Origin of the sequence: Paenibacillus sp. S150, from assembly GCF_019352175.1 — a bacterium.
Classification (GTDB): domain Bacteria; phylum Bacillota; class Bacilli; order Paenibacillales; family Paenibacillaceae; genus Paenibacillus_AQ.
This window is the reverse complement of sequence record NZ_JACBYI010000022.1, coordinates 1-57387: the sequence shown is the minus strand read 5'-3', so window position 1 is coordinate 57387 and position 57387 is coordinate 1. Positions and strand designations below refer to the sequence as shown.

Below are 57387 nucleotides of genomic sequence, written 5' to 3'. Positions count from 1 at the left end.
CTGCCTTTGCGGCATGCTCCCCGCTTCTTTCGTTTCTTTCTTCCCCCGGATTAATCCTAGTAAATTAATATGATTTAATTTGATTCATATGTTACAATTCATCATTATGCCTGTCAACACGTTTAAATTAAGTACATTAGAATACTCGGAATATGTCATTTACATTTTTATTCCATTATGATAGTTTGATATGAAAAGGGCGAGAGGAAGAGAATAATGGCGAAGGTTGAAAGTTTCCAATTGGATCACACGAAGGTAAAGGCCCCTTATGTGCGGGTTGCAGGTACAGAGAGGAACGGGAAGGGCAGCACCGTTCAAAAATATGACCTGCGTCTCCTGCAGCCGAATACCGATGCTCTGCCAACAGCAGCAGTCCACACGCTGGAGCATCTGCTCGCTACCTATCTGCGCGACGAGCTGGAGGGCATTATCGACATCTCTCCGATGGGCTGCAGAACCGGCTTTTATCTGATTATCTGGGATGAGCACAACCCTGCCGACGTTGCGGCTGCCCTGACCAAGGTGCTGCATAAAGTGCTGGACACCGAAATTGTGCCTGCGGTATCCGCACTGGAATGCGGGAATTATAAGGACCACTCCCTGTTCAGCGCCAAGGAATACGCCAGACTTGTCCTGGAAGCCGGCATCAGCGATGATCCCTTCCGCAGCTAAGCCGGAAGGAACCTGTCACGATGCTGAATATTGACTTCACCGGCCAAACGCTTGTTATAACCGGAGGACTCGCCGGAATAGGCAAGGGGATTGCGGATTTATTCCTTGAGGCCGGCGCGAATGTGGTCATCGGTGATATCGCCGGCCGTCCTGGAATTGAACGTATCCATGGGCGGCTGGTGCAGATTCAGATTGACGTTACGGTAAGTGAGGATGCAGCGCGGCTGATTGACGCCGCGGTGGAGGCTTTTGGCGCGGTCGACTTTCTGGTGAACAACAGCGGAACATCTACTATGGATTACGCCGTGGATATCCGCGAGGAAGACTGGGATAAGGTCATGGATATCAATGCCAAAGGCGTATATCTGGTCTCCCGGGCGGGAGCGCGGCAAATGCTGCGCCAAGGCAGAGGCGGCCGCATCATCAGCATTGCTTCACAGGCAGGCAAAAACGGCTACCGCTGCATGGGCAGCTATGTTGCATCCAAGCATGCCGTGCTCGGCTTCACCAAGGTTATGGCGCTGGAGCTGGCCAAGGACCAGATTCTTGTCAACGCGGTCTGTCCGGGCATTGTGGAGACGGATATGAAGCGGCGTGAGCGCATCGAAGGCGCTGCCCTGCGCGGGATGCAGCCGGAGGATATTCTGGCCGAGGACCGCTCGCAGGTGCCCCTTGGCCGGACGGCCGAGCCTGGGGATGTGGCAAATGTGGTGCTGTTCCTCGCCAGCCCGCTGGCTTCCTACATGACGGGACAGGCGATTAATGTCACTGGCGGAATGACGATGAATTAGCATAGACGAAACAAGTGGAAGCAGCTTCGCTGTCCTTGACCGGGCAGCGAAGCTGTTAGCATTTCAGGTGTAAGGCTGGCTGCTGAAGCCAGGCGGGGCGCCGAGTGGAAAAGGTCACTTCATATTCCCCCGGCCGCTTTTTCGCAAGTGTTATCGGGAAAAAGGAACCCTAATCGATCCGTTTCTCTCCCTTACAGAGGAATACGCCTACATTAAGATGTACTTGAACCATTCATCCAAAGGGCAGCCATTTTAGTGGGAAAAAGGATCACTAATCCATCGCATTCGGATCCTGGATCATCCCTAGTGGGAAAAAGTACAACTAATTCGGATGAAATCAGCCATATGGGGGGAGATGGCCTCCATGAAGTGTACAAAATCCCACTAAAGCCCTTTAAATCCAAAATTCCAGCCCATTAGTGTTACTTTTTACACTTCGCTTCAGTCCCCTATGAACCTCTCCCTTGCGTTCCATCAGCTTGTTCGGGTTCGCCGGTTCCATTCATATACATTAAGTTTCTTTATTGTGTTTTTTAAAGATTACAGAACCGCCTCCCGCTTAAACAGCGGAGCGGACGGACCCGCGGAACAGCGGCAGCGGACGCCTGGGTCTCCGGATTTTCACCGCTAAGAGACTGCGACGAAATAAAGTACCTCTACATTGTTGACAAAACTCCCAAAACCGTGGAGCTTTTGTCAACAAAAGCGGGTACTCATTTCCTCGCAGCTCCTAAGAGGAATGAAATAAATCTGGAGAGCACAGCGACCCGGACAACGCCCCGTTCGCGGAGCGTCCACTCCAAAAGCCTGCGTATTCCTGCGCAAGTGGAAACGGCTTCGCCGTCCTCATAAGGACGGTATCCGTTTCAGCGAGAAAGATAAGGCTAATGTATAGCGTGAAACATATCAATTCTTATCTTTTCAGAAAAAGCCCCTGCCTGAGCAGCAACTGCATAAGCGGGGCCTCTTTTTGAAAAAACACCTTGCAAGCTTCAATTATTGCGGCCCAACTTCAGCTGCAGGCCCGTTACTGCGAGCGTAACATTCTCCGGCAGAATGTAATCTTTTCTAAGATCCACATCATGCGACATATGGGTGTATACGGCTCTGTACGGCTGAACGATGCCCAGCAGCTCCGCCGCTTCCGTCATATCATACACCGAGCGTGAAGACAGCTCAGCGGATTCATAATAAAAGCTTGTGCCCAGCACCAGCAGCTCCGCTCCCTGCATGGGCTTCGTCTCCTCCGGCGTGAGTGCTATGGAATCCGGGCAATAAACCCAGACGTAGCCGTCCTTCTCCAGCCGGTAGGCATAGGAGTATCCATTCTTGCCATGGTTCACCCTCCAGGTGTAAATCTGCCAGCCGTCCAGTGCAAGTCCGTCATCGCACGGAATCATATCAATGTGCCCGCCCAGCCACGGATATTGACGCTGGATCACTGGTATCACCTCAGCCGGAGCGTACAGCTCCCCCCGGTACCCCATCCAGCGGCAGCTGTCCGCCCATTCCGGCAGTCCGCCAATATGGTCGAAATGGGCATGCGTCACCAGCAGCCTGCGCATGCTGCGCCGTCCCTGCATCTCCATTTGCCGCCGCCAGTCCGGTCCACAGTCAATAACCCAGAAGCCGCTGCCGTTATCTATAAGCACAGAGGAGCGCAGCCGGATATTCTTTCCGCCGTTTCTCGCCTCCATGCAGGTCTCGCAGCTGCAATAGACCCGGGGTACGCCCATGGCGTCCCCGGTTCCCATAAATACCAGTGTATCCACAAGCCAGCCCTCCCTAAATTCCGCGTCACGGATGTTCAAAACCACTTTATCATTATAACAGCTCAGCGTCCTTTTAAGCATGACAGATGAACTGAAAAAAGAGCCATCCCGTCCGCAGGCCCGCCTGCCGGAGAGACAACTCTCTCTGTTGCTCTGCAAGTCCTTCCCATACTCATCCCGGTCAGAAACCCCGCAGACTAAATCCCGGCCAGCACCTGATACCAGACGCCCCGCTTCGAATACAGCGCAGTGCGCACTTCATCCCAGCCGCCGAGATAATTGATGTCGAACAGCCCCGCAGGAACCGGATAACGGCTCTCATTCTCCGCATAGACCTGCTTGTCTACGGGCCGGAAGCCGTATTTGGCGAACACGCCCTGCGCCTCCGGCGTAGTCAGATAATCAACCAATGCATTCGCAGCCTCATCGGTGCCATGCTCATCGGCATACTTGTCCACGACCGCAGCCGGATTTTCGATCAGGATCGTATTCCCGGGAATAATCACCTCATACTTCACACCTTGCGCAATCCGGGCCAGCAGCTCATTCTCATAGGTGACGATCACATCGCCCACCCCGTATTCAAAAGCGGCCATCGAAGCCCGCCCGCTTTTATCCAGAGACTCTACGTTGGCGTGTACGCTCTCCAAAAAGGCTTTGGCGGCAGCAGGATCCTTCGCTCCCTTCTGCTCCTCAGACAGCTTCAGGCCCGCCCCGTAGATCGCGTTGATATCCCACTGTGCTCCGCCGGAGGTCTTCGGATTGGGATAGAGCACCTTCACCCCCGGCTTCGCCAGGTCGGCAAAATCATGAATGCCCTTCGGATTGCCTTCGCGTGTGCCAAGCGCCACCACTGAACGGGTCACCATTCCATGCTCGCCCCGGTCCTTCCAGGCTTGGTCTACCAGGCCCGCCTTAACCAGCTTGTCGACATCCCCTTCCATCGCCAGCAGGGTCACATCCGCTTCGAATCCCCCGGCGATGGCCCGGGCCTGGGTTCCCGAAGCCTCGTAAGACTGCTGGAAGGCGAGGGTCTGTCCCGTCCGGGCCTTCCAATCCGCCGCAAACAACGGCAGAATTTCACCCATGGCATCCTTAACTACGCTATAAGCCCCTATAACCAGCGTCAGATCGCCTTGCTGCGGACTCTCCGCCGCAGCTGCGTTGTCATTCCCATTCCCGCAGCCGGTCATAGCCAGCGCGAGGATTGCCAGCATTAGGGCAGCCAGCCATCCGTGCAGTTGTCTGCTCCTTTTGAAAAGCCTCATACCGGTGACACTTCCTTTGACAGGATACCCCCGTGGGGATTTGGCTTCGAAGCTTACTCAGGCACTTTGCCGGGACCCCGAAAGCCTAGAAACACTTCTATATATTAAATAAACACAGGCATTGGATCTTCCTTCAGCCCGTTCTCTTGAATCCAGCTCCGCTCATCATTGAACAGGTAGGCCCGGTGGACAAGCACGGCGATTTCCTGGCCCGGCGCAAGCGTCTCCTTCTCCAGGGAGCGGTAGGTCACCAGCTTGTGACCGTTCACTTCCACCTCAACCAGCCATTCGCTGCCGCGGAAATGCAGGTGCTTCACAATGCCCAGCTCGGTGGCCGATGCCATTTTGAATTCATTGATATTGCCCACCTCGATATATTCCGGACGAATAAGGGCCTTGGCCTTGTTGCCGTCTGTGTTATCGAAGCCCTTGAGCTCCGAGGCATTCTCGATCAGCGTCGACTGACCGACAAAGGTTGCCACAAACGGTGTCTTCGGCTCCTTATAAATATCCCATGGCGTACCCTTCTGCTCCAGGCGTCCCTGATTAATAATCATAATCTCATCCGCCACTTCAATCGCTTCAGCCTGGTCATGGGTCACGAAAATGGAGGTGATGCCAACGCGCTCAATCAGCTCGCGCAGCCATGCTCGCAGCTCCTGCCGGATTTTGGCGTCAATCGCCGCGAACGGTTCATCCAGCAGCAGCAGCTGCGGCTCCGGCGCCAGCGCCCGGGCAAAAGCGACCCGCTGGCGCTGACCGCCCGAGAGCTGATGCGGATAACGTTTTTCAAAGCCCTTCAGTCCCGTCAGCTCCACCAGCTCGGCCACACGGTTCTGAATTGCGCTTTTGTTCGCTTTTTTCACCTTCAGGCCGAAGGCGATATTCTCATACACAGTCATGTGCTTGAACAGCGCATAGTTTTGGAACACAAAGCCGATCTCGCGTTCCTGTGGCGGAAGATTATTTACCTTTGTGCCATGAAAAATAATTTCGCCGCTGTCCGGCGTCTCCAGTCCCGCAAGCATGCGCAGGATCGAGGTTTTGCCGCCGCCGCTAGGACCAAGCAGCCCAATAAGATGGCCTTTGGTAATTCCGAAATTGACATCCTTCACCGCATGAAAATCTCCAAAATGCTTATCAAGTCCCCGGACTTCCACATGCATATTAATGCACTTCCTTTCTTCTCTTGGTCCATTCCATAAGCAGCAGCAGTCCTGCGGAAAATGCGGCCAGTACCAGCGCTATGCCGCCCGCAGCCGTTACATTGAAATTCTCGACGTCTTGGTAGACCAGCGTGGTCGCGGTCTGGGTTTTGTTCATGATATTGCCTGAAACGACAAGCACCGCCCCGAATTCTCCCAACGAGCGGGCAACCGTCAGGATCACACCATAGATGACAGCCCAGCGGATGGAGGGCCATGTCACCTTCCAGAAGGTGGTCCAGCCGTACGCTCCGAGCGTCGAAGCCGCCTCCTCCTGCTGCGAGCCGATCTCCTGAAGCACCGGCATGACCTCGCGCACCATCAGGGGGAAGGTCACAAAGAGGGTGGCAATGACCATTCCCGGAAAAGCATATACAATCTTCAGCCCGATCTGTTCGAATACAGCACCCAGCGCACTGTCCGGACCGAGCAGCAGCACAATCATCAGTCCGCCGATAACCGGCGATACGGCATAAGGGAGATCGACGATGCTGTTCATCAGCCCTTTTACCCGTCTGCCCAGCCAGTCCGCCCGCACCAGATACAGAGCCATCATAATGCCGAATACCGTATTAAGCAGCGTGACTACTACTACAACGAACCCCGTCATCATCAGCGCATGCAGCGCTTCAGGGCGGGTTAGCGCATCCTGGAAGCCGCCGGGCCCTTCACTGAAAGCGCCGGCCGTCATTTTCCCGAGCGGCGCAGCAATCAGCAGGAAGAAAACAAGATAAGTGAGTCCAATCCACAGCTTCCTCATGCTCCTCTCCCCCGCATCTGCAGCAGGTTGATCAGCCAGAGAATCACAAAGGACAAAGTCAACAAAATAATGGAAACCGCTGCTGCCCCAACCGGATTGTCGCTCTCCACTTCACCGAAAATAAACACGGAGGACACCAGCGTACGCCCCGGAATGTTGCCCGCCACCAGCACGACCGCCCCAAATTCAGCCAGCGCCCGCGAAAATGCCAGCATGCCTCCGCCGATCATCCCCGGGGCCATGGAGGGCAGTATCACCTGCAGGAATACCCGGCTGCTCTTGGCGCCCATCGTATAGGCCGCCTCTTCTTCTGAAGAATCAAGCTCCTCCAGCAGCGGCTGCACTGCCCGGATCACGAACGGAAAGGTTACAAAGACCATGGCGATCACAATCGCCGGCTGATGAAACACAATTTCGAATCCCAGCGCTTCTGCGAATCCTCCGATCAGGCTGCCCGGACCAAGCAGCAGCAGGATCATCAGCCCTCCAACCGCTGCCGGCAGCGCAAAGGGAAGGTCAACCAGACTGTTCAGCAGCGCCTTTCCGGGAAACCGGTAGCGGATCAGCACCCAGGCAATCATCGTGCCGAGCAGAACATTAATGATTGCAGCAACAACAGCGAGCTTCAGTGTCAGCAAAACCGACTTCCAGGCAATCGGGTCACTGATGCTCTCGGCAAAACTGCCGAAGCCAAGCGAAAATGAGTTGTAATAGACCCCGAGTATCGGCAGAACAATAAGTACAACAAAATAAAGCAGGATTGTCGTGCGGAACCCCCAGGTCCACCCCTTGTGTCTAAGCAGCATATTCAAAAATAAGTCCCCCCACCTCCGGCTTTCCGGTCGGTATACTCGCTTTCCCAGCCATAATTATTCCTATTAATATACTTGGTTTAAAGTTATCACTACTTTACCAAATGCCGCTTGCCCCCGTCAATTACTTTCGTTCGTTTTGGGGTAAACTATAGTATATTTATTGTACAGAGAGGGGAGAGCATTATGCTTCATACCATGGAGATCAGTACCAGCAAGCGGGATGAGCTGCGGGACATCACCCGCGAAGTCATTTCCTATGTCAAAAAAAGCGGTGTACAGAATGGAATCATCGTTGTATATTGCCCGCATACCACAGCAGGAATAGCTATCAATGAAAATGCCGACCCGGATGTCAAGCATGATGTGCTGATGAGACTTGACGAGGTCTACCCTTGGGAGCATCCCAAATACCGCCATGCGGAAGGCAATACGGCCTCTCATCTGAAGTCCATAACCGCCGGTCCCTCACAAAGCATTATTATTCATGAAGGCGAGCTGCTGCTTGGACGCTGGCAGGGAATTTATTTCTGCGAGTTCGACGGTCCGAGACGCCGGCAATGCTGCATGAAAATAATGGAAGGGTGAACAAGGCACCCCACGTTGCGGGTTGGAAGCCGCTGCCGGCAAATCTCCTTACAGATGCTCAAAAATGGCGGCTCCGCAATTTCCTGCAGAGCCGCCTTCTATACATATTATAGTTTCTTTCACACTTTCACCAATCAAAGTTATACCAATGCAACGCGCTAAACCGAGAAGCGTTAAAAAAAACACAGTAGCTACAAACTGCGGCTTAATACCTTGACATGCGTTAATGCGGCCTGCCTGACATCCTCGAACGAAACCTTATCCTGGATATAATAAGAGATAAATCCGTGTGCGGACAAGAACAAGGTTAGCGGTATACTCTGCCAATCCTCCGACACATAACCCTCTTCCTTCATGTGGCAGCGGACAATACTTGCAAATAACTCAAAACATCGTCCCTGTTCCGCGCGGCAATAAGCAAGAAGCTCTTCGTCCCGGATCATGAACATGATCTCGTACTGATAGGGGTGATCTATACCAAAACGGATAAATTCCATAATCAGCTGCTCCACACGGGTCATCCCCGGTTCAAGCGGAGTATGCATTACCTGATTCAGCAATGTGGCTACATGATTGAAATCTTCGACGACGATGGCGTAGAACAACTCCGCCTTTTCCTTGAAATGATAATAGAGCGAACCATGGCTGTACCCCAGATGCTGGCCGATGCTGCGCATCGATATCGCCCGGTAACCTTTGGTGATGAACAGATGCCTGGCCGCTTCCAATATTCTTTCCCTCGACAACTCCTGTTCGACTGCTCTTCTTGCCATATCTTATTCCCCTTCGCTGTAGTAAAGCCGCCGCCCTTCTGTAACCAGTGCTTGCCCCTGGGTAAGATCTGTTATCCATGCCATAAATGCATCGCCTTCATCATTGCGCGGCAGACACAGCAGCGTAACTTTATCCGTAAACAAAGTTTCACCGGTCTGTATGCCTCTTCCCCTCAGCTCATTCTCAACCTTGCCCAGCCAGGTGTAGTCGATTTCCACAAATACCTCTCGCCTAAGCACACGGGTGATTACTTCTCCAGCTTCGAGTGCCAGTACAGCCCCATCCGTATACGCCCGGATCAGTCCGCCTGCGCCCAGCATAATGCCTCCGAAATAACGGGTGACAACAATTGCGACATTTTTAACATTTTGGCTGCGGATTACCTCCAAGATCGGTTTACCGGCCGTTCCACTCGGTTCCCCGTCATCCGACTGTCTCTGGATCTCGTCCCGCTCACCGATCATATAAGCAGAGCAGTTATGCGTGGCATTCCAATGCTGCTTCTTGATGCTCTCAATAAATTGCACCGCTTCTTCTTCGTTCTCCACCGGCATAACATGGCCGATAAAGCGTGATTTACGGATTACGACTTCCCGGGAACCGGGAGAGCGAACCGTCCGGTATTGTTCCAGCATCATTGTTCCATTCCTTACATCCATATAATAATTTGATATATATTAGGAGCAGGCCATGGTATTGAATTACCTATGGGCTGCTCCCTGGTGGCTGCTAATTGTATGAATAATCTGCGGTGTTCGGCAAAGCTATTCGGTAAGTCTGGCTTCGAGCTCAGCCTTTTCTTTCTCGTAGCCCGGTTTGCCAAGCAGCGCGAACATGTTCTTCTTGTATGCTTCTACGCCCGGTTGGTCGAACGGGTTAACGCCCAGCAGATATCCGCTGATTCCGCAGGCTTTTTCAAAGAAGTACACCAGGTACCCGAAGGTATAAGGCGTCTGGTCCGGGATGGTCACGATCAGGTTCGGCACCTGTCCGTCTGTGTGTGCCAGCATCGTGCCCTGGAACGCTTTTTTGTTGACAAAATCCATCGTCTTGCCGGTCAGGAAGTTCAGACCGTCCAGATCGTCCGGATCATTCTCAATAGATACATGATGCTGAACCTGTTCAACCTGGATCACCGTTTCAAAAATGTTGCGGTTGCCCTCTTGGATGAACTGGCCCATCGAGTGCAGGTCTGTGGAGAAATCAACGGAGGATGGATAAATGCCTTTGAAATCCTTGCCCTCGCTTTCGCCGTACAATTGCTTCCACCATTCGGATACAAAGTGCAGGGAAGGCTCGTAGTTGACGAGGATTTCCGTTGTTTTGCCCTTGCGGTACAATGCATTGCGGACTGCGGCATATTGATAGCTCTGGTTGGCAGCCACATCAGGGTTGTTGAACTCATCGGCTGCAGCTGCGGCCCCTTGCATCATTTCTTCAATGTTGATTCCCGCTACGGCGATCGGCAGCAGGCCAACCGGTGTAAGGACGGAATAACGTCCGCCTACATCGTCAGGAATAATGAACGACTCATAGCCTTCTTCATTCGCAAGCTTCTTGAGTGCGCCTTTCTCCTTGTCGGTGGTAGCGTAGATGCGTTTGCGAGCCTCTTCCTTGCCGTATTTCTTCTCCAGCGCTGCGCGGAAAATGCGGAAGGCGATAGCCGGCTCAGTGGTCGTGCCGGATTTGGAGATTACGTTCACGGAGAAGTCCTTGCCCTCTACAAGATCGAGCAAATGTGTGATATATGTCGAGCTGATATTGTTCCCTGCGAAATAAACTTCCGGTGTTTTGCGTTTGTCTTTGGACAGGTTGTTATAGAAGGAATGCGACAAGGCCTCAATCGCTGCACGCGCGCCAAGATAGGAACCACCGATACCGATAACGATCAGCACATCGGAATCGCTTTGAATCTTCTTGGCCGCCTGCTGGATACGGGCGAACTCTTCCTTGTCATACGCTGTTGGCAGATCGATCCAGCCCAGATAGTCTGAACCTGCTCCGCTCTTGTTATGAAGCTGCTCATGGGCCAGCTTCACCGGAGCGGCAAAGTAGTCAATCTCATGCTGGCTGAAGAAGGAGAGCGCCTTGGTGTAGTCAAAATTAATCTTCTTGGACATCGGTAATGGTAACCTCCTGTTTATCTCTTTAGATTTGACACCGTTTGTTACAACTTTATAATAGGATACTTTAATTTGCCTTGACTGGCAAGGTCTTAAGGCACACCCCGGGCTTTTGAACCAGGTTTTCGGAATTTTAGTGGAAGCGTTTCCCGTGCATAGCAAAGCATGGATTTGTGGAACAACCCCGGGTGCCGTGATAGAATGAATGAAGGCATGCAATCTCAAAGAGCGAAGGTGGAAATGGAATGAAACAGATCGGCTTTATCGGACTCGGAACGATGGGAGCACCTATGGCTTCCAACCTGCTGCGCAGCGGTTTTGGGGTTACCGTCTACAACCGCACAGCAGCCAAAAGCGAGCCTCTGAGGGCAGAAGGCGCCCAGGTCGCCGCAACTCCACAAAATGCCGCCCAGGGCAAGGATGTTATTATTACCATGATCAGCAATGATGATTCTATCCGCGACGTATTCTACGGCCCGGATGGGATTCTGAATGTTCTGGAGCCGGGGATAACCGTTGTTGATTCGAGTACGATTTCTCCCGGTCTGGCGCGCGAAATCGCCGCAGCAGTGGAGGAACGGGGCGGCAGGTTCCTCGATGCCCCGGTAACGGGCAGTAAACCGGCCGCCATTGACGGGACACTGGTGTTCATGGTCGGCGGCAACGCCGGCGTCATTGAAGAGCACCGCGATATTTTTGACTCCATGGGCAGACTGCTGCTGCACATGGGAGACAACGGCAGCGGTGCCGTCGCGAAGCTGGCCCATAACGCCATGGTCGGCATTCATAATGTCGCGCTCGCCGAAGGCTTCTCCATTGCCGTCAAATCGGGCGTCCCTGCAGACAAGTTTCTGGAACTCGTGAAGAACGGGTCGGCCGGCAGCAAGCAAGCCGAGCTGAAGGGCCAGAAGATCATTGACAATGACTTCAGCAACCAGTTTTCCCTGGCGCTGATGCTGAAGGATCTCAAGCTGGCTTCCTCTCTCAGCGACTCCACAGGTGTGCCTTCACCAATGCTTGGCGTAGCCAAAAGCATGTTCCAGGCCGGATTCAACCATGGCTGCGGAGATGAAGATCTGTCCGCTGTGGTCAAATCCTATGAAGAATGGATCGGCCGGAAAATCGGCGATGGCACAAGCAAGGAATAGACTCTACAGGGAGCCGGAAATCAGGAAATATAAGGATATATTCAATGATAACCGGGTGAAATCAGGCGCAGCAGAAACTATGGCTGCGTCTGATGCTGCATTACATAAAATACCAAGGGAGTATACGCCTACGCTGTCCTTTCTATTAACCCGTCCCCAGGACGCCAGCAAGCTGGCGGAAGCTCATAAAAGAACATTTGATGAAGACGCACAGCGGTTTCAGAACAAAGCGGAAGACGGGCCGCCGGGATACGGCTCCAGTTCCCGGAGAGCAAAATGATGGAATAAGGTTACTATACAAGCTTACAAGCTGCTGGCAGATGACAACATCATCGGCGGAATGCTCGTATTCGTTTCACCCGGTGAACAGGAGCAGCATTGTGCCAACATTTAGGATACACTATTCACTCTTGCAAGCCACTCTCTTGTCAGCACCTTAAACAGCTCCTCCTGCTCCAGATGCAAATTGTGACCGGCACGATCCAGAACCGCAAAAGTCGCGTGCGGATACATATCCAGCAGCTTCCATGCATCTTTGAAGCCAGTCATTGAATCTTGTCTTCCCGTTATAATCAGAGCCGGCTTGTCAAAAGGAGGCACCGCAGCCGCCTCAAAGCTAAAGGGATAACCGCCAGCCGCCCTGATCCTATGCATAAAGGCTTCATCGGCCAGTTGCAGGCCGCTGAGTATCTCACGGCTGAACCGCTCCCACGTCTCTCTGCTCTGTACTACCGCAATCGAGGTGAATTCTTCCCTCTCCGCTGCACTCAGCTCTTCCAACAATCCAGCATCACGAAGCATCACTTCATGCGCCGGCAGCTCCCTCTTGGAGGAGTCAGCAATGATGCAGGGGCAGAGCAGCAGCAACCCATCAATACTATCGGCATATTCCCTTACTAACCCCCTCGCTAGATATCCTCCATAGGATTGTCCCACAAGTATAAAATGCCCGTCCGGTATCAATGCCCCAATCATCATCTTAACTGCCTGAAGCATACCGTCCGAGGAACGTATCCATTCTGCGGCAGGAGACTTTCCCATTCCCGGCAAATCCACATAAATTCTTCTGTACGCATCTTGCTCGGAGAATAACGGCTCCATACAGCCCATCATCATCTGATGGTCCGGACCGTTGCCGTGAAGGATCAGCATCGGTCTTCCTTTGCCTGCCTCTTCGTAATTAAATGTTATGTATGAATCGGAATACAGCACGGCCTCACTCCCTTACAATGAATGAATCGGAATACAATACAGCTGCATTCACAGTTTCTTATATATCCCATTAATCAAACACATGTTCCCATTAATAATATCAAACCTGCAGGAGAAGCACAAGTTTATTTATACCAAAATTAAGAACAAAACGGCTACGCCCAAGTGGAAAAAGTCAGACTGTTGAGAAACCCGATTTTTAATGATTTCCGATTAGAAAACGCCTTATAAATCAAAGGTTTATGATTCCGATCTCCTCAAAAAAGCTACTTTCTCAACCGTCTGAAAAAGTAATCTTAATCCCCTTTCGTTAGTGGGAAAAAGTATAGCTAATTCAACTCATTCGGATCCTGGATCATCCTTAGTGGGAAAAAGTACAACTAATTCGGCTGAAATCAGCCGTATGGGGGGAGCAGGCCTCCATTAGGTGTACAAAATCCCACTAAAGCCCGTTCAATCCAGGATTCCAGCCCATTAGTGTTACTTTTTACACTTCGCTTCCGTCCCCTATGAACCTCCTTGCGTTTCATCAGCGTTTTCAGGTTCGCCGGTTCCATTCCTACATTCAATTACCTTTTTGGCTCAACACCAAAATCAGCGGTTGACGATGTGAATGAAGTCCGCTGCGGGTTCAGAGGGTTCTTCCGATCCCGCTGCTAAAGCCCGGTTTCCTGATTGGAATACGATTACTGGTTGAATTTAGATGGAGCCAGCTTATTCCCACGATTCCTTTAGACTTTTCCGTCCGTGTAAGTGTACTAATTCTTACGAATTCCACTTTACTCCATTCCACTTCATTATCCACAATTGACGAGAAGCATAATTTCCTAACGACATGCAGAAACGGCTACGCCGTCCTTATTATGAACGGGGCGTTTCAGCGAGAAATAGAAGGATAATTTAATGTGCAAAGCATATAAATTCTCTTTTAAAAAAAGCCCCGCATAAATGCGGGACCTCTGCTGAAGCTGATGAATTACAACACCGGGTAAGAACAGCAATAATCAGTTAATGCGAAGACTTCCAATGCAAATTTGGAGTTGCCGGGAACATGGAAGGTGTCGGTTCCCTTGATTTCCTTCCATACGTCTGTACCGGGAAGCAGCACTTTCAGATCACCGGATAGAATTTCCATAGTCTCGGGACCCTCCGTGCCGAATTCATACACTCCGGGCAGCATGATGCCGAGTGTTACCTTGGTGCCGTCCTGCAATGTAACTGTACGGCTGGTAACTTTACCATCGTAATAAATGTTGGCTGCTTTTTGAATTGTCGCGTTGGTGAACTGACTCATGTGCTAATTCTCCCCTTTGTTCTTAATCCGTCTATTATAGCAGGGCTTTGACGCGGCTGACTACATTTTCAACCGTAAAGCCATATTCTTTGATTACAGTATCGCCAGGTGCGGAAGCACCGAACGTTGTAATGCCAAGGATGTCGCCCTGATCGCCTGTGTAACGCTCCCAGCCGAAGGTTTGCGCCATTTCGACAGCCAGACGCGCTTTGACTTCAGGCAGGATAACGGAATCACGGTAAGCCTTGTCCTGCTTCTCGAACAGATCCCAGCTCGGCAAGCTGATAACACGGACATCGATGCCTTCTTCTGCAAGAGCAGCCTGTGCTTTTACTGCCAGTTGAACCTCGGAGCCTGTAGCAATAATCTGTGCTTGCGGTGCGCCGTTCTTGGAATCGGAAATTACATAGCCGCCGCGCTTGATGTTATCGCGGACACCCTCAACGGTTCCCGGCAGAATCGGCAGGTTTTGGCGGGTAAGCACCAGCGCTACCGGATTGGCTGTATTTTCCATCGCGTAGGCCCAGGCTGCGGAAGTTTCGTTGCCGTCAGCCGGACGGATAACCGTAAGGCCTGGAATGATGCGCAAGGAAGCCAGCTGCTCAACCGGTTCATGAGTCGGACCGTCTTCACCGACAGCAATACTGTCATGCGTAAGCACATAGGTTACCGGAAGCTTCATGATCGAAGCCAAGCGGACTGCCGGACGCAGATAGTCGGTGAATACGAAGAAGGTTCCGCCGAATACTTTGAGACCGCTGTGAAGGGCAATCCCGTTCATCGCTGCAGCCATACCGAACTCGCGGACACCGAAATAAATATTGCGGCCATCGTAGGATTCCGGGGTGAACTGGGCCAGACCCTTCAGGTGAGTCATTGTCGAGCTTTCCAGATCGGCAGAACCGCCGACCAATTGCGGGAGGCTGGCAGTAAGTCCGTTCAAGGCGTTGCCTGAAGCAACACGGGTGGAAACCGCTTTGTCCTCGGCTTTGTAGAAGGGAAGATTGGCATCCCAGCCTGCGGGAAGCTCGCCGTTCAGTGCAGTTTCGAGCTGCGCCGCAAGCTCCGGATAAGCTTTTTTGTAAGCGGAAAATTTCTCGTCCCATGCTTTGTTGGCCGCAATGCCTTTTTCCTTCACTTCGGCAAACCGGGCGCGGACTTCGTCAGGCACAAAAAAGTCTTCTTCGTATACCCATTTGTAAAAATCCTTGGTCAGCTTCGCTTCGTCTGCTCCCAGCGGGGAACCGTGAGTACCGCCGTGGCCGCCTTTGCCTTGCTTATTCGGGCTGCCATAGCCGATGACGGTCTTCACTTCAATCAGCGTCGGTTTGCTGTTGTCGCCTTGCGCTTCGGCAATAGCCCGGCCCAGTGCAGGAAGGTCATTGCCGTCTTCCACACGGAGAACCTGCCAGCCATAAGCTTCAAAACGTTGTGCTACATTCTCGGAGAATGCCAGATTCAGCTTGCCGTCCAGGGAAATATCATTGGAATCGTACATCACGATCAGTTTGCCAAGCTTCAAATGACCGGCGAGCGAAGCGGACTCGGAAGAAATCCCCTCCATCAAATCGCCGTCGCCGCAGATTGCGTACGTATAGTGGTCAATTACATTGTGTTCGCCTTTATTATAGGTAGCGCCGAGCTGAGCTTCAGCCATTGCCATCCCCACTGCCATACCAATCCCTTGCCCAAGAGGGCCTGTAGTCGCATCTACACCGGCAGTGTGGCCAAACTCCGGATGGCCCGGTGTCAGGCTGCCCCATTGGCGGAATTGCTTCAATTCTTCCAACGGCAGATCATAGCCGCTAAGGTGCAGCAGACTGTACAGCAGCATGGAGCCGTGTCCGGCGGACAATACAAAACGGTCACGGTTGACCCAAGTCGGGTGCTCCGGATTATGATTCATAGTCTTCGCAAACAGCTGATACCCCATTGGAGCTGAACCCATCGGCATTCCCGGATGTCCGGAATTTGCTTTTTCAATCGCATCGATAGCAAGGGTGCGGATTGTAGTAATGGCCAGGTTGTCCACAGTGGAGTTTTCTTCTTTATGGATTGCTTGTTCCTTTGCCTGTTCAGTCATGAAAATAATCCTCCTCTAAATCAAGAATGTCATTTTGACTATTATTGTATCACTAATGTGGAAGCATTTCCAATTGTTTTTGCAAACTCCATATTCCCAACAGCTTATATTTCGCGGCTTCAGCCTGATCTATTCATTATTTTCCCAGCGGCCGGGTATGCCCATCCCTTGTGGCAGCAGTAATAAAACAGCCTATTCCTATGAAAAGAAGGGCTGCTCCAGCATAAATAGAGTATGATGGATATATCCTGCAGGCATACTCATAATTATTTGCAAAAAAACAACAATCGCCGGCTGTTGATTAGCGTAATTTACGCCGGCTTTTTGAAAACGTTCTACTTTGAATGATCTCAATAAAAAGTCCTGTCTCCTTCCGCTGCAACGTGCATAAGACCAGTTTCCGCCTCAGCCTTTGGTCCAGTATCCGGGTTAGACTAAAGTTCGTTTTACAACGCTGGATTATACAGTAAGATGGATTTACTTAAGTGAGCGGTTTTTACCGGTTCATCCAATATTTCCATAAGAAAGGGATTTCGAAGATGACAGCAAATCAAAATATCTACGTTGTGCTTACCGGAACCGGAACTGCTTTTAGCGGAATCATTAAATGGTTTACCAAAGCCGAGCTCAATCACGCTTCGATCGCCTTTGACAGTGAACTGCGCGAGGTCTACAGCTTCGGACGGAAAAAAGCATATAATCCCTTTGTTGCAGGGCTGATCCGCGAGAACTTTGTCCATCCTTTTTACAGCAGTGCGGACTGCGCAATCTATCAGCTTAGAGTAAGCAAGACGGAATACGAGACGATGTACAACCACGTAAAGGGCATGATGGACCATCAGGAGCGCTACAAATATCATCTGCTGGGCTTGATCGGTGTGCTGCTGAATGTGAAAATCAACCGGGAGGACGCTTACTTCTGCTCCCATTTTGTCGCTTCAGTATTCGAGGAGTCTGCCGTTCATCCGGTAGCCAAGCCCTCCTGCTTCGTAACCCCGGAAGATTTCGCCGCATCTCTGTGCGCCCATAAAATCTTCAGCGGCAAGCTGTCCTGCTATATGCGCAGAACTCACGGGCAGCTGGTTCAGGCCTCCTGTGTGCATACTCCCGGCTCACCTGTCCCGGCAGCCGTTGCAGCACAAATGATGCGGTTAAAGGAAGACCGGGTGGAAGGTGTCGTCTGACAGACCGGCCTCCGCCCGATACTACAGTTATCCGGCGCTCCAGATACTGTACGCACCTCCCTCTAGCACCACAATTTCATACTGTCAGCTACCTGTCACGCAGTTGCTTTATTTTACCCGGTGGCTCTGAAAATACTCTGTCCAATCTCCCAGAATAGTGACTGTTACCCTATCTATTTTGGTGTTGTATTCATTCTTCGCAGTAAAAGTAAAGGTAAGCGGACCTTCCGGCAGCTTTTCAAAGGCTGTATTATACAATTCACCGGTCCAAAGCGTTTTGCTGCTGTCTTTGGGGCTAAGCTGTGTGGCATACCCTCCCGTCATCACTGCTTCAACCGTATCCGGCAGCCCTGTAGCATCCGCTTGCAGCACAAAGCCTTCTCCCGCCCAAAACACGCTATAGCCGCGCGGGGTCTCCGCATTCCCGCTTTTATTCAAATTGTACGCTTGGCGGTTTGCATTCCACTCTGCCGTATGCTGAACCCCACCCTTCACCGTAAGCAGGTTGACCATGAAATATTTACGCGGAGATAGGGCGCTCCAGCTAAACCCGTCGAACACTTCAACTTCCACCGCATACTTTTGATTTTCTGCCAGCATACCGGCCGGGATCTGCCACTGCTTGGCGCTGGAAGCCTGTTCACCCGATTGGACCGCGGCTGCTCCGGTTGTCAGGTTGATGATCCGCACTTTGTACCGCTGCTGCAGATCTCCGTCTTCGTCCTGATACTCCCATTTGATGACCGGAGTCAGCGTACTGGCGATCGTTGGGACAGCCTGGCTGGTGCTGGCCGGATACGTGAGGTTAACCGTAGGAATACGATTCACAACCGTGATTGTTTGGGACAGCTCCCTGTACAGACCCAGCGAATCCGTAACCACTTGTCTCAGAGTAAAGGCTCCGTTCGTACTGAACTGCTTGGTGAACGTGCTCCGTGTGCCGGCCAGGCTCTCCGCCCCGCTTGAAGGCTTCAAGAAATATTGATGGGCGATGCCGTCACCTTTCGGTATATCCGCATCTGTAGCAGTGCTTTTAATCTGCAGTATATCCGTCCGGTAAATCGGCACTTGCGCTGCATTCCTTCCGGTATCCGTAATCAGGGTAAAGCCCGGCTGAGGCGGGTTGTCGATGATGAACGCTTTTTCGTTCGAGACGTCCGACCAGGAATTTGTGGAATAGGCTCTGCCATAAAGAGTAAAAATTTCGAACCTTTCAAAGGTTCTGTTCGGCACCTGATACTGCCGGAGCAGGCCGGTAGAGTCCGGGTTTTCGACAGTGTTGACCAATACTCCGCTGGTACTAAAAAACTCCAACCGGTATTTTTCCTGTGGATCGCTGTCTGGATCGGAATAGGTCCACTGAATGAGCGGATCTCCCTGAAGTTCGGCATCCAGCACAGAAGGATCGCCTGGCGTGCCTGCAGGTGTGGTAAGCGTTAAGGAAGGCGCCAGGTTTGGGGTCACGTTGACTTTCATTACTGCAACATTTGATTTTGCGTCAATCTGGTCCACTGCCCAATGCTCAAGTGTATACACTCCAACTTCATTAAAGTTCATCCGGATATTTTGCGTATTGTAAAAGTGAATTAATCCTTCGCTGTCCGTTACCCTCCAGTAGTAACGCAGGCTGGATACATCGGAAGGATCTTCGTCAGCATCCGCAGAGTTGTACGAAACGGTGTTATACCGGGCGGCCTCGGATGGACCGTTAATCGCAGCGGCAGGAATATGATTAAGTACCGTAAAAGTATGCATCGCATTAGAGCTCAATACGCCATCGGATGCGTTCAGGCGCATTTCCCAGCCAGCGGATACCGCTGCCTTTGGGGTTATTCCACTGCGCTGGATCAGATCGGTGACCTTCATGACCGGGTACCGGTTGCTTCCGCTGTAATAATAAGCGCCCCCGTCGAGTTGCGCATTCCAGGCATACGATAGGCTGTCGCCATCTTCGTCCGGATCAGGCGTCTGGTTGTCCATGGTGATTACTGTGTCCCGGTACACTTCGCTTGGCATGTTGAAGGAGGCTGCCGGCGGATGATTAATCACCTGAACCGTCTGACTGTAAGGCGTTGACCACAGCCCACGGTTATCATGCACCTGCAGCGTAATCACATAACTGCCTTCGCCATAGGCCGCTATATTCGGGGGGATAACAGCCCCGCCGTAAGAAGACCACACTTGCTGCGATCCGTTCTTAACGAGGGCCCAACTGTAAATATCCAAGGAATCATTGTCCGGATCAAAGGATTGATCTGTAATTGTCGTCGCTTTTCGATAGGATACGATGCTCGGATCCACGGTAAACATGGCGACTGGCGGAAGATTGATGGCACTGCCTGCGATACGCAGGCACCAATCGGACCATACCCCTATTTTATTTTCGCCATCTACGTCTCTGACACGTAATCGGATATCATACTGGTCACTTGTCGGCAGCTGTGCAGGCGGCACCCCTTCTGTCCATACTTCAGACCCAGTTTTTTTGTATTGCCATTGCCAGGCAGAAATCCCTTTGGTCGGACTTGTGGTGTGGTCTAAATCATAAGAGCTGTCGCTTAGCTGCAAGCTGCCGTTAACGAGCTTCGCCGTAAATAGGGCAATAGGTTTACGGTGTACATTGAAGACCATGGAGGAAATATTGTCTGGCCCCCAAATCCGGTATTTGTCAAAGCGATTGTCGTTCTTCGGGTTATCCTTGAGCTGAAAATAGACACTGTACAAACCGCTGTATGGGAATGACGTATAAAGTGCTGAACGCCAAAGCCCACTGTCCGAAATAATCCCCATCGAGTTATCAAAAAAGTAAGGATCGTGCTCATAGCGGTAACGTTTGGCGTACTGCGGGTCATTTTCAAAGTCCGTATATGTATTATCCAAATGTACGGGATCGTCGACCAGCACAAACGATTTGTTTTTTAACCGTACGACAACGTTAAAGGTTAAGCTGCCCTCAGCCTTTTTGTTATACGGATCCACAACCGAGACTTTAACCGGATAGGTTCCGGGAGAAAGTGAATCTGCTATCGCATCAATAGGGATGGAGAAATAATGCGGTGTTAAGGTATTACTTACTTTTTCTTTGCGGTAATAGACATTGGGTACTTCAACAACAATATTCAGGTCGTCGTTATCGGGGTCCTGGGCATATCCTTCAACATTCAGAATGTTGTATCCTTCTTCATTTTGAATGGTAGCATTGTTTGGTGAAATTAAAGAGAGCGTAGGTGCCGAGTTCTGAATGAGGGCCCATTTGTGATAGTCACTTAAAAAGAATTTTTTCTGCATGCTCAAGTTTACGCCCATCATCCCACTAATTTCATCGTTAAATTCCAGATACTTAGGAATACCTGTAATGCCAAAATAATCAGTGGGTGAAGTTTGACCTACATAAAATGATCCGGATGTGATGTTGGAAGCGCCATTATACTGCCCATAGTAGAAATTCGGGCCATCTACAGGTACCACACCGCCGGTCTGGCCGGGATGATAGTAATCCACGTAAAACATATCTCCGTAGTAGCTCAATTGATCACGCTGCTCTTCCCCGTAAGGATTTGGGCCGTAAAAATGAGGGGCGTGCTGATACCGAATATCATATTCCACCCAGTGGCTGCCTTGTTTTAAAGAACTGGCTTCCAGACGTGCGAAACTTCGGGTAACTGTAATGTCATATTGCGGGGCATTGGGACTAATCTCGTAACTCATCATTTGAGTCACTTTGTTGTAGCGGATTTTTGTAATGGTATAAGCCTCCCTTTTGACATGAAGACTAAAATCACTTAGTGCCATGTATGGAGCTGCCATCCACCATGTACCGTCATTTTCATCAAATCCACCCCAGCCATCTAACGCAGGAACCTCAATATCCATAAACTCCACGACATTAGTATCCAGTGCATCGACTTCATGGACTTTGAAAATGTTTAATTCCAGAGTCAGGAATAGAGCCAAACACAACAGCACTTGCAGACCTAAACGTGTAATCTTCACAAGCCTTCCCGTTCCTCTCCTTACCATGTCCAATCGCCTTGTGGTCCCAGGTTAAGCACTTCTACAACTCGCTCAGACACAGGCTGCACAGCGCTGCTGTACGAATCTGCGGATCTGCGGTCTGCGGACGAAACAAATTCGCCGATTGTAGGCTGACCAAACTCTTCGGTTTCTGTTGCGCGCACTTCATATCTTCCAACCTCACTGACTTCCAGATAGAGGTGGTCCAGATTGCCATCGCTGAAGGTCACCCAGGATTCATCGTCAAAGCTCCCGTCACCATCGGAGTCATAACGATACTGCCAAAGCCTGCGGGCAATCAGATCTATGTCCGGTGTAAACGAAAGGTCTTCGATATAAATGGATGCCTTATTCCCATTTTGCGGATCCCGATAGGCAGTCGGCTGCATTGAGAACAAGACGGTTGGCGGATCGTCTGGAATAATGGTAAAGGTAACGGACGAGGTATCCGAATACCCTTCGGTATTCTCAACATAAATCGTCGCCTTATAGACACCGGGCTTTCGAAAAAGCATGTCCTTGGTTGTAATGCCTTTTAATGTTCCGGAATATTTAATGTCACTGCTTGTCCCTCCGGAAACCGCTGAAATCGTAATTTGGGTCCTGGCATCCACCAATGGATAGTGCACCGGACTTTTACTGGTACTGGTCAAGGTCACTTTGCGATTTTGTTTAGTACTGCCCGTAAGCTTAAGCCCCGCGACCGGCTTGGGTTCAATCACTTCGATAAATGTTCCGGTAGAGTCGGACATACCGTCATTGTCTACAACTTGCAGGCTGACTCCGTTGGTGCCGATACTGTTCGATGCGTACCATGTGGTGGTATATGCATCTTTCAAGGGCTCTACCGCCCGCGGTGCGTCCCAAATGTATGATTTAATGGTTCCGTCCGGGTCATAAGAACCGCCGCCGCTAACGATAAATTCCTCTCCGGCCTTTATGGCCGCAGGAGCCATGATCACAGCCACTGGAGGTTTGCCGCTGGATGGCGGAACGGTAGGATCTGGTTGCAGTATAATCGTCGGAATGTTCTTATAAATCTCCACAATAGCATCAAACGATTGCTGCAGAGACGTTATCGTACCGTTGTTCGTAACAATCGGCTTCGTAAACCGCACGGTAACAGTCAAGGCATACTTTTGCTGATACCTGTCATCTTTAATCCGCTCCTTGAGGATGGTGAAGTCAAACTGCGTATTGCTGCTCAGTGCTTTGCTGTAATTTTTCTTTTGCTGCAGCGTACTCTCCACTTCTTTCTCCTTAGCATAAAACACCCATTCTTCGATGTTAGAGGAATTCATATAACCCTCGAGTTCCCCTTTCAAGGAGAGCTGCACGGCAATATCCTTGTCTTCAAATTTTGCCGGGTTAGGATTTGGTTTTAACACAGCCACGCTGCCGGTAAGAGTAGGTTCGGTAGGCAGATCGTAATCAAAGGTAACGGTTCCGGCGTAGCTGTAGGAAGTTAGTTTGGCTGTGGCTGTGAAATAATAGGGTAGAGTAACGTAATACAACCGGCCTGTGACCCATTGGCCTTTTTCAAAACTATCTGGCACTTGTTCAAATTCAAAATTTTGGGATGGAATCGTGTAAGTTATGATGAATTTACCATCTTTAACGCTCGTACTCCCCTTATCTCCTAAAAGAGCTAGAAGAGTAATCTTGATACTCGACTGTACAATACTAATATACGAAATGGTTTCCGATTCATTTTTATACCATGTGGCCGTACTTGGATCAGCAGGATTAGATTTGGTGGTTACCACTGTCTTTGGTGGCGCAATAGATGGTGTTTCGATGTCTTCTGCGCTTACATTGTAGCTAACATTAATCCCCTTTTCTTCTATATAATCATTAATCTGCCATAGGCGTCCTTCCGCATAGCGCCAAATAGAGTTTCCGGGCTTAGTAGTAAAATTTCTTGAATATCCTCCGTTAGCTCCTTTCACAGATAAGGTTTCATTTTTTTCGTTCCCTTTGAGGGTGAGTTTTATCTTGCCATTCTCAACGATGATCGCCCCAACCACACTGTTATTCCCCTTATATTTAAGAGTACCCAATTTGATCATAGAGCTGCTTACTCCACTAGGCATGTCTAAGTAAAAGGTCTTTGCACTGTTGTCTGATCCGGTCAACCCAGTTGTAGTTGGGACGGACACCGATACGTTTTTTGTATCAGCGGCCTGTGTAGAATGTGTTGAAAAAGGAAATAAAATCATTAAGAAAAGAACTATAACGTACGTTTTTTTCATGGTTTACCTACTCTTTCGGATTCTTCGCAACGTATTTTTCAGTGGATACATTCTTGTTATCTAACCAAATCACAAAGGAGTTAAATTTACCATCATAAAGATAAGCCTGATAAGTACTAAGTTTTTCACCAGCTTTCAAACTCCATGACCACAGTGCCTCTTTATTATTAGGCTTGTAATGTGGTACATCAACAGTAGTTAATGGCATAGTCACATATGCACTAGTTTCTCCCCCAAAATTCAACTCCCATTTTTCATTTAGGTCCTTATAGTTTTTTTGAACGGTATTTCCACTCTTATTCTCTACCGTAATCTTCGTCCAAATAAAATACTTTGCGGAATCTGTGCCTGTATAGCCGTATTTCTTAATCAATGTCTGAGCTGTAGCGGATTTCACATCATAAATCATTATCTTCTCCAATGTATAACTAAATCCCCCTGCCGTAACAGTCACAGGCAATTCAACTGCCTTTTTCAAACCAAACTTAAATAAATTATCTCTCATTATCGGCGCTGTCGTTGCGGCTGGTTTGACTGTAGGAGTAGCCGTTGCAGCTGCTGCAGTTGCATTTCCACTTTGTCCCACAAGCGCACTAGTCAAAATCGCCCCTGCCAAGGCTGTTCTCATCATTGTTTTTTTCATTTTTTAATCTCCCTCATTTCTTGTTTTGTTTGAATCAGTTATTCATCTTATACTCCTGCACCGCAGGTACAATGATAGCCTCCTGGACCTTCGAGCGGGAGATCAGTACCGGGTGGGCCGTCTCGACGACGGCGATAACGGAAGGGCCTTGTATGTACTTGGTGATTCCATACTTGCTGTCTTCATAGAGGAACGGAAAAGTAACTCCGCTGGATTGATCGACAATGTCGAACTTTACAATCTTTACTTGAGTTTGGAGACGGCTGCCCGCCAAAGGAGCCAGGCTGTCGTCCAGTCCAAGATTAGCCTGAAGAGAAAGACGAAAGGTTGAAAAAGCTTCAGCAGGATTGATGATCAGACGGCCTTGTGCCCTTGCAGCTTCATTTAGCTCTTGCGATGCGTCATGAACAGCAATGTTATTGGCATCCTTCAGCATGCTGCGCAGCATGTCCCACTCCTGGTTCTGAATCTGAAAAAACCAGGAGTAGATGAAGATCAGCAGCACAAAAGCCAGCTTAATAATATAGTCCATAAATTAAGTTCATCCCTTAATCAATCGAGATACTCACTCATGATTGACCCATGACCGTAATAACGAGTGGGCTGGGCCGCGCCAGAAAACTTATAAGGAAATAAATTTATCCGAGGTGCCGAGATATACACATCCATACGCTGTTTGCGTACCTGTACGGTTTCCGTGCTGCTCGTGATTTGAATGGACGCTTCCGGAAATCCAACAGCCTTCAGATTGGAGATGACCTCACTTTTCATTGAAGCCGTGACCCTCCCCTCCGTTGCTGCTTTTTGTGTAATATACGATGTGTTGGCTTTGACCTGCAGATCAAGCAAATAATCAATGTAAGTGAAGATCGGCTGCAGGATAATGAACAAGACTAGCCACATGAATAATGCCTGGAGAACGGTAGCCTTCAATGCCGTTGCCCCCTTTTAATACTGCTCGACTTGCTTGGTATGTTTGATGATATCGTCCTGGCTGCTGCCGATGATATTCGTTGCGGCTGCGATAAACATTCCTGCAATTACAAAACCGATAGCCAGAAACATGGCGACTGAGATTGAGTCTTTTTTCATGACAACTTAGACCGCTGTATGAGCAGGTGTATGAACGGCTGCAGCAGATGGCCCCGACTCTGCCGGTTGGGTCATCGTCACTCCTGGTATAGCCGGTCTGTTGTCGTCTGCGGAATTAATTACATCCCGAACAACCGGGATCAAAACAGCAATTACGATGGCAACACACAGGAATCCGATAGCGATGAACAAGCCGGTAGAAATAGCATCCTTTTTCATTGTTAATATCTCCCTTTTCATTTTATATTTTTATAGGATTCTTGAATATAACAAAAATTTCATTCGATGCAATTCACAGTTGTCGGACCGCGTTTAGCGGATATTTATTGTTGCGATATCAAGTAGCGATTTCAAGAAGCCTCATCCAGTTTGATATCTTAACAAAAATTTCATTCGATGCAATTCACAGTTGTCGGACCGCGTTTAGCGGATATTTATTGTTGCGATATCAAGTCGCGATTTCAAGAAGCCTCATCCAGTTTGATATCTTAACAAAAATTTCATTCGATGCAATTCACAGTTGTCGGACCGCGACAAAATCACTGAAACATCCCCACCCCATTGAAATTCCCTTTAATCAGCAGGATGTACTGCATCGCCAGAGAGACGACCATCAGAAAGGTGGCAATGGAGGGAATGACGTTGATGATCGTGGAGACTTCACCGATGAAGGACCATTTTTTCAAATACTGATCGCTGGATATTTTGGTAATAATCTTGCCCTGCTCCCGCAAATAATTGGCTGCTTCCGTATCGTCGTCCATGCCCTCCGTAGCCAGCAGAATAGAACGGATATCATTGATAAAAGCATGGTTGTCCGGGAATTTGCCGCAGAACCATTCAATCGCCCGCTCGGTTCCCTCGTCCACTGCACGCTCAGACAGCTCGTACAGATCCTGACGAATATAGTTGAAATGTCCTGCCGTTCCGGCGCAAAAGGCTCCAAACTGCACGTACCCCCGCTTGCGCAGCCGGTTGTTCTCATAAAGCCGGATAAAGGAGATTAACTCACCGTCTTTTTGAATCAGCGCCTTCTGATGCAGCCAGGCCAGCAGCCATCCCAGCGGAAGATATCTCAGCGGACTGGTAACCACCAAAATCAGCACCGCAATAAGCAGATCATAGATGGAAAAAGGCACATTCCGCAGAAAGTCGCCTGCTGCCTGAGCCAGTATATAAATCAGCGCTGCCGAATAGCGGAACAGCGTGATTCTGCCTGCGGAGAGGGTTAGGCCGCTGTTATTAAGCAGCTGCTGCAGCCGCTCATTTTGCACGCGTTCCCCAAGCGCCCTCCACCTCGCTCCAAGTCGAAGAATATACCGCTCCTGCCTGCTGCTGCTCACAAATACCAGCAACGAGAGGTACACAACACCCAGCACTGCAATCAAAAACAAAAGTCTATCCATAATTCATCACCTTAGTGGTAGTCCAGTTTTGGCCTGGCGAGTATGGTACTGATCATAAAAGAGATAAAAAGGCCCGAAATAATAATCATTAAAAAGGTTAGGCCAACACTGGTCTGAAACTGCAGCTTGAAATAGACATCGGGCTTCAGCATATAAATAAATGTTCCGACAGATGAAACCAGCACCACCAAATTGCCATATAGACCGAGACTGATCGCATCCCTGCTGCCCGCCTTCACTGTCAGAATCGTCTCCCTCTGCTGCTCCATGGAGCGGCTCAGCATCATAAGCGTGTTCTTCAGATAACGGGTGCCTTCTTTCTCGCAGTACAGCAAATCCGAGACGAATTCCACTGCAAAGGTTGTCCCGATGGCTCCCGCAAACCGCTCTGCCTCACAGGTCAGCTCACGTTCATTGCTGTAGTTGGCAAAAGCTGATCCAAGCAGCCGGAGCGGGGTCTTCAGCACGCTTTCCTCGGTCAAAAAGTCAGCGGTTTTGGATAAAATGGAGTCCACCGGCAGATGTGTGAATTTGGTCGCTATTTTAATTACATCCAGCAGATCATAGCTTCCACGCACCTTGCGCTGCGCATAAAGATATCTCGTCCGGAGATAAGGAATACTCGCTGCGATAACTGCAACAAAGAACGGAAAGCGCCAAGCCCCCTGAACCGGAAGACGGTCAGCCATACTGATGCCATCCAAAAAAGGGTTGCCGAAGCTCAAATGTGCCGGCAGTTCTCTTAGGGTCAGCAGTCCAGAGAGAAAAACCGCGATGAACAGAAACAAGGTGCGTATGGAAAAGCGCATGACACTGATTCCCGGCTCATATTTACGCTTTGCAAAATAGAGCAGATCATCCAAATGCCGGTACAGCCACCTCCTCTTCTTAATGCTGCTGACCTTTTGCCCAAAAAGGCTGATCCTCAGGCTCATCCGCTGGTCGAGCTTCTGCCCAAGCTGTCTTAAATGCCGTTCAATTAGCGGTTTCACCAGCAGCCACAAGCCGCCGGCAATTAATAAATGAAAAGCAATCTGAAGCACATAAAACAGCAGCTCCATGTCTCCTCCTCCTTCATTCATTCATTACAATTCTGGATTTGAGGCTTTCCTTCAGCGGCTCGTTCATTGGTTTCTGTGCAGCGAGATGACCAAGCTCCTGCAGCAGCACCCGCGAAGCGCGCGGACTTTTCTTTTTCATCTTCCGCATAAGCCCTGCCGTCAGCTTGTCATTATAGCTCCAGGCAGATTGTTCTTCTTCCCAGCGCATCAGATCATTGGCAAATACAGAGTTGGCTCCTTCGTCATAAAAAACCTCGGAGATCCGGGCCAGCCGCTTTTTCCCGTCAGCTACGCTTTCCAGAATAAATACCAGCTCGCAGGATTTTAGCGCAGAGATCAGATGTCCCTTCAGACTGCCTCCGATTCGTGTCGATACCGCAAAAGCGCCCTGATACGGAATATCCTCCGAATCCACCGTATGAAAGGTGCCCGTAATGCCGTCATAGCCCTTTTCACCGCTCCACAAATAAAACTCCCATTCGTTATAGCGCATTTCCGTCATATAGACAATGTTGGGATCATGGCGCAGCGACTCCACCCCAACCTCCATCAATTCCTCGTTGGCAGCCTGAATCGGAATAATCCGGTGGCCCTTGATCTGATACGGCAAAATCGACTCCGGATGCTTCTCGATCATCACCACCCCCATGCAGGAGGATGAACCGAGAAGCTGCTCACCTACAATCGTGTTGGCAAAGGTGGTTTTGCCTGAACCGACCGCTCCGGCGATAATGGTGTTGCGGAATGTACCCGACAGCGCACGGATTAGCTCAATTGCCTCTGCAGGAATACATTCTGTACCTGCCTGATCCTCCAGATCCAGAAACTCCACCACCTGCCGCCGCAGCGAGATCGTAGTGAAGCCTTCCCACACTCTGGGCGAAACCCAGATTGCAAGCCGGATGAAGCGGCCGGGCCAGAGCGGATCATCCATTTTGAACTCTACAGAAGGGTTGTCTTTATTGAGTTTCTTATTGGGATCGCTTTTGAGCAAAGAGCGTTTAAGCTGCTCCACCCGGTCCAGCGAGGGCATTTCATAGGGATAAACCACATACTTCCCGCGATGGTTATAAAATATCTGCCGGCCGATCATCTGCAGCCCGGTAGATTCACTGTACGCCCGGTCGGTGAACCAGCGGTAGGCGGGTCCAAATCCCTTCCATTCGTGAAAAAGCGCCTCTGCCGCTGTCCCGTAGGCTTCCGGCACCTTGCCGGTAAACGGTGTTTTCCGCAAATACTTCCCGATCTCATTCATGAAAAAGCTGACCGCCTGCGGATCACCGATCAGCGCCTTGGCGTTAAGCTCAAAGTATCCGTCGTCCTCCCGCTCCAGCTCGGCATTCATATCGCTTTTCATTTTTTGCAGAAAGCCGTAAAAGTCCTCTTTGCCAGGCTTGCTGATACGCAGCACACTTTGCTTCAGAGAGAACAGCCTGCGGTCATCCTGAGGATTCGGCAGCCATATCGCCTGATGCACCTGCTCCTGTATTTGTCCATCGCGCTGAGCCTGCGCCTGTGCCTGCATCCACTTCGCATGCCAATCATCTTCCCGGTATTCTATCATTGGAAAATCCCCTTCTTTCGGGCTTCCGGTGCCAAGCCGAGTGATACCAGCAAAGCATGGATTTTCTCGTCCACATGCTGAAGATCTCTTTTGCCGAGTGGCAGACTGTCCTGGAACGGCTGGCAGTAGGGCAGCTCAAGCAAAATCCCACTGCCAAAACGGAGCGCCAGGTTCTTGGGTGAGCTCACTTCCTCCACATTGCTGCGGTTAATAATCCATTGAAAATCCTGCGGATGCAGGTCCATATGACCGGCAAGCTCCATAAGCGGCTGAAGACGGTATTCGTGCTTCGGATGTGTTACCATGAAATGCAGTGCTGATTTCTGCATCCCCACATACCATGCTGCGCTCTCGGGAATCGATCCGAAATCAGCGATCACCACATCGGCATTCCCGGCAGCCTGGGCAAGCAGATATTCGATTTCCTCCTCCTGATAATCCTGAACACTCAAATAATCGAAATTGCCCGGCAGATAGGCATAGCCTTCTTGCTTAACCAAAGTGTCAAAATCCGCTGCCTGGAGCATTTTACCGGTCAGCCGGGGCCGCAGCCTGTCGAGGCTGATTGCCGTCTTGCGGTCAAATCCGGGATCATACAGATCAAGGCCGAGCAGGATCACACGTTGTCCCGCAGCGGCAATCCGCCGGGCGAACAGTTTGGCCGTACTTGTACAGCCGATACCTGGCCCAGAGCCGAAAAACCCGACGAGATTGCTTCGCTCCCCCCGCTCCTCCTCCAGAATGAAACGCAGCTTCTCCACAACCGCCGAAGAAGTAGCTCGCGGAGGAATGAAAAAGATTCCAAGACTCTCACATAACATATGGACGGCTTGATAGCTGCGGACTCCTTTTTGACGGTAAATGTACAATAAGGAGGAATTCGGATAGCCCTGCCGCAGTTCACTCAAAGCTGTAACCGGAACCTGCCCGCTCGTAACCATGAGCATCTGCCCTTGTGCCTGGGCGGTCTCGGGTAAAACATTTTGCGTTATTACTGTGAAGCCGGCAAGCTTGATCTCATTAACCGTCAGCTGATCCATCCCCAAGCTGAATATTTTCATTTCATTCGCCTCCTCTCATTTTTACTCGACACGCACAATCCATAGCTTCTTGCCCTGCTCCAAATATTGCCCGAGCAGTTCGCCGTCGCCTTTCTTCAGCTTCAGTTCGGGTGCAGCCACCTTGCCGGTAGAAGTGAAGCGGTTGTTCGTGTTGCCGTTCTCCGAATCCAGCACATCGTTGTTGTCTTCAGTTCTTACATAATTAACTGTGACACCGGTTAGGAACACCATACGCGCAGGCCCGGCAGGCTGCGTTTCTCCGGCTCCTGTCCCCGCTGTTGATCCAGCTGTGCCAAGGTTTTCATTGCCTGTTGCTGCAGTTCCATAGCCACTACTCCGCGCCTGATTTGCCGTGCCGCCTTCAACCAGATAAATATCAACTTTATCTCTGCTGCGCAATGAGCCGTTTATCGCATAGATGGCTTCCTTGGGAATAGGGAAGATGCCCTCGTCCCGCTGCGGCTCCAGATCACTTACATCTACAAGGGATGCCGTCAGAATGCTTCCGTTCGTCAGATTTACATTGGTAACCTTATGCTCCACCTGACTGATGTCCGTGATCACCCCGGAGGGGATATCCTTGGTCTGGACCGAATCCAGATAAAGGTCACTTGTCTTCAGCTCATAATTTTTGGGCAGAAAGCTGCCTTCGGCCACTTTGACCTTGACCACCGTCTGCGACAGCACATATGGCTTGAAGTAAAGATCGTAGCCGAGCAATCCGCCGAAGCCGATGACCAGAATGAGAAAAGCAAACAAATAATTGCGTCTTAACTGATGTCCCCGTTGTGAAGCCAAGCCTTTTACCCCCTTCGAATTGTCGTTAGTAAGCATGACAAAATACACCTTGGCGCAATGAGCCAAAATGCCGGTAAAATGCTTTTTTACCTTAAATGGTTTTGAGAAAAGTATTAGATTATGGGTGTGAGGTTGCATAGCTTGAGGATAACTGCGGGAGCGCGCTCCCGGCTGGAGGTGAATGGACTCCGGTGAACATCAGATACAGCACCGATATTCACCGGAGAAAAATTCAATTAATTAAATACAACTGTCTTGTTGTGATGAACAAGAATCCTGTCTTCAATATGCCATTTGACTGCCCGGGCCAGAACGACCCGTTCAATCGTGCGGCCGATGCGCTTCAGCTCATTCACATCATCGCTGTGGCTGACCCGCTGCACATCCTGCTCAATAATCGGACCGCCGTCCAGCTCTTCGGTAACATAGTGGGCGGTGGCCCCGATAATCTTCACGCCGCGCTGGTAGGCCTGGGCATATGGCTTGCCGCCCACAAACGCCGGAAGAAACGAGTGATGGATATTAATGATCCGGTGGCGGTAATGGTCAATGAATGCCGGCGAGATAATCTGCATGTACCGCGCCAAAATAATAACGTCAATGTCATCTCCGATGACCTCAAGCTGGCGCTGCTCCGCTTCCGCTTTGGTGTCAGCCGTCACCGGGATATGATGGAACGGGATGCCGAAGGACTCCACATAGGCCTGCATATCCGTATGATTGCTGACTACCAGCGCAATATCCGCATCCAGATCCCCGGCCTGCCACTGCCAGAGCAGCTCGACCAGACAATGATCCTCTTTGGAGACAAAGATGGCCAGCCGCTTCTTGTGGCTGACATTGAAAATTTGCCAGTTCATCTTGAAGCGTTCGGCAACTCCGCCGAAGATGGAACGCACTTCATCGATCCGCTCGTCCAGCTTGGGCAGGTCAAATTCCACTCTCATAAAAAACATTCCGCCATCCGGGTCCATGGTATATTGATCCGACTGCACAATGTTGGCGCCGTGCTGGTACAAGAAATGCGATACAGCGGCCACAATTCCCGGCCCGTCCGGACAGGAAATGAGCATGCGCGCCCGGTTCGGATATTGTGCGCTTAACGAATGATCTCTTTTCACATGTAGTTCCATAGTCCTCTTACCATCCTCTCATCTCTTGCGCAATCGGCAGCTTGGCTTAAGCGTTCACGAGCAGCTGCTTGCCCGCCATCCAGGCAATCAACCGGTGATTGATGGCTTCTTCGCTAAGCTGCGGAAAAAGCTGTGCGACAGCAACGCTATCATACAAACGTTCCAGCGGTTCACGCGGATCAGCCTTTTTGGCCTTGGCGTCGTTCTTCAGCAGTTCCCATACATTCAGCACGTACTGGCGGGGATCAAGCTCCTGCTTGGCAAAAAAGGCGTGCAGTTCCTCGACCTCCTGCATAAACTCCGCTCCGAACCGATCAGTCACAGTGCCGCGCAGCAGGGCGATTTCGACCTCGTACATCGGGCGCAGCGTCTTTGCATTCTTGCCGATCCAGGGCGTCTCCAGAATGAACGGCAGTCCTGCAAGGGCTTCGTGGTGGACTACCCTGTTGATGGTCTCAAAGCCAATGTAGCCTGATCCGATCGGGGTATGACGGTCTTTGCCCGCTCCGCGCGGATTTTTACTGTCGTTGATATGGATGACACCCAGCCGCTTAAGTCCGATGACCTCATCAAACTGACGCAGCACGCCGTCCAGATCGCCGACAATATCATATCCGGCATCATGAATATGACAGGTATCAAGACAGATAGACAGCCGTTCGTTATGTACGACTTTGTCAATAATCGAGGCAATCTCCTCGAAGCTGCGTCCGATTTCTGTTCCTTTGCCGGCCATTGTCTCCAGAGCAATATGCACTTCCGTCTCGTTCGTACCGCCAAGCACCTCATTTAAGCCATCCGCAATCCGCTGAATGCCATATTCGGCGTCCTTATCTGTAAAAGCTCCCGGATGAAGTACAATATGCTTCACCTCAAGCGCATGGGTACGGCGGATTTCCTCTTGCAGGAAATCAACAGCCAATTGATAGGTGCTGTCCTTGTAGGAACCCAAGTTGATGATGTATGGCGCGTGGACCACAATCTCTTCCACACCGTTCTCCTTCATCGCCTGCTTGCCTTCCGCGGGATACATCGACTCAATCGGCTTGCGGCGCGTGTTCTGCGGCGCACCTGTATATATCATAAACGAGGTCGATCCGTACTCATTTGCTTCATTGGCCGCGCTTAGGAGACCCTTGTCCGCACAGGACACATGTGAACCTATTTTCAGCATGCCTTTTCCCTCTTTCCTTCACGAATTAACCCTTATTCTACCGTGATCGGGAAAATAAATCTAGGCAGGCTCTCGCTGTCCGCTTCTGCTTCGCAAAACTTTGGAAATGCGCTATACTTTAGATGAGAATGAAGTTTGTGACAATCATCATTGTCAAAGGCGGTGTATCATGTCATTTAAATCAGGCTTAAGCTTGTTATCTGCAGCACCGAGCAATTGGTTTATGAACTCTATTGCATTTTGGACTTTTCTGCTGCTGGGCTGTATGTGCATCGGCGGCTATTTCATGTTCCGCAAATTCCTCAAGGTGCTGCCTAAGGCAGACGGCAAATCCAAGCTGGACTGGCAGAATTATTGGGTCGAACGCAGCCGTCCGCTTTGGAGTGACGAGATGAAGGCTTTTCTGGATCAGCTTGTCCAGCCCGTCCCCGGTCCTTTCCGAGATATCGCCAAGCATTCCATAGCTGCCGAGATTGGCAAAATCGCCGTGGAGAGCCAGGCGCCGGAAGTCACCCGCGAGCACTGCATCAGAGGCTATATCGTAGCTACACCACGGCGCGACAACCGTTTTCTTATCAGCTTCCTTGAAAAGAACGGCATAGACTACTCTCCTTATCAGCATCTAATTAAGTAATCAAAGGAGCGATCTTATGAAATACGTAATCTGCGGCGGCAGCGGTTTTATAGGACGTGAGCTCACTGAATACTGGCTGCAGGGCGGGCATCAGATCATCGTTGTCGGCCGCAAGCAACCTGAATCCCAAACTTCTGCCCATCCAGGCCTTAATTTCCTTACCTGGGACAGCCTGGCTTCAAATCCGGAGTTGGCTGAGGGAGCAGATGCGCTGGTCAATCTTGCCGGAGCCCCGCTTAGTCAACGCTGGAGTCCAAACGGCAAGAAGGCCATTATGCAGTCCCGTCTTGAAACCGTTTCAGCGGCAGCCAAGCTGATGAATGAAATCCAGGAGAAGCCTGCCGTAATTATTCAGTCCTCCGCCGTAGCTATTTATGGCACCTCACTGCAGGATACCTATGACGAAACCTGTCCTGAGCAGGTTATCGATTTTCCGTCAGAGGTTGTAAAAGCATGGGAAGCAGCCGCAGATGAAGCATACTCGAACGTAAGAGCAGTCAAGCTGCGCACCGGAGTCGTGCTTGGCAACGAAAGCGGAGCTTTTCCCAAAATGAAGCTTCCCTACATGCTCGGCTTCGGCGGTAAAATCGGCAGCGGGAAGCAGTGGCTGTCCTGGATAGAGCTCACCGATATTGTCCGGCTGATCGATTTCTGCGTTCAAACTCCCGGAATCGCAGGTCCTGTCAACGCCACCGCCCCGCACCCCGTTACCAATGAGGAATTCGGCAAAATGATCAGCAGGGTGTATCATCGCCCTCATTGGTTTCCGCTTCCTGCCTTTTTGCTGAAGGCTGCCGTGGGCGAGCTGTCGGAAATCCTGCTGAAAGGTCAGCGGGTGTTACCTTCCAAAGCCTTGGAAAACGGATTTACCTTTACCTATCCAAGCCTGCAGCAGGCGCTGGAGCATCTGAAATCGGAGTAATCAGTGCAGAGCACTGCCCCTTGTAAGGTATTCATCAGCGAGATGCCTCTTGGGTGCCCCTTCCCCAGCGTACTCCTTGATCATCGCTACTCAGACCGAGCGGAAGGTATAGCAGCCCTTCACTATAGTAAACATTGTCCCGTCGGTTAATGGATACTCCTTGTATGGGATCATCGCCTCTCCTTGAAACAGAGTGCCGTTTCTGGAGTCCAGGTCCTTAAGGATGTATCCGCCCGCACTTTTAGCGATCTCCGCGTGCACTCTCGATACTCCCTCGGACTTCTCCACGTATTGCGCAACGTCCGGCGAACGCCCAATGAGAAAGCTGGGCCGGTTCAATTCGATTTTCTCCGGAATCCCGCCTTCGTTGTCATGGACCCGTTCAAGATAGGGTGCCGCATGCACCTCTTGCTTCCGCTCCTTTTCGGAGGGCGGGTCGTGCAGCAGCATTGCAGTGGCTTCGACAGGGATTGGCGCGGGTGCTGTGGCTTGACTGCGTTCCGGCAGTCCGGCTCTGTTCTGGGTAGTTTGAACACCAGTGTAAAGTGGATTCTCAAATTTCTGTGCAGGCACAGGTACATCTGGAGCGCCGGAAGCAGCTGCAGGCGTTCGGACGAAATCCCATTCCAGCTCCCTGTGCTTCCTGCGGCCCGCAGCAGCAAGCTCGTCCTCCGCCGCTTCTTCTGCCTTCACACCGCCCAAATTCAGTCTCCCGCTCCATACCAGCCAACAGAACATACCCAGCACCAGCGTAGCCAGTGCACAGACTGCCAAGCCAGGCGGTTTTGGACTGTTCAAATAAAGAAACTTCCACAACACCGCATCGACCAGCAGACCACCCAGCATGGCATAGGTTCTGTAGGCCGAAGGTTCGGGAGCCGCATGGCTGTCAATATCCGGTTCATCAAGCCGCAGCTGTAATGATTCCTCCTTCAGCTTAAGCCGCGGATAACCGCCCTGCCACGGAGGAGGCTTGTGAGCCTCAGCAGCGGCACTTTCGAAACCCGGATCGTTCCTGAGCTTCTCGGAGGCAAGGGCGTCAACCTCCGCCGTTGCGCCATTCCGCTCCCGCACGCTTCCCTCGGCAGTCATATGTGCATCAAGGAAGGAAACGACTGAAGCTGACCGTGCAGTATCCGCCCGCCTTTTTGCCCCTTCACCGTCTGTCATCAGCTCCGCCAGCAACTCCTTCAAGCCTGCCGGAGTGAAATCCTCTTCTCCGCAATATTGCAGCAATCTCTGAACCCCATCACCGGACAGTTCTCTTACAGACGCCATCAGCACCATAATCAGCAACTTCAGGGCTTCTCCTGCATGCATGGCAGATTCAGCAGACTGCAGGGGAAGATAAGTGAGATACACTTTGCCGGCGCGCAGGGGCCCTTCGATAAAAATGTAATCCTCATGCAACGCATACTGCTCTGCCTGCAGCATGTATAACCGCCCTTCCTCCATCCCCACCGCAATTTGCAGCAGCAGCCCGAAGAATTCCGTCATGCCGAGCTTCTCACCCTTCAGAAGGTGACTGAGCATTTTCCGGCGGGACAGCGCATATTCCAGACTTACCTGCAAATCTATCTCTCTGAGCTGGAGCCGCAGATGATGCGGAATCCCGGTATTCATCAGCATGCGGACCTGGACCATATTAAGCTCCGCCGTCCTTAGCCCTTCAGGCTTGCCGAGCAGCATCGAGATGCCATCCTGCTGTACAAAATCACGGCTCAATCCGAACAATACGCCTCACCTCCACTATAAATACAAATAAGCACAGATGAACCCGGGAATAACCGCCAGCATAAAAGGGAACTTCAACAAACCACCGCTGCTCTTCCTCAGTGCCGGGGAATCACGCAGTAATAAAAAACCGGCTGACCGGCTGATCATCCCCCGTATGCGGCTCCCTGCTTCCCGTCTGGCAAGAACGATGACCCATCCGATCACTGCCCCGAACAATACAGAATAGACGATAACCTGCAGCGTGAAGAGTATTCCCGCCCAGGCTCCAATTCCCGTAAAAAGCTTCACATCGCCAGCTCCAACCGCACCCAGGAGATGCATGATCAGCAGCAGCAAGAACCCTGTACCTGCGCCGGATATGGACGCCAGGACTCCGTAGCGTCCATTCATTATGCCCTGCGCATTCAATCCGGCAATCAGCAGCGGGAATGTGATCCAGTTCGGTATTCTCATAAATCGGATATCCGTAAAGAGTGCTGCTGCCAGGAATGGCAGGCAGCCCCAGAATGCCCATACCGCCATTACGATTTCCCTTCCTCTGCCTGATTTTTTCTCACCACTGTAAAGGCTGCCTCCAAAGAGGTTCCGTCTGCCAGTTGGATAACCAAGGGCCAAGTACCCGGAGTTGTGTTGACACCGATTTTCCATTCCCACTCAATATATCCGTTCTCATCCGCCTGCTTCCAGCCCAAATACTTGGCTGTACTCTGACCGCTCTTATAGAAAATTGAAAGGCTCGCAGAAGCATTGGGCGGAACCTTGATCCTAACTCTGCCCTGATAATTGGCAACTCCGGGGCTTGGCTTCTCCAAAATCACGATAGATGAGCTGTTTTCTTGCTCGCCTTCTGCGCTGCCCCCGTCGCCTCCGGCATCAGTGTTGCCTATCCACAAGCGTTCAACCGCACTCGCCTCAAGCACGATACGCTGATTCAGAAAAGGCACCTTCATCGGCAGCTCGTAACTCACCACAAGTCCAAAGTAAGGACGCGAGCCTGTCTTCAGCTCCGGTACAATCACATTCGAAACATGAATTCGGTCATAGTCCAGCCAGTCCGAGGAAAGATAAGGCTTCATTACAGGCTTAAGCGCCAGATCCAGAACCCCCTCTGATGCCTCAGCCTGCAGTTCCTGCAACGGATCTTCACCACGCTGAACGGCTGCACTGACCCAGGCGGCTATCGGTTGCGGAAGGTCTGATACATAGCTGTCGCTCCACTCCTCAAGCGACAGCCGCGGAACGGTCCATATATCCGAGGATGCAGCAGCTCCCGAAACAGCTTCCTCTTCGCTTTCGTCAGCGTTTTCTTCTTTATTCTCCTCCCATTCTTGCGCAGCCAGCGCAGCAGGATACATGTGGGTCGAGATCACCTTGACCGTATCGGAAGCCGTGCTCTGGAGAGCCGTCGAGTACAAGGTCATTTGCACGATAAAGATCAGAAACAGGACAAAGGACAGAAACATAGGGAGGATCATAGCGGCTTCTACAACCATGCTGCCTTCACATCCCGTTCTTCCTTGCTTCCGGTACCCAGGTCCCATTTTGTTCCACCTCCATGCTAATAAGAAAAATCGGCCCGTACAGTCCGGAAGTATAATTTGCCCTGCACATCACCGGAAAGACCGGAGCTGTAATCCAGGAGCTTAACCACACCCGGCAAAAACCATAACGGCATAACCATTTGAATATCCGCTGCTGCATAGGTGAATTTCTCACTCGGATTGCTCCCTGTATTCAGCCGGATTAAGGCCAGCATTCGCGATAATTGAACATCGCTCCCTCCATGCAGCAACAGAAAGAGCCGCAGATAATCCCGGTAGCCCAGCTTGACGGGTATGTATTTGGAGAGAGGAATTTCGCCCTCCTTGCATAGCAGCAGCATATCCTGTACCGCCTGTTCAACTCCGTACAGAAGCGCCGAAGCCAATATCAGCAGCGGATTGGCCAGGCCTGCGCGTTCAGTAAATCCCTCCATGGTGCGTATAGCTAATCGTATGGCAAAAATCTCGCCATAAGCTGCCGCTATATTTCCGGCGGGATTATTGAAGCCATACAGGATATACTCCAATTCCTGGGCATTTGGATCAAGTTGATCCGCAAGCATCTCCGCTGCCTCATCTATTGATCCTGAAACCAGACCCGACAATTGCGAGATATCAAAAGCAGGAAAATACAGTGCCGGATATTCTGTCTGATACAGCCTGTCCCGGCCCCCTGCCAGTGCTTTGCCCATTGCCTCGTAGAGTCCATCCACCTTGACCATGGATGAGCTTCCCGCAGAAAAGGGGCTCACATCCTCCGTTCCCGCCTCAGCTTCCTGGTCCAATCCCTTGTTAAACGCAATATTGTCGCCATAATAATCCTGCAGCGTCTGATAGCGTTCCATGGCTTCCCCGGCGCTGGCGCTAAGCCCGCGGATTTGTTCCACCAGCTTCATGGCGTCACTAAGCTTGCCCGCAGCCTCTTGCTCCACTTGCTTGCGCTCGCTGTCGAATGTGCGATGCGCTTCAATTTGAGCTGTTTCGGCAGCAATGATCTTTCCCTTGTCCCCGTAGCTGTCCAAATATCCGCTAACCGCCTGCGAAGCGTCCAGCACACCCTCGATCATGCGGGAAAGCTCCGCGTTAACCCCCGATGCCGAACTCAAAATTCCCGGCAAGGCGGTTACCGCAGGCAGGATCGCCAATACAGCGGCCTTCTGTACCGATAAGCTATTGTCCAGCGAGCTGATCTCACTTGCCGTGAGGATCAGGGAGTCCTCCTGCTCTCGCAGCTTTTTAATAGGATCGGCACTTAATTCGGCGGTACCAGGCGGGATATCCCAGTCCAGCGCAGCATCCCGAGCATCGTCCGGTCCGTTGTTTCGGGATTGCTCCAATGCGCTCTGCATCTGCGTATTCAAGGCTTGGACCCGCTCAAGCGCTGCTGCCGCCTCCTTCATCGATTGATCGTGCTCCCCTTGAAAAGCGGCCAGTACGCCTGGAATACGCGAATTCAGTTCGGCAGCTTGTCTTGTATAGCCCGCCAGAAGACCGGTGTACTTTGCGGGCTTCTGGCTGTCACGGTACAAATCGGCATTATACTTGCCCACATAGTCACTGTACATTGCCGGGATATCTGCAGCGGTTGAAATATTTCCCACAGAAATATATCCGATACTGTCACCCGGCGGATTCATGATCAGCTGCTGCAGCGCTTTCCCGCTCTCCGCTGCCTGCTTCCGCCACTTCAGCATTTGATCCAGCGCTTCCTCCCGCTCGTCATACAAGGGCTGCAGCTTGCCGAGTACTTTGGTTGTCCGTGAAGCTTCGCCCATCGCCGCAGACAGCGGCTTGAACTTGCCGGCAAGCTCCAGGGCAAAATCAACCGGCGCCTTGTATTTCATCTCTTCAGCAATCTGCCGGCGGAAGATATCGTAGCTTCCCAGCGGACGGCTCCAGCTCAGGGACGAAGATTCCAGACCTAAGGGGAGCAGGTTAAACGCATCGCCGCGCCCGCTTTCGTACAGATTATCATTCAGCACACCAGCCAGCAGCTGATCGCCATCATTGCCGCCAAAGGCAAAAAGTCCGTATTTATCTTTCAGCTCAATATCATAGGAAGACATCACTGAACGGACAGCGGCCCGGGCCAATCGTTCCTCCTGCACATTTACAGCAGCAATGCGGGCATAGTCGATCAGCACAGCGGTAAACAAAAAGACGAATGCCAGCACCATAATCAGGAAAATAGAGACTGAACCCTCTGACCGGGTATACCTGCTATTCCTGCGTGTTGCCGTATTGTCAAAAGCTTCCCCTTTCCCTGTCTTCACATCTGGTTCAACCTCCTTCCCCGCTGCAGTCAACGCCTTAATTACCAGTTGCTATTCCGGCTTGCACATCTTGCACGACTTGCTCAGTGCAGCTTGTTCATCATAATGGCCGCGTTCTTCTTCTCCATGCCTGTCCCTGACTTGGCATTTTCCGCATCTCCCTTGAATTTGGCTCCATAATAACGCATAAGATCCACGGTACGGATAAATTCAACAGGCTCGGCAACCACAGACCGGGCCTGCACCACCGGCACAGCCTTATCGGACAGGATTTCATCCAGCACAGGCAGATTCAGCATCCGCTTCAGCTCCGCGCTTATTTCACGGCCAGTGAGGCTGCGGGCATACTTCATCTCTCCGGGCATATTTGCCGGAACCATATCCGCTGCATGCTCCAGCTTGACCACAGGCAGCGAACCGCCATTTCCGGCAGCAGGCAGCACAATGGCTGTCCTAGCGTCCGGCGCGCCAATGCCGAACAAAGAAGAGAGCAGCGCGTCGTCGCCAACCCGCCAGTACAGCGAATCATTTTCGCCAATGGCATAATGGCCCTTCGTTTCTTTGTGGCTGTTATTCCAATTGTATGCTGCACGTTCCGTGGCGGAAGAAGCAACCTGCAGCAGCATCGACTTCTGATAGCTGTACAAACAGAAGAACAACAGCAGCATGGTGATGCCCATAATGATCGGCAGCAATAGAGAAGCTTCAATAGTAAAGCTGCCCTCGTCTTTACGGATCGGGCTCAATCGAATACTTCCTGGCTCTTCCCGCCGGCTGTTGCGATTAAATCTTTGACTACCTTTACAATCTCCTCACGGAATACCAAAACTACCGCAATCAGCACAGCGATAATCATAATCATCTCCAGCGTACCCAAGCCCTCTTCGTCCTTCCAAAAGCTCTTTGCGGCTTCAGCAATCATTGAACTCATCATCAGCTTCCTCCTTCACATTTTGAGCATCATGAACGCCGGTGTTCCCACCAGCACAATGACAATTAAAAAGATAACCGCCATTGGAAAAACCAGCTTCGAGGAAGCCTGCTCCCCGCGCGTCCGGCTGATGGCCTTCCGCTTCTCCCAGAGCATCCGCGAGAGGTCACGCAGAGACAGGACAAAATCCGCTCCGCCTCTGCGGTAATTAAGCAGCACCGTAGTCGTGAACAGCGAAACCTCCTGTACTGCACAGCGTTTGCTGAAATTTTCAAAAGCCTGCTGAAACGAAAAGCCGCTGTCCCACTCCGCAATCATTTGGTGCAGTTCCTTATAGAGCGGGTGCGACGTACCTCCCTTGCGGCTGTCCACACAGCGGATGATCGCCCGCTGCACCGTCTCACCTGCGCCTACCAGCAGGACAATACTGTTCAGCAGCTCCGGCAGCTCGAAGCTGATATTCTGCTCCCGCTGCCGCACCTTTTTATGCAGGTCACTGACCAGGGCAATGGGGAGCAGCACTGCCAGCACGGCCCCAAGCACGATTCCAGCCTTGTCTCCGCTGAACAGCGCCAGCGTGCTTCCAGCCATCAGAAACAGCCAGCTGTAGCTGATCATCTCTCCCATGAAGAGCAGTGTCCGCTCCGCACTGTAGCGGGTTCCGTATATCCGCTGCAGCGAGCGCTGAATCCGGAACATGACGGAAGGAATACGGCTTCCGAGCCTCCATTTCTCAATCAGCCACAGGAACGGCCCGCTAAGCCCCCGCAGGCGCAGCCCCTCCATAGGAAGTGCACGCAGGCCGGCGTAGCGGCTGCCGCATTTCAGGCGGAGAAACACCCAGCCCAGCAGCAGCAGCAGCCCCATGGCACCGCCTACCCGGGTCATTCAGTTCACCTCCTTTACAGTGGAATATTCATGATTTTGGAAGTCCACAGATAACAGAGAAACAGCGCACCTAGGGCAAGTGTGGAGATCGCTATCCCCGCACCCGTATACATAGGCTGCATGTAATCTCCCGCTGTCAGACTCATGAACAGCACCATAAAGAGCGGCGAGGCCAGCAAAGCCTTGGCCTCAAACTTCTTCTGGGCGATGCTGACAGCGATATCCTGCTGAATATCCAGCTTCTCTCCGATGATGCTTGAAGTGTGCCTCACGATCTCCACAAGATCGCCTCCTGTCCGCTTGCAGACCGAGAATACGTCCGCGAACCGCTCCACCTCCTCCATGCCCGCCCGCTTGCTGAAATCATTCAGCGCTTCTTCTACCGGCTGTCCATACTCCATGCGTGCACAGATAATATTCAGTTCAGAGATCATATCGCTGCCTCCCTCCGGGTCGAGCATAAGCAAATCCTGCACCGCTTCGCGAAAAGCATTCTCGACCGAACGTCCTGCCGACAGAGACGATGAGAGCGAGAACAATGTCTGCTTGAACTGCAGGTTGAGTGCAGCGCGGCGGCGCTGGAGCAAATAATCCCGCAGCATTCGCGGCGCATAAGCACCACCCGGCACCAGCAGCAGAGACAGCAGCACGTTGTGGTAAAAGAGATACCCGACCGCCCAGAGCAGCCCCCCGCCTGCCAGCAAAGCCAGGACCTTTTGCGGAGAAGTTAATGCGTACACGGTATAGTCCGGCAGCGGTGCCTGAGTTCCGGGAATATCCTTAGGCTTGGGCGCTTGAGCACCCGACAGCGGCCTGCTTGTCAGTACAAACCTACGTCTGCCGCCATTCCCCAGATGGGGCGGCTTCTTGTGAATAGAAATCACTGCATTTCCTCCTTCTTCTGGGCACCGGTAACGAAGGAGGATAGGCCCCCGGCCATCCTGAGCTTGCCGGTATGCAGCAGAGGGCTCCCGCTGGGGAACAGCCCCCCCTGCACCCGCCCGGCCAGCTCACCCGTTTCCCGGAATTCATACAGCGGATTCAGCACCACCTCCCCCTCCTGAACGCCGGTAACCTCACAGATTTCCGTCACCCGCCGCGAGCGGTCCCGCAGCCGCGACAGATGCACGAAGATATCTATCGCCGAGCCGATCTGCTGCCGGACGACCGCCACCGGCAGATCGGCAGCACTCAGCACCATCGTTTCCAGGCGGCTGACCATATCCCGCGCACTGTTTGAGTGCCCCGTGCTAAGTGACCCATCGTGTCCTGTGTTCATCGCCTGCAGCATATCAAGACATTCCGCACCCCGAACCTCACCGACCACAATGCGGTTCGGGCGCATCCGCAGCGAGGAGCGGATCAGGTCGCGGATGGTGATCTCGCCGCGCCCCTCCGTATTGGCATTTCTCGTCTCCAGCGAGACGAGATTGGGCACGGTGACGATTTGCAGCTCGGCAGAATCCTCGACAGTAATGACACGCTCCTGAGGCGGGATGAATTGCGACAAAGCATTCAGAAAGGTGGTCTTGCCCGAACCGGTGCCGCCGCTGATAAAAATATTGTATTTAGCCATCACCAGCGTCTGCAGCAGCTCCGCCGCTTCCGCACTTAATGCCTCGCGGCGGATCAGGTCGCCCATCGTCAGCGGTGTCTCGGGAAACTTGCGGATTGTCATTGCCGGACCCTTCAGCGCAACCGGCGGCAGCACGATATTGACCCGGGAACCGTCCTTCAGCCGCGCATCCACAATGGGCGAGGAATCATTGACCACCCGGTTCACACCGGATACCACCGACTGGATAATATCCTCCAGCCTGCCCCTGGACTCAAAGGCCAGCGGCAGGCGGCGGATCTGACCGTCCTCCTCGATGAAAATTTCATTGTGGCTGTTAATCATAATCTCGGTAATGGCCGGATTATCCACCAGCGGCTGCAGCACATCCAGCCCCCGGAAGGAGTCGAACAGCTTCTTGACCAGGGTATGCTTCTCCTGAGCCGTCAGATGCCGCAGGCTGTCACGGGCTAGAACCGTCCTTTCTATAAATTCCGTCAGCTCACGGTTGCCTACAGCAGAGGTCAGATCAAGCCCGGAGCGGATATCACTGCGCAGCGACCTGAACATTTCTTCATCCATATGCATTCCCGGTGAAGACATGCGGCAGTGCCGGCTCGATGATTTCCGAGCAGAGCTGCTGCACTCCGGCTATGAATTGCGGGGAATTCAGGTACAGCTCCCCATGCTGCTGCATTGCCCAGGAAGAGATATAGGGAAGCAGCGCATCCATTCTGATCTCTTCCGGGAGAAGACCGGCACCATTGTCATCGGCTGCAAAATTAATCACAAACCTGCTTTTGTCCGGTATCTCCCGTTGCATGCCGGAGTGCGGATTACTGCAGTGTCCCAGCCATTTTGCGGTCTTGTGCAGGCTGGTCTTATCATTCGTCAGCACCCAGAGCAGAAGGCTGCACCTGCGCAAAACCGCCTGGGTTTGTTCCTGCTCAAAGCTTCCGGTATCTACAATGACAACATCATAGCGTCCCGACCCGGACAGCTGCTCCAGCACATCCAGCGTATCCGCAAGCGTCATCTGCAGCTTTTCCTTCAGATTCTCTACAGGCCTGAAGGCTTCGCTCCGCAGACTGTCATGCCTGATTACATACCTTTCAAGCTCCAGCATTTCTGTCTTCGTATTCTCCCCCTCACCACGGTCCGCCTTCAGTTCATACAGCAGATGCTCCAGACCGGGAGTATTTCCATCCGGCATGCGCAGGAACAAGCCGCTGCTGTCCACACTCTCCAGATTCAGATAAAACACGGTTAGCCCCAGCCCTCCAAGCTGCTTCGCCATATTGAGCGCAAGTGTGGTTTTGCCGCTGCCGCCGCTGGCTGAGACTACCCCCAGCAGCAGTGTCTCTTCCCTGGGAACGGATGCAATTCTGCCCCGCCTCACATCGCACAGCCGGAGTATGGATTCCAGGAGGGAAGGCAGCGACTGATATTTGGCAATAACCTGACCGCCCGCTAGATTTCCATCAGGCTTGCCGCTGATATCCCCGTCGTCACTGAGAACCGCCCACGGAACCATGCTCCTCCCTTCCACCAGCCAGGCCTCTATAAAAGAGGGATCTCCCACAACAGCATCCGGCACCTCATCTCCCTTCATAAATTCCATAAAGGTATCCGGCCTGCTGAAGGCACTGACCCGCAGCATTCCCCCATACTCGCTGTGGTGGATATAATGCAGCAACGGCTCAATGTACTGGCTCTCCCGCACTGCGAGCACAATTCTTGCCGCCATGAACCCACTCTCCTTTCTGCATAAAGACAGCAAAAAAGCACCGCCAATAACCGTGGGATACGGTCATTGAACGGTGCTTCCGTTACTATTCCTATAATTTACAGCTATAGTAGCATATATATAAGGGCGCAGCAATACCTTTTTTGAAAAATACCACAAAGTCCAAGCGAAAACAGCTCCTTTTCCAGGAACGTTGGAAGAGCTTGTACCTCTGCTGTGCGGGCAGTTTGCTTTGTTTTAGCCCCTTGGGGGCATAGGGGAGGAACTTTTGACGCTGCACTAGCGTCACGCCTCACAGAAACCGCTGCCGGATCTCTGGCGTCGGAACCATGCACTGCTCGTCCCTGCCGAACCAGCGGTAACGGTTCCTGGCTACAAGCCTGTACAGCGCATTGCGCAGGGGCGGGGGGACAGCAATGAACAAATACGCAGCCGGCCACGGAAAACGCAGCCTGCGGGCTATCCGCAGCACTGCAGCCGACTCCGTATAGCAGACGCCGTCTTCAAGGAGGACTACCGTGCCCAATTGCCCGGCCAGGAGTCCCTGCTCATGCATCAGCTCGCGGGAAATCTCACTCTGCAACGGGGCAAACAGAAGCTTTCCCTTGGGATCACGCGGGATAATGAAGCGGACCAGCCCCTGACACAGATGGCAGACCCCGTCAATCAGCACAACAGCCCTGCCTTCCATGGCCGCGGCTTGCTCTTTCTCCATGCGCCCTCCTCCTTCCTGTCAGCACATTATATACCAGGCAGCGTCCCGAAAAAAAACAAAAAAACGCGGGAACAGCTCCCGCGCGTACATCTTGTCCGTCCGTTCCTTATTCGGCAACGGCCTTGTCGATCCATTCGTTTGCGGCCATTTGCCCTTCGAAATCAGCGGTGAAGGCTTCCATGCACTTACAGATGAAGTCTTTGCGGCAGACCGGACATGGCGTCTTAAGCAGGCGGCTGATGTTCGTCATTTTCCATTCCGGAAACCGATTGTAGAACGCGCGGCACTCCGTTCCGTCAGCAAGCTTGATAATGAACTCGTACAATCCTTCCTTATCGTTGCTGCTGGCTTTGGTCACATTCGTAATACTCGGTCTGTAAGACATCTTCATCACCCATTATTTAAATTTTTGGTAGTTAATAGCACGCGCGACATTAACAGATACTTAGACATATTAAAGAATTTTGGGGGTGATGTCAACCAAAGCAGACTCTCCTGCCTGCTATTTATGGCTTAGTCCCATTTTTCCGGCTCCATTTAGACATTATTTCCGGGAATCGCCATTCGTAGCCCTTTGGTTTGGAGACAAACAGCAAAAAACCGGAACTGGCCAAACACCAACCTCCGGTTTTTTTAAACTATGTCTATCCGTCATTTATTCCGCTCCTTACAAAACGTTCAGCTCAACCTCAATATTGCCCCGGGTCGCTTTGGAGTAAGGACAGAACTCATGCGCTTTTTTTGCCAGATCCTCCGCCTTTGCCCGCTCGATGCCAGGCAGGCTTACATCCAGTCTTACCGCCAGCTTGAAGCCTCCGTCGCTTTCATCTTTGCCGATAAGCACATTGGAAGTAACTGCTACATCCTGAAGCTTCACGCCCTCTTTACGGGCGATATTCGCCAGTGCACTCTCATAACACGCCCCGTAGCCTGCCGCGAACAGCTGCTCCGGATTTGTTCCCATGCCTCCCGGGCCGCCAAGCTCCTTAGGCATTTTCAAATCATGCTTCAGGACACCGTCTGAAGATTCCACTGAACCTTCACGTCCCCCGCGGACTGTAGCTGAAGCGGTATACAAGGCCTTCATTTTCACTGCTGTCATTGTCGATTTCTCTCCTTTTTCAATCCAAATTTTTACTTGCGTCTACTGTTAACTTAAACAACAGGCGCAATTTGAAACGTTCTTGCTGTGTTGTCACAATCTTGAGGCTTGCTTCTTACGATGAATGGTGTAAAATTAAATTGTGATAAATTAATATTCGGGAGGTATTTTTCATGAGCATTTATGATTTTGAAGCCAACACGCTGCGCGGTCAGGAAGAATCGCTGTCCAAGTACAAAGGCAAAGTGCTGCTCGTCGTGAATACAGCCAGCAAGTGCGGTTTTACTCCTCAGTATAAGGGTCTCCAGGAAGTGTATGATAAATTCAAGGACCGCGGTTTTGAAGTGCTTGGCTTTCCAAGCAATCAATTCGCCGGCCAGGAGCCCGGAGAAAGTGAAGACATCGCGGAGTTCTGTGAGATTAATTACGGGGTAACCTTTCCGATGTACGAGAAGATTGATGTGAAGGGCGACGAAGCGCATCCGTTGTTCAAATACCTTTCCAAGGAAGCCCCGGGCGTGCTGGGGTCCAAGAGCGTCAAATGGAACTTCACCAAGTTCCTGGTTGACCAGGAAGGCCGTGTGCTGAAGCGTTTTGCCCCTAAGACGACACCGGATCAGATTGAAGCCGATATTGCCAAGCTGCTTGAGAAATAAAAAATAATACAGCATCACCAAAGAGACTCCTTAAGTACGGCAAATGCCATATGCGAAGAGCCTCTTTGTTTTAGGCACATGAATGTGCGCACCCGCTGCACCAAATATAAAAAGCCCTTCTCGCGAAGGGCTTTGCTGCGTTGTTTAGTTTATGCGGTAGAGAGGACTCGAACCTCCACGGGTATACACCCACTACCCCCTCAAGATAGCGTGTCTGCCATTCCACCACTACCGCGCGGTGTGAAACCTTTGAAGCATTGTTTGAGGCCAACATTCAATATTATAAATCGGTTTTCACCAAAAGTAAAGGTGCCCCGATCATGAATTTTCTTCCGTTTTCTTTTGCTTGCGGTATTGGGTAAAGGCGATATATTCCTTAATGAAATTCTGCTCTTCAGCCAGCAATTCATCACTTTGGCAATTCAATTGCCCCATTGGGCCAAATAAATAATCCTCCGGGCCTTCGCGCACCATTTCAGGTGTTTTTTTGCCCAGGATCAGCCAATCCAGACTCACATGAAAAAACGCTCCGATCTCAATCAGCTTATGCGTCCCGGGCGTTGACTTGCCTCTCTTCCAATCTCCCAGATTGCCCGTACTGATATTCAGCTGTTTGCAGAATGATTTCTTGGTAAGCCCCTTCTGCTTAATCAGGTATTCAATTCGATCGTATATGGACTGCATCGGCCAACCGCCCTCCATTATATTAAAAACACTTATTTACGTATACCCACTACTCCCTAAAGATAGCGTATCCGCCATTCCGCCACTACCGCGCGGTGTGAAACCTTTGAAGCATTGCTTGAGGCCAACATTCAATGTTATATATCGGTTTCCATCAAAAGTAAAAGTACCCTGCTTAAGAATTATTTTCCGTCTGCTTTTGCTTGCGGTATTGGGTAAAGGCGATATATTCCTTAATGAAATTCTGCTCTTCAGCCAGCAGCTCATCACTTTGGCAATTCAATTGCCCCATTGGGCCAAAAAAATAATCCTCCGGGCCTTCGCGCACCATTTCAGGTGTCTTTTTGCCCAGGATCAGCCAATCCAGACTCACATGAAAAAACGCTCCGATCTCAATCAGCTTATGCGTTCCGGGTGTCGACTTGCCTCTCTTCCAATCTCCCAGGTTGCCCGTACTGATATTCAGCTGCTCGCAGAATGATTTCTTGGTGAGCCCCTTTTGCTTAATCAGATATTCAATTCGATCGTATATGGACTGCATCGCCAACCGCCCTCCATTAAAATAAAAAACACTTATTTGCGTAATTATTATTGAAAAATGACGTAAAAAAGTATATAATTAACTATTATTATTCCTTATCCCATTATATCATACGGCTGGATAGTCGATAAGAGGTGAGCCCCTTTTGAACAGCAAACGTCCCATAACCCCCTACGGCTGGGCAATCAAGCAACGGCTGACAGAGCTGCATCTGGACCAGAAAAAATTTTGCGAGATCTATGGCATCCCTCCTTATCGCCTGTCCAACCTGATCCACGGCACACGCAAAGCGGAACGCTACCGGCGCCAGGTTTCAGAGTTATTGGGGCTGCCTCCATCCTAGTTTGCCGGCCGTATGATTGCACGGAGCCGTATCCCCGCCCCCTGTACTCAGAACAACCCCGTATACAAAAATAAGCCGCTCCCGATCAGATATAATACTCTGATTAAGGAGCGGCTTACCTGTGACTGAATGCGGTAGAGAGGACTCGAACCTCCACGGGTATACACCCACTACCCCCTCAAGATAGCGTGTCTGCCATTCCACCACTACCGCATATGGTGACTCGTATGGGATACTCTCCACTCCGTTACGAGATTGCGGAGTATTCCTTACGGTGCCGATGCTTCAACGAACCCCTATGGATTCTCATCCCAAAACTCGAAGAAGAATGGTGACTCGTATGGGATACTCTCCACTCCGTTACGAGATTGCGAAGTATTCCTAACGATGCCGATGCTTCAACGAATCCTTATGGACTCTCATCCCAAAACTCGAAGAAGAATGGTGACTCGTATGGGATTCGAACCCATGTTACCTCCGTGAAAGGGAGGTGTCTTAACCCCTTGACCAACGAGCCATAATTAAATTGTGTGTTTGTCACAACAAAAATGAGTATATCAAATGCTGCGGATTTTGACAAGAATTTTTTTGGACAAATAACGGGGAGCCTCTGCTGCCTGCAAAAGCCGGTCTCCCCGCTTATACTGCCTTCAAATTAGAATATACCGGCTCCGGGTGCACTTAGATTCGTCCCCCGGCAGCAGCCAGCACTTCTACGCCATTCGCTGCTTCATAGCCCAGGCTTTGCGCTACGGCCGGATTGGTCACATGCCCGGCAGCCACATTAATGCCGCCCGCCAATGCCGCATTGTTCAACGCAGCTACGTGGATGCCCAGATTTGCGATCTGCAGCGCATAAGGAATCGTGACATTCGTAAGTGCCAGCGTGGAGGTCCGGGCTACCGCGCCAGGCATATTAGCCACCGCATAATGAACAACCCCATGCCTCACGTAGGTTGGATTCTCATGGGTGGTGATCCGGTCAATCGTCTCTATGGAACCGCCCTGATCAATCGCAACATCCACAATGACAGAGCCTTCCGCCATCTGCTGCACCATATACTCTTTGACCAGCTTGGGTGCGCGCGCACCCGGAATAAGCACCGCACCGATCAGCAGATCCGCCTTGCGTACAGCTTGTTCAATATGATAGGAGTCGGACATGATCGTGACCAGCCGCCCGCCAAAAATATCATCGAGAACCCTAAGCCGGTTCGCATTCAGATCCAGCACAGTGACTCTGGCCCCCAAGCCCAGCGCAACCTTGGCCGCATTGGTACCGACAATCCCTCCGCCCAGGATCACCACCTCGCCCGGCTGTACACCGGGAACGCCGCCCAGCAGCACACCTTTGCCACCATGCGGCTTCTCCAGCAGCTGTGCGCCAATCTGAACCGCCATCCGTCCGGCCACCTCACTCATCGGAATGAGCAGCGGCAGGGAGCCGTCCTCCAGCTGTATGGTCTCGTATCCGACCGCTGTCACACCGCTCTTCACAAGGGCAGCAGTCAACCCGGCTTCCGGGGCAAGGTGCAGATATGTGAACAGGATAAGGCCCTTGCGGAAATAGCCGTACTCTTCCGGCAGCGGCTCCTTTACTTTTATAATCATATCGGCCCTGCTCCACACTTCCGCCGCCGTTTCCAATATCCCTGCACCCTTATCCAGGTACTCTCCGTCATCAAAGCCGCTGCCTGAACCCGCAAATTGCTCAATGAACACCTCATGACCTGCTTTGCGGAGCGCTTCAACTCCGGCTGGAGTGATTGCAACACGATTCTCGTTGTTCTTGATTTCTTTGGGTACGCCGACAATCATTTCATCGCCTCCTTGAATGTTATGAGGATATAAGCCTGCGCTTCATAGGATGCGAAAAGAAAGGCCCCAAAGTGAGCCTTTCTTTTCAACAGTTAAGGTTAATTAAGGTTATTGTATCATATGCACAAGTGCAGCTTAAGGATTAACCTTTGTTTCGAAAGTTTGTTTGCCGTCAACGAATTTCAGAACAACAGCGGCTTTAACCGGGTCATGGGTTTCGTTCAGCGTAATTTTGCCGGTGGCCAGCTGCAGGTCTTTTGTTGCCGCCAAAGCATCCTTGATCTTGGCAGGGTCCGCTTCTCCGGCACGGGAGATTGCATCGGCAACCAGCTTCAATGCGTCATAGCCAAGTGCTGCCATGCCGTCCGGCACTGCTCCGCCGTTAGCCGCTTTGTATGCATCCACGAAGCTGGTAACCTCAGTAGCTGTATCTTCCGGCGAGTAGTGATTGGACATGTAAGTGTCGTTCAGCGCTTCAGCACCGGCGATTTCGGCCAGCTGCGGAGAATCCCAGCCGTCTCCGCCCAGGAAAGGAGCAGTGATGCCCATTTCACGGGCCTGCTTCAGGATTTTACCTACTTCCTCATAGTAGCCTGGCAGATAGATAACATCCGGGTTGGCTGCTTTGATACGTGTCAGCACCGCTTTGAAGTCAGAGTCCTTCTGTTGGTAGGATTCTTGGCTCAGCACTTCTCCGCCTTTGGCCTTGAATGTTTCTTCGAAGAATTTCTGCAGACCCTTCGAGTAGTCACTCGATGTATCTGTGTAGATGACTGCAGTTTTAGCTTGAAGGGAGTCAAGAGCAAAATTAGCCATAACCTGGCCTTGGAACGGATCGATAAAGGCAGCGCGGAATATCCACTCGTTCACATTGCCCGTGCGTTCGTCAACAGTAACCTTAGGGTTGGTGGCACCTACTGCAACGAGCGGAATTTCTTTTTCAGTTGCTACAGGAACGATACCAAGCGTGTTGGTAGAGGTGGAGGCACCAATAATGGTAACCACTTTATCCGTGGTGATCAATTTCTGTGCAACCTGTGTAGCTTCCTCTGATTTCGAGGCATTATCGGCTACAACCAGTTCCAGCTGCTTGCCAAGGATGCCGCCTGCTTCGTTAATCTGCTGTACAGCCAGCTTCGCGCCCTTTGATGCGGAGTCGCCGAAAGAAGCCTGGCCGCCTGTGAGCTCAAGGTCAGCCCCGATTTTAATGGTGTCCCCGGCTGCATTGCCGCCGCTTGCAGAGTTGCCGCTGTTCTCTGTGTTGTTGCCGCAACCCGATGCTAATACAGCTGTCAGTACTGTCGACAAAATAATGGCCCCAATTTTCTTCATTGTTCTCCCAGCCTCCCGAATAATTAAATTTTATATATGTTGTTTCTGTGATGCTGAAGGTTTGCTTAAGCCGGACTTAGTGTCCGAGATAAGCCATTTTTATCTCTTCCGAATCAGCCAATTCCTTGGCGTCTCCTTCCAGCACAACTCTGCCTGTCTCCAGCACATAAGCGCGGTCGGCGATTTTGAGTGCCTGATGCGCATTTTGCTCAACGAGGAGCACCGTGGTGCCGGCATCGTTTACTTCTTTGACGATTTTGAAAATATCCTGCACCAGCAGCGGAGCAAGGCCCATGGACGGTTCATCCAGCAGCAGCAGCTTGGGATGTCCCATAAGGGCGCGGCCCATGGCAAGCATCTGCTGCTCGCCGCCGGACAAGGTTCCGGCCTGCTGCTTCTTGCGCTCCAGAAGCCGCGGGAAGGTGTTGTAGACTCTCTCGAAGTCGGCCGCCAGACTTGCGGAATCCTGCAAGTAAGCGCCAAGCTCCAGGTTCTCCTCCACTGACATGTTGGCGAATACGCGCCGTCCTTCCGGGCAATGAATCAAGCCCTGCTTAACGATTGCCTGTACGCTCTGATTCGTAATGGATTTATCCAGAAATTCAATACTGCCCTTCTTCGGCTTAAGCAATCCCGAAAGCGTCTTAAGCAGTGTCGACTTGCCGGCGCCGTTGGCACCGATCAAGGTAACAATCTCCCCTTGCTTAACCTCAATGCTAAGGTCTTTCAGAGCGTGAATGGCTCCATAATAAACGTTGATATCCTGTACTTTAAGCATAGCCCTTACGCCTCCTGTCCCAAATACGCTTCAATGACCTTGGGGTTGCTCCGGATCTCGGGCGGTGTGCCATCCGCAATCAGCATGCCGCGGTCAAGCACATAAATCCGGTCGCAAACCCCCATAACAAGAGACATATCATGTTCAATCAGGAGAATCGTAAGATCAAATTCCTTGCGGATCCAGGCAATCAGATTCATCAGATCACGCGTTTCATTCGGGTTCATACCCGCTGCCGGTTCATCCAGGAGCAGCAGCTTCGGCTCGGCGGCCAAAGCGCGGGCGATTTCAAGACGGCGCTGGTTCCCGTAGCTCAGATTGCTGGCAACCTCTTCGCTTTGCTCCGCCAGATTGAAGATTTTGAGAATATCCATCGCCTTCTGTGTGATTTCGTCCTCTCCCTTGAAGTGCTTCGGCAACCGGAGCATAGAGGAGAACAAGGAGTGTCTGGCATGCTGGTGAAAAGCAATTTTGACATTCTCCAGCACAGTCATGGATGTGAACAGCCGGATGTTCTGAAAGGTGCGTGCGGCCCCTTTGTGGTTGATCTTGTAAGGCTTCATGCCGCCGATGGATTCATTGTTAAGAATGATGCTGCCTGTGGAAGGCGGGTATACTCCGGTCAGCAGGTTGAATAATGTTGTTTTGCCTGCACCGTTGGGTCCGATCAGACCGATAAGCTCACCTTTGTCAATATGAAGGGAAACTTCGCTGAGCGCCTTCAGTCCACCAAAAGAACGGCTGGCCTCCTTAACGTCAAGGAGCACTGCTTTCGCTGATTGCGTCATTTGCCTTTGCCTCCTTTTTGCCGAACTTGCCCAGAGAGAATTTGGTTTTGCCAAGCAGTCCGCTTGGACGGAAGATCATCATCAGAACCAGAACAATCGAATAAATAATCATTCGCCATTCCGGGAATTCACGCAAGTAAGTATAGAGCAGGGTAACAAAAACGGCACCGATGATGGAGCCGGCCGTGCTGCCAAGCCCCCCGAGAACAACCATAACTAAGATTTCGAACGACTTCAGGAAGTTGAAGCTGCCCGGAGTGATAACGTAGAACGTATGAGCGGACAAGCCGCCGGCCATACCGGCGAACAAGGCGCCGATTGTAAAAGCAATAATCTTGTACCGGGTCGTATTGATTCCCATAGCCTCAGCAGCGATTTCGTTCTCACGGATGGCGATACAAGCGCGGCCATGGGTGGATCTTATAAAGTTGTTGATCACAACAACGCTGACTAAAGTGAACAGGAACAGCATGGTCCAGGTGGTTTTGGCCGGAATGCCGCTAAGTCCCGAGGCTCCGCCGACATATTCGGTGTTCAGCATAATGATGCGGATAATTTCACCGAAACCCAAGGTTGCAATAGCCAGATAGTCGCCATTCAGACGAAGTGTCGGCATGCCAATCAATACTCCAAACACCGCAGCGAGCAGACCGCCGGCAATAATCGCCGGAACAAACGGGACATTGTAGTCCAGCGTCAGGATCGCCGAGGTATATGCACCAACCGACATAAAACCTGCATGACCGATGGAAAACTGTCCGGTAATTCCTGTAATCAGATTGAGCGAAACGGCGAGCATGATGTTAACACCGATCAAAAGCAGCATCGATCTCGTCACATCACTAAATATTCCCGTTGTTAGAAGAACTTGAACGACTCCATAGAAGGCCAGGGCAACAATAATCCCCACCCAGAAATTTTTATTTAGCTTCTTCACGCTGATTCCCTCCTACACTTTCTCCCGGACATTCTTGCCAAACAGTCCGGATGGTTTAAAGATAAGGATCAGAATCAATACGGCAAAAGCCACACCGTCACGCCAGGAGGAAAATCCCAATGAGGAAATTTCCGTCTCTACCGTTCCCAGCAGCAAGCCGCCTACAAGCGCTCCCGGAATACTTCCGATTCCGCCAAGTACTGCGGCAACAAAAGCCTTAAGCCCCGGCATAACCCCCATTAGAGGATCGACAGAATTATAAGTCATGCCAAAAATCACGCCGGCTGCAGCCGCAAGCGCCGAACCGATTGCAAAGGTTGCCGAAATGGTACGGTCTACGTTGATCCCCATTAATCGCGCCGCCTCCACATCGAACGATACTGCACGCATAGCTTTGCCGGTTTTGGTATAACGTACAATGTATTGCAGAATAATCATAAGAACAATCGTTGTTAGCAGAATCATCAGCTGATTTGATTCCACCTGGATGGATGTGCCGAACAACGTGTATTGTTTCTTGGCCATAATGTCCGGAAAGCCTTTAGCCTGCGGCCCAAGAATGAGCACTCCGGTATATTCAAGCAAAAATGATACCCCTATGGCAGTAATCAGAGCAGCTATCCGTGTAGATTTGCGCAGCGGCTTGTATGCCAGCCGTTCAATCGTTATGCCCAGCAGCGCGCTGATCGTCATTGAAATAATTAATGACAGCAGCAGGACGACAACCGGAGGAAAACCTGCGTTGGCCAAATACTTCGCACTGTACAGACCAATAAACGAACCCACCATAAATACATCCCCGTGTGCGAAATTGATCAGCTTGATAATACCGTAAACCATGGTGTAACCAAGGGCGATCAGAGCGTAGATACTGCCTACGGAAATCCCGTTAATTAATTGCTGAATGAAATACTCCATCGCCATCCCCTTTTCCCCATAATAATCATAAATCCCCTTTCTCTGCCTTACTTGTTTTTTTCTTTCTTATCTCTATGATGTCATTTATATTAACACAGGTTTATTACCTCGTCACTAACAAAAATACAATGTAATATAAAATTCAGAATTCTATGTAATATAACATAACGCGATAGGTAATATAAAGGTGATTTAAATTAACATGAGCGAATATTTTGGAGAAAAACGAAGAAAATTGGAGGATTTCAAAGCGCATATCTTTTTGAATTTCTTTCCTACTCTAATACAATACTTTATTTTTCCGTAAATAATATAACATTTGTCTCTTTACAGCATCAATTCTTCAATTAATTAAAGGGTTAACGGGGTACATCGACAGTTTTTTTGTCGGATTATAGGAGAATATGCGGAATCCTGTCAGCAGCTTTTTCATTTAAAAACACAACAAAAAGTGCTTCCGCCGGAAGCACTTTTTGTATGAAATCATTTATATAGTTTGTATTCCTCATCCCTAACAGGGAAGTATATTCAGAACAGAGAGAGAGGGATACTCTCGCTTCGCGAGAGATTGCGATGCAATCCTAACGAAGCTTATGCTCCAACGAACCGCTAAGGGTTCTCATCCCTAACAGGGAAGTATATTCAGAACGGAGAGAGAGGGAT

General features: G+C 51.1%; 55 protein-coding genes and 3 tRNA genes. 9 read left to right on the top strand and 49 right to left on the bottom strand.

The features are described 5' to 3' along the window. Positions 1 to 216 precede the first annotated feature (216 nt). Both HYD27_RS19125 and HYD27_RS19120 read left to right on the top strand, forming a co-directional pair. Positions 217 to 672: an S-ribosylhomocysteine lyase gene (locus tag HYD27_RS19125; protein ID WP_219217815.1), complete on the top strand. Its 456-nt coding sequence runs from the start codon at positions 217 to 219 to the stop codon at positions 670 to 672. Positions 673 to 692: 20 nt separating this feature from the next. Next, complete coding sequence (locus HYD27_RS19120) at positions 693 to 1463, top strand: SDR family NAD(P)-dependent oxidoreductase (protein WP_219217814.1); 771 nt, start codon at positions 693 to 695, stop codon at positions 1461 to 1463. A 992-nt stretch (positions 1464 to 2455) separates the two neighbouring features. On the opposite strand, the gene HYD27_RS19115 is transcribed toward HYD27_RS19120, so the two are convergent. From HYD27_RS19115 to cysT, 5 genes are all read right to left on the bottom strand, one after another. Beyond that, positions 2456 to 3235, bottom strand: coding sequence for an MBL fold metallo-hydrolase (locus HYD27_RS19115; RefSeq protein ID WP_219217813.1), 780 nt, complete (start codon positions 3233 to 3235; stop codon positions 2456 to 2458). 197 nt (positions 3236 to 3432) lie between these two features. Then, positions 3433 to 4503 carry a sulfate ABC transporter substrate-binding protein gene (locus HYD27_RS19110; protein WP_219217812.1) on the bottom strand — a complete coding sequence of 357 codons (1071 nt, stop codon included), beginning with the start codon at positions 4501 to 4503 and terminating at the stop codon, positions 3433 to 3435. A gap of 104 nt (positions 4504 to 4607) precedes the next feature. Beyond that, positions 4608 to 5669 carry a sulfate/molybdate ABC transporter ATP-binding protein gene (locus tag HYD27_RS19105; RefSeq protein WP_219217811.1) on the bottom strand — a complete coding sequence of 354 codons (1062 nt, stop codon included), beginning with the start codon at positions 5667 to 5669 and terminating at the stop codon, positions 4608 to 4610. A gap of 1 nt (position 5670) precedes the next feature. Beyond that, positions 5671 to 6468, bottom strand: coding sequence for a sulfate ABC transporter permease subunit (locus HYD27_RS19100; protein WP_219217810.1), 798 nt, complete (start codon positions 6466 to 6468; stop codon positions 5671 to 5673). Beyond that, positions 6465 to 7274: a sulfate ABC transporter permease subunit CysT gene (gene cysT / locus HYD27_RS19095; protein WP_375373931.1), complete on the bottom strand. Its 810-nt coding sequence runs from the start codon at positions 7272 to 7274 to the stop codon at positions 6465 to 6467. Before cysT ends, HYD27_RS19100 begins: the two co-directional genes overlap by 4 nt. Before the next feature lie 192 nt (positions 7275 to 7466). On the opposite strand from cysT, the gene HYD27_RS19090 reads away from it, so the two are divergent. Continuing rightward, positions 7467 to 7868 carry a secondary thiamine-phosphate synthase enzyme YjbQ gene (locus HYD27_RS19090; protein ID WP_219217808.1) on the top strand — a complete coding sequence of 134 codons (402 nt, stop codon included), beginning with the start codon at positions 7467 to 7469 and terminating at the stop codon, positions 7866 to 7868. 191 nt (positions 7869 to 8059) lie between these two features. Here HYD27_RS19090 and HYD27_RS19085 read toward each other — a convergent pair whose 3' ends face one another. The 3 genes from HYD27_RS19085 to HYD27_RS19075 form a co-directional block, all read right to left on the bottom strand. After that, entirely contained in the window at positions 8060 to 8641 is a 582-nt protein-coding gene (locus HYD27_RS19085) for a TetR/AcrR family transcriptional regulator (RefSeq protein WP_219217806.1), read from the bottom strand. A gap of 3 nt (positions 8642 to 8644) precedes the next feature. Then, the gene (locus HYD27_RS19080) at positions 8645 to 9277 is read right to left on the bottom strand and encodes a YigZ family protein (protein WP_219217870.1); all 633 of its coding nucleotides are present in this window, start codon (positions 9275 to 9277) and stop codon (positions 8645 to 8647) included. A 129-nt stretch (positions 9278 to 9406) separates the two neighbouring features. Next, on the bottom strand, positions 9407 to 10762 hold the full coding sequence (locus HYD27_RS19075; RefSeq protein ID WP_219217804.1) for a glucose-6-phosphate isomerase: 1356 nt from the start codon (positions 10760 to 10762) through the stop codon (positions 9407 to 9409). Between the two features lie 248 nt (positions 10763 to 11010). On the opposite strand from HYD27_RS19075, the gene HYD27_RS19070 reads away from it, so the two are divergent. Next, positions 11011 to 11913, top strand: coding sequence for an NAD(P)-dependent oxidoreductase (locus HYD27_RS19070; protein WP_219217802.1), 903 nt, complete (start codon positions 11011 to 11013; stop codon positions 11911 to 11913). A gap of 390 nt (positions 11914 to 12303) precedes the next feature. Here the strand turns inward: HYD27_RS19070 and HYD27_RS19065 are convergent, their stop codons facing one another. From HYD27_RS19065 to tkt, 3 genes are all read right to left on the bottom strand, one after another. After that, entirely contained in the window at positions 12304 to 13125 is an 822-nt protein-coding gene (locus HYD27_RS19065; protein WP_219217800.1) for an alpha/beta fold hydrolase, read from the bottom strand. Positions 13126 to 14101: 976 nt separating this feature from the next. Beyond that, a complete protein-coding gene (ppnP, locus tag HYD27_RS19060) occupies positions 14102 to 14419 on the bottom strand; it encodes a pyrimidine/purine nucleoside phosphorylase (RefSeq protein ID WP_219217799.1) in 318 nt (105 codons plus the stop codon). A gap of 34 nt (positions 14420 to 14453) precedes the next feature. Then, positions 14454 to 16502: a transketolase gene (gene tkt / locus HYD27_RS19055; protein ID WP_219217798.1), complete on the bottom strand. Its 2049-nt coding sequence runs from the start codon at positions 16500 to 16502 to the stop codon at positions 14454 to 14456. A gap of 539 nt (positions 16503 to 17041) precedes the next feature. Between tkt and HYD27_RS19050 the strand changes: the two genes are divergently transcribed. Further along, positions 17042 to 17686 carry a hypothetical protein gene (locus HYD27_RS19050; RefSeq protein WP_219217797.1) on the top strand — a complete coding sequence of 215 codons (645 nt, stop codon included), beginning with the start codon at positions 17042 to 17044 and terminating at the stop codon, positions 17684 to 17686. A gap of 108 nt (positions 17687 to 17794) precedes the next feature. Here HYD27_RS19050 and HYD27_RS19045 read toward each other — a convergent pair whose 3' ends face one another. The 14 genes from HYD27_RS19045 to HYD27_RS18980 form a co-directional block, all read right to left on the bottom strand. Then, complete coding sequence (locus HYD27_RS19045) at positions 17795 to 21679, bottom strand: hypothetical protein (protein WP_219217796.1); 3885 nt, start codon at positions 21677 to 21679, stop codon at positions 17795 to 17797. A gap of 20 nt (positions 21680 to 21699) precedes the next feature. Beyond that, positions 21700 to 23769 carry a PKD domain-containing protein gene (locus tag HYD27_RS19040; protein ID WP_219217795.1) on the bottom strand — a complete coding sequence of 690 codons (2070 nt, stop codon included), beginning with the start codon at positions 23767 to 23769 and terminating at the stop codon, positions 21700 to 21702. 190 nt (positions 23770 to 23959) lie between these two features. Continuing rightward, positions 23960 to 24595, bottom strand: coding sequence for a hypothetical protein (locus tag HYD27_RS19035; protein WP_219217794.1), 636 nt, complete (start codon positions 24593 to 24595; stop codon positions 23960 to 23962). A 34-nt stretch (positions 24596 to 24629) separates the two neighbouring features. Then, complete coding sequence (locus tag HYD27_RS19030; protein WP_219217793.1) at positions 24630 to 25127, bottom strand: hypothetical protein; 498 nt, start codon at positions 25125 to 25127, stop codon at positions 24630 to 24632. A gap of 20 nt (positions 25128 to 25147) precedes the next feature. Next, entirely contained in the window at positions 25148 to 25528 is a 381-nt protein-coding gene (locus HYD27_RS19025) for a hypothetical protein (protein ID WP_219217792.1), read from the bottom strand. A gap of 15 nt (positions 25529 to 25543) precedes the next feature. Beyond that, positions 25544 to 25687 (bottom strand): hypothetical protein, encoded by a 144-nt coding sequence (locus HYD27_RS19020; RefSeq protein WP_219217790.1) that lies wholly within the window; start codon positions 25685 to 25687, stop codon positions 25544 to 25546. Positions 25688 to 25693: 6 nt separating this feature from the next. Further along, positions 25694 to 25906, bottom strand: coding sequence for a hypothetical protein (locus tag HYD27_RS19015; RefSeq protein WP_219217787.1), 213 nt, complete (start codon positions 25904 to 25906; stop codon positions 25694 to 25696). 320 nt (positions 25907 to 26226) lie between these two features. Beyond that, the gene (locus tag HYD27_RS19010; RefSeq protein ID WP_219217785.1) at positions 26227 to 27093 is read right to left on the bottom strand and encodes a hypothetical protein; all 867 of its coding nucleotides are present in this window, start codon (positions 27091 to 27093) and stop codon (positions 26227 to 26229) included. Positions 27094 to 27104: 11 nt separating this feature from the next. Further along, on the bottom strand, positions 27105 to 28154 hold the full coding sequence (locus tag HYD27_RS19005) for a hypothetical protein (RefSeq protein ID WP_219217784.1): 1050 nt from the start codon (positions 28152 to 28154) through the stop codon (positions 27105 to 27107). Between the two features lie 13 nt (positions 28155 to 28167). Then, entirely contained in the window at positions 28168 to 29718 is a 1551-nt protein-coding gene (locus HYD27_RS19000) for a P-loop NTPase family protein (protein WP_219217783.1), read from the bottom strand. Continuing rightward, positions 29715 to 30779: a P-loop NTPase family protein gene (locus HYD27_RS18995; protein ID WP_219217782.1), complete on the bottom strand. Its 1065-nt coding sequence runs from the start codon at positions 30777 to 30779 to the stop codon at positions 29715 to 29717. Before HYD27_RS18995 ends, HYD27_RS19000 begins: the two co-directional genes overlap by 4 nt. Before the next feature lie 21 nt (positions 30780 to 30800). Beyond that, complete coding sequence (locus HYD27_RS18990; protein ID WP_219217781.1) at positions 30801 to 31577, bottom strand: CpaB family protein; 777 nt, start codon at positions 31575 to 31577, stop codon at positions 30801 to 30803. A 236-nt stretch (positions 31578 to 31813) separates the two neighbouring features. Beyond that, positions 31814 to 32710, bottom strand: coding sequence for a formyltetrahydrofolate deformylase (gene purU, locus HYD27_RS18985; RefSeq protein WP_219217780.1), 897 nt, complete (start codon positions 32708 to 32710; stop codon positions 31814 to 31816). 46 nt (positions 32711 to 32756) lie between these two features. Then, complete coding sequence (locus tag HYD27_RS18980; RefSeq protein ID WP_219217779.1) at positions 32757 to 33884, bottom strand: deoxyribonuclease IV; 1128 nt, start codon at positions 33882 to 33884, stop codon at positions 32757 to 32759. A 169-nt stretch (positions 33885 to 34053) separates the two neighbouring features. Between HYD27_RS18980 and HYD27_RS18975 the strand changes: the two genes are divergently transcribed. Further along, the gene (locus HYD27_RS18975) at positions 34054 to 34518 is read left to right on the top strand and encodes a DUF2621 domain-containing protein (protein WP_219217778.1); all 465 of its coding nucleotides are present in this window, start codon (positions 34054 to 34056) and stop codon (positions 34516 to 34518) included. A gap of 16 nt (positions 34519 to 34534) precedes the next feature. After that, positions 34535 to 35440: a TIGR01777 family oxidoreductase gene (locus HYD27_RS18970; RefSeq protein ID WP_219217777.1), complete on the top strand. Its 906-nt coding sequence runs from the start codon at positions 34535 to 34537 to the stop codon at positions 35438 to 35440. Between the two features lie 90 nt (positions 35441 to 35530). Here the strand turns inward: HYD27_RS18970 and HYD27_RS18965 are convergent, their stop codons facing one another. The 13 genes from HYD27_RS18965 to HYD27_RS18905 all read right to left on the bottom strand — a co-directional run bounded on the left by HYD27_RS18965 (position 35531) and on the right by HYD27_RS18905 (position 47914). Beyond that, the gene (locus tag HYD27_RS18965) at positions 35531 to 37174 is read right to left on the bottom strand and encodes a DUF6382 and FHA domain-containing protein (RefSeq protein WP_219217776.1); all 1644 of its coding nucleotides are present in this window, start codon (positions 37172 to 37174) and stop codon (positions 35531 to 35533) included. A gap of 15 nt (positions 37175 to 37189) precedes the next feature. Next, complete coding sequence (locus HYD27_RS18960) at positions 37190 to 37699, bottom strand: A24 family peptidase (RefSeq protein WP_219217774.1); 510 nt, start codon at positions 37697 to 37699, stop codon at positions 37190 to 37192. Further along, the gene (locus HYD27_RS18955; RefSeq protein WP_219217772.1) at positions 37699 to 38718 is read right to left on the bottom strand and encodes a TadE/TadG family type IV pilus assembly protein; all 1020 of its coding nucleotides are present in this window, start codon (positions 38716 to 38718) and stop codon (positions 37699 to 37701) included. The genes HYD27_RS18960 and HYD27_RS18955 overlap by 1 nt, the downstream gene beginning before the upstream one ends. Before the next feature lie 17 nt (positions 38719 to 38735). Beyond that, complete coding sequence (locus HYD27_RS18950; protein WP_219217770.1) at positions 38736 to 40991, bottom strand: hypothetical protein; 2256 nt, start codon at positions 40989 to 40991, stop codon at positions 38736 to 38738. An 83-nt stretch (positions 40992 to 41074) separates the two neighbouring features. Continuing rightward, positions 41075 to 41737 carry a TadE family protein gene (locus tag HYD27_RS18945; RefSeq protein WP_219217767.1) on the bottom strand — a complete coding sequence of 221 codons (663 nt, stop codon included), beginning with the start codon at positions 41735 to 41737 and terminating at the stop codon, positions 41075 to 41077. Then, complete coding sequence (locus HYD27_RS18940) at positions 41734 to 41925, bottom strand: Flp1 family type IVb pilin (RefSeq protein ID WP_219217765.1); 192 nt, start codon at positions 41923 to 41925, stop codon at positions 41734 to 41736. Before HYD27_RS18940 ends, HYD27_RS18945 begins: the two co-directional genes overlap by 4 nt. Before the next feature lie 12 nt (positions 41926 to 41937). Next, a complete protein-coding gene (locus HYD27_RS18935; protein ID WP_219217764.1) occupies positions 41938 to 42810 on the bottom strand; it encodes a type II secretion system F family protein in 873 nt (290 codons plus the stop codon). Between the two features lie 14 nt (positions 42811 to 42824). Then, positions 42825 to 43619 carry a type II secretion system F family protein gene (locus HYD27_RS18930; protein WP_219217869.1) on the bottom strand — a complete coding sequence of 265 codons (795 nt, stop codon included), beginning with the start codon at positions 43617 to 43619 and terminating at the stop codon, positions 42825 to 42827. Positions 43620 to 43690: 71 nt separating this feature from the next. After that, positions 43691 to 44947: a TadA family conjugal transfer-associated ATPase gene (locus tag HYD27_RS18925; RefSeq protein ID WP_219217868.1), complete on the bottom strand. Its 1257-nt coding sequence runs from the start codon at positions 44945 to 44947 to the stop codon at positions 43691 to 43693. Further along, complete coding sequence (locus HYD27_RS18920) at positions 44940 to 46112, bottom strand: CpaE/TadZ family protein (RefSeq protein ID WP_219217762.1); 1173 nt, start codon at positions 46110 to 46112, stop codon at positions 44940 to 44942. The genes HYD27_RS18925 and HYD27_RS18920 overlap by 8 nt, the downstream gene beginning before the upstream one ends. A gap of 292 nt (positions 46113 to 46404) precedes the next feature. Then, positions 46405 to 46827 carry a thiol-disulfide oxidoreductase DCC family protein gene (locus HYD27_RS18915; RefSeq protein WP_219217761.1) on the bottom strand — a complete coding sequence of 141 codons (423 nt, stop codon included), beginning with the start codon at positions 46825 to 46827 and terminating at the stop codon, positions 46405 to 46407. Between the two features lie 106 nt (positions 46828 to 46933). Next, a complete protein-coding gene (locus HYD27_RS18910) occupies positions 46934 to 47212 on the bottom strand; it encodes a hypothetical protein (protein WP_219217760.1) in 279 nt (92 codons plus the stop codon). 282 nt (positions 47213 to 47494) lie between these two features. Continuing rightward, positions 47495 to 47914: an organic hydroperoxide resistance protein gene (locus HYD27_RS18905; RefSeq protein WP_219217867.1), complete on the bottom strand. Its 420-nt coding sequence runs from the start codon at positions 47912 to 47914 to the stop codon at positions 47495 to 47497. A gap of 188 nt (positions 47915 to 48102) precedes the next feature. Between HYD27_RS18905 and HYD27_RS18900 the strand changes: the two genes are divergently transcribed. Further along, positions 48103 to 48585, top strand: a complete 483-nt coding sequence (locus HYD27_RS18900; protein WP_219217759.1) for a glutathione peroxidase — start codon at positions 48103 to 48105, stop codon at positions 48583 to 48585. A 152-nt stretch (positions 48586 to 48737) separates the two neighbouring features. Here HYD27_RS18900 and HYD27_RS18895 read toward each other — a convergent pair. The 3 genes from HYD27_RS18895 to HYD27_RS18885 form a co-directional block, all read right to left on the bottom strand. Next, positions 48738 to 48820, bottom strand: a tRNA-Leu gene (locus HYD27_RS18895). Between the two features lie 83 nt (positions 48821 to 48903). After that, positions 48904 to 49269, bottom strand: a complete 366-nt coding sequence (locus tag HYD27_RS18890) for a helix-turn-helix domain-containing protein (protein ID WP_219217758.1) — start codon at positions 49267 to 49269, stop codon at positions 48904 to 48906. Positions 49270 to 49444: 175 nt separating this feature from the next. Further along, a complete protein-coding gene (locus HYD27_RS18885) occupies positions 49445 to 49810 on the bottom strand; it encodes a helix-turn-helix domain-containing protein (RefSeq protein WP_219217757.1) in 366 nt (121 codons plus the stop codon). A gap of 145 nt (positions 49811 to 49955) precedes the next feature. Here HYD27_RS18885 and HYD27_RS18880 point away from each other — a divergent pair, with 145 nt between their 5' ends. Beyond that, the gene (locus HYD27_RS18880) at positions 49956 to 50153 is read left to right on the top strand and encodes an XRE family transcriptional regulator (protein ID WP_219217756.1); all 198 of its coding nucleotides are present in this window, start codon (positions 49956 to 49958) and stop codon (positions 50151 to 50153) included. 130 nt (positions 50154 to 50283) lie between these two features. Here HYD27_RS18880 and HYD27_RS18875 read toward each other — a convergent pair. The 8 genes from HYD27_RS18875 to HYD27_RS18840 all read right to left on the bottom strand — a co-directional run bounded on the left by HYD27_RS18875 (position 50284) and on the right by HYD27_RS18840 (position 56724). Then, positions 50284 to 50366: transfer RNA gene (locus HYD27_RS18875), tRNA-Leu, on the bottom strand. A 229-nt stretch (positions 50367 to 50595) separates the two neighbouring features. Continuing rightward, positions 50596 to 50670 (bottom strand) — tRNA-Glu (locus HYD27_RS18870). A 164-nt stretch (positions 50671 to 50834) separates the two neighbouring features. After that, positions 50835 to 51971: an alanine dehydrogenase gene (gene ald / locus HYD27_RS18865; RefSeq protein ID WP_219217755.1), complete on the bottom strand. Its 1137-nt coding sequence runs from the start codon at positions 51969 to 51971 to the stop codon at positions 50835 to 50837. A gap of 135 nt (positions 51972 to 52106) precedes the next feature. Continuing rightward, a complete protein-coding gene (locus HYD27_RS18860) occupies positions 52107 to 53303 on the bottom strand; it encodes an ABC transporter substrate-binding protein (protein ID WP_219217754.1) in 1197 nt (398 codons plus the stop codon). A gap of 76 nt (positions 53304 to 53379) precedes the next feature. Beyond that, positions 53380 to 54081 carry an ABC transporter ATP-binding protein gene (locus HYD27_RS18855; RefSeq protein WP_219217752.1) on the bottom strand — a complete coding sequence of 234 codons (702 nt, stop codon included), beginning with the start codon at positions 54079 to 54081 and terminating at the stop codon, positions 53380 to 53382. A gap of 5 nt (positions 54082 to 54086) precedes the next feature. Further along, positions 54087 to 54869 carry an ABC transporter ATP-binding protein gene (locus HYD27_RS18850; protein WP_219217749.1) on the bottom strand — a complete coding sequence of 261 codons (783 nt, stop codon included), beginning with the start codon at positions 54867 to 54869 and terminating at the stop codon, positions 54087 to 54089. Continuing rightward, positions 54838 to 55806 carry a branched-chain amino acid ABC transporter permease gene (locus HYD27_RS18845; protein WP_219217746.1) on the bottom strand — a complete coding sequence of 323 codons (969 nt, stop codon included), beginning with the start codon at positions 55804 to 55806 and terminating at the stop codon, positions 54838 to 54840. Before HYD27_RS18845 ends, HYD27_RS18850 begins: the two co-directional genes overlap by 32 nt. Before the next feature lie 12 nt (positions 55807 to 55818). Continuing rightward, positions 55819 to 56724 carry a branched-chain amino acid ABC transporter permease gene (locus tag HYD27_RS18840; RefSeq protein ID WP_219217745.1) on the bottom strand — a complete coding sequence of 302 codons (906 nt, stop codon included), beginning with the start codon at positions 56722 to 56724 and terminating at the stop codon, positions 55819 to 55821. Positions 56725 to 57387: the final 663 nt, after the last annotated feature.

Excerpts from the sequence above, each read along its gene's own strand:
- HYD27_RS19085 (WP_219217806.1), bottom strand. The coding sequence starts at position 8,641 with ATGGCAAGAAGAGCAGTCGAACAGGAGTTGTCGAGGGAAAGAATATTG.
- HYD27_RS18955 (WP_219217772.1), bottom strand. The coding sequence starts at position 38,718 with ATGGGACCTGGGTACCGGAAGCAAGGAAGAACGGGATGTGAAGGCAGC.
- HYD27_RS19030 (WP_219217793.1), bottom strand. The coding sequence starts at position 25,127 with ATGGACTATATTATTAAGCTGGCTTTTGTGCTGCTGATCTTCATCTAC.
- HYD27_RS19050 (WP_219217797.1), top strand. The coding sequence starts at position 17,042 with ATGACAGCAAATCAAAATATCTACGTTGTGCTTACCGGAACCGGAACT.
- HYD27_RS18850 (WP_219217749.1), bottom strand. The coding sequence starts at position 54,869 with ATGACGCAATCAGCGAAAGCAGTGCTCCTTGACGTTAAGGAGGCCAGC.
- HYD27_RS18935 (WP_219217764.1), bottom strand. The coding sequence starts at position 42,810 with ATGACCCGGGTAGGCGGTGCCATGGGGCTGCTGCTGCTGCTGGGCTGG.
- HYD27_RS19000 (WP_219217783.1), bottom strand. The coding sequence starts at position 29,718 with ATGATAGAATACCGGGAAGATGATTGGCATGCGAAGTGGATGCAGGCA.
- HYD27_RS18975 (WP_219217778.1), top strand. The coding sequence starts at position 34,054 with ATGTCATTTAAATCAGGCTTAAGCTTGTTATCTGCAGCACCGAGCAAT.
- HYD27_RS19020 (WP_219217790.1), bottom strand. The coding sequence starts at position 25,687 with ATGAAAAAAGACTCAATCTCAGTCGCCATGTTTCTGGCTATCGGTTTT.
- HYD27_RS18910 (WP_219217760.1), bottom strand. The coding sequence starts at position 47,212 with ATGTCTTACAGACCGAGTATTACGAATGTGACCAAAGCCAGCAGCAAC.
- HYD27_RS19010 (WP_219217785.1), bottom strand. The coding sequence starts at position 27,093 with ATGGATAGACTTTTGTTTTTGATTGCAGTGCTGGGTGTTGTGTACCTC.
- HYD27_RS18970 (WP_219217777.1), top strand. The coding sequence starts at position 34,535 with ATGAAATACGTAATCTGCGGCGGCAGCGGTTTTATAGGACGTGAGCTC.
- HYD27_RS18840 (WP_219217745.1), bottom strand. The coding sequence starts at position 56,724 with ATGGAGTATTTCATTCAGCAATTAATTAACGGGATTTCCGTAGGCAGT.
- HYD27_RS18925 (WP_219217868.1), bottom strand. The coding sequence starts at position 44,947 with ATGGATGAAGAAATGTTCAGGTCGCTGCGCAGTGATATCCGCTCCGGG.
- HYD27_RS19080 (WP_219217870.1), bottom strand. The coding sequence starts at position 9,277 with ATGCTGGAACAATACCGGACGGTTCGCTCTCCCGGTTCCCGGGAAGTC.
- HYD27_RS19075 (WP_219217804.1), bottom strand. The coding sequence starts at position 10,762 with ATGTCCAAGAAGATTAATTTTGACTACACCAAGGCGCTCTCCTTCTTC.
- HYD27_RS19040 (WP_219217795.1), bottom strand. The coding sequence starts at position 23,769 with ATGATCAAATTGGGTACTCTTAAATATAAGGGGAATAACAGTGTGGTT.
- HYD27_RS19035 (WP_219217794.1), bottom strand. The coding sequence starts at position 24,595 with ATGAAAAAAACAATGATGAGAACAGCCTTGGCAGGGGCGATTTTGACT.
- HYD27_RS18860 (WP_219217754.1), bottom strand. The coding sequence starts at position 53,303 with ATGAAGAAAATTGGGGCCATTATTTTGTCGACAGTACTGACAGCTGTA.
- HYD27_RS18905 (WP_219217867.1), bottom strand. The coding sequence starts at position 47,914 with ATGAAGGCCTTGTATACCGCTTCAGCTACAGTCCGCGGGGGACGTGAA.
- HYD27_RS18900 (WP_219217759.1), top strand. The coding sequence starts at position 48,103 with ATGAGCATTTATGATTTTGAAGCCAACACGCTGCGCGGTCAGGAAGAA.
- HYD27_RS18995 (WP_219217782.1), bottom strand. The coding sequence starts at position 30,779 with ATGAAAATATTCAGCTTGGGGATGGATCAGCTGACGGTTAATGAGATC.
- HYD27_RS19105 (WP_219217811.1), bottom strand. The coding sequence starts at position 5,669 with ATGCATGTGGAAGTCCGGGGACTTGATAAGCATTTTGGAGATTTTCAT.
- HYD27_RS19100 (WP_219217810.1), bottom strand. The coding sequence starts at position 6,468 with ATGAGGAAGCTGTGGATTGGACTCACTTATCTTGTTTTCTTCCTGCTG.
- HYD27_RS19120 (WP_219217814.1), top strand. The coding sequence starts at position 693 with ATGCTGAATATTGACTTCACCGGCCAAACGCTTGTTATAACCGGAGGA.
- HYD27_RS19090 (WP_219217808.1), top strand. The coding sequence starts at position 7,467 with ATGCTTCATACCATGGAGATCAGTACCAGCAAGCGGGATGAGCTGCGG.
- purU (WP_219217780.1), bottom strand. The coding sequence starts at position 32,710 with ATGGAACTACATGTGAAAAGAGATCATTCGTTAAGCGCACAATATCCG.
- cysT (WP_375373931.1), bottom strand. The coding sequence starts at position 7,274 with ATGCTGCTTAGACACAAGGGGTGGACCTGGGGGTTCCGCACGACAATC.
- HYD27_RS19125 (WP_219217815.1), top strand. The coding sequence starts at position 217 with ATGGCGAAGGTTGAAAGTTTCCAATTGGATCACACGAAGGTAAAGGCC.
- tkt (WP_219217798.1), bottom strand. The coding sequence starts at position 16,502 with ATGACTGAACAGGCAAAGGAACAAGCAATCCATAAAGAAGAAAACTCC.
- ppnP (WP_219217799.1), bottom strand. The coding sequence starts at position 14,419 with ATGAGTCAGTTCACCAACGCGACAATTCAAAAAGCAGCCAACATTTAT.
- HYD27_RS19070 (WP_219217802.1), top strand. The coding sequence starts at position 11,011 with ATGAAACAGATCGGCTTTATCGGACTCGGAACGATGGGAGCACCTATG.
- HYD27_RS18980 (WP_219217779.1), bottom strand. The coding sequence starts at position 33,884 with ATGCTGAAAATAGGTTCACATGTGTCCTGTGCGGACAAGGGTCTCCTA.
- HYD27_RS18915 (WP_219217761.1), bottom strand. The coding sequence starts at position 46,827 with ATGGAGAAAGAGCAAGCCGCGGCCATGGAAGGCAGGGCTGTTGTGCTG.
- HYD27_RS18855 (WP_219217752.1), bottom strand. The coding sequence starts at position 54,081 with ATGCTTAAAGTACAGGATATCAACGTTTATTATGGAGCCATTCACGCT.
- HYD27_RS18885 (WP_219217757.1), bottom strand. The coding sequence starts at position 49,810 with ATGCAGTCCATATACGATCGAATTGAATATCTGATTAAGCAAAAGGGG.
- HYD27_RS18960 (WP_219217774.1), bottom strand. The coding sequence starts at position 37,699 with ATGGCGGTATGGGCATTCTGGGGCTGCCTGCCATTCCTGGCAGCAGCA.
- HYD27_RS19005 (WP_219217784.1), bottom strand. The coding sequence starts at position 28,154 with ATGGAGCTGCTGTTTTATGTGCTTCAGATTGCTTTTCATTTATTAATT.
- HYD27_RS18920 (WP_219217762.1), bottom strand. The coding sequence starts at position 46,112 with ATGGCGGCAAGAATTGTGCTCGCAGTGCGGGAGAGCCAGTACATTGAG.
- HYD27_RS19015 (WP_219217787.1), bottom strand. The coding sequence starts at position 25,906 with ATGAAAAAGGATGCTATTTCTACCGGCTTGTTCATCGCTATCGGATTC.
- ald (WP_219217755.1), bottom strand. The coding sequence starts at position 51,971 with ATGATTGTCGGCGTACCCAAAGAAATCAAGAACAACGAGAATCGTGTT.
- HYD27_RS19110 (WP_219217812.1), bottom strand. The coding sequence starts at position 4,503 with ATGAGGCTTTTCAAAAGGAGCAGACAACTGCACGGATGGCTGGCTGCC.
- HYD27_RS18940 (WP_219217765.1), bottom strand. The coding sequence starts at position 41,925 with ATGATGAGTTCAATGATTGCTGAAGCCGCAAAGAGCTTTTGGAAGGAC.
- HYD27_RS18890 (WP_219217758.1), bottom strand. The coding sequence starts at position 49,269 with ATGCAGTCCATATACGATCGAATTGAATACCTGATTAAGCAGAAGGGG.